The sequence below is a fragment of the Hahella sp. NS-SX17 genome, assembly GCF_057367735.1.
This window is the reverse complement of sequence record NZ_CM170632.1, coordinates 2828864-2886534: the sequence shown is the minus strand read 5'-3', so window position 1 is coordinate 2886534 and position 57671 is coordinate 2828864. Positions and strand designations below refer to the sequence as shown.

Annotated in this window: 52 protein-coding genes and 2 pseudogenes (2 of these 54 running past the window's edge); 23 read left to right on the top strand and 31 right to left on the bottom strand. The window is 52.6% G+C overall.

Annotated elements, in window-relative coordinates:
- The 3 genes from tssK to tagH all read right to left on the bottom strand — a co-directional run.
- Positions 1 to 782 carry the 5' portion of a type VI secretion system baseplate subunit TssK gene (tssK, locus tag AC2IBB_RS13120; RefSeq protein WP_486333285.1) on the bottom strand. Its footprint begins 556 nt before the window's first position, so only the first 782 of its 1338 coding nucleotides appear in the window; its start codon is at positions 780 to 782; its stop codon lies off the left edge, out of view.
- Positions 783 to 799: 17 nt separating this feature from the next.
- Positions 800 to 1246 carry a type VI secretion system lipoprotein TssJ gene (gene tssJ, locus AC2IBB_RS13115; protein WP_486333284.1) on the bottom strand — a complete coding sequence of 149 codons (447 nt, stop codon included), beginning with the start codon at positions 1244 to 1246 and terminating at the stop codon, positions 800 to 802.
- 257 nt (positions 1247 to 1503) lie between these two features.
- Positions 1504 to 3399: a type VI secretion system-associated FHA domain protein TagH gene (tagH, locus tag AC2IBB_RS13110; protein WP_486333283.1), complete on the bottom strand. Its 1896-nt coding sequence runs from the start codon at positions 3397 to 3399 to the stop codon at positions 1504 to 1506.
- A gap of 460 nt (positions 3400 to 3859) precedes the next feature.
- On the opposite strand from tagH, the gene AC2IBB_RS13105 reads away from it, so the two are divergent.
- The 3 genes from AC2IBB_RS13105 (at position 3860) to AC2IBB_RS13095 (ending at position 7304) form a co-directional block, all read left to right on the top strand.
- The gene (locus AC2IBB_RS13105; RefSeq protein WP_486333282.1) at positions 3860 to 4618 is read left to right on the top strand and encodes a response regulator; all 759 of its coding nucleotides are present in this window, start codon (positions 3860 to 3862) and stop codon (positions 4616 to 4618) included.
- Between the two features lie 364 nt (positions 4619 to 4982).
- A complete protein-coding gene (locus AC2IBB_RS13100; RefSeq protein WP_486333281.1) occupies positions 4983 to 6608 on the top strand; it encodes a tetratricopeptide repeat protein in 1626 nt (541 codons plus the stop codon).
- A gap of 6 nt (positions 6609 to 6614) precedes the next feature.
- On the top strand, positions 6615 to 7304 hold the full coding sequence (locus AC2IBB_RS13095) for a sensor histidine kinase (RefSeq protein ID WP_486333280.1): 690 nt from the start codon (positions 6615 to 6617) through the stop codon (positions 7302 to 7304).
- A gap of 49 nt (positions 7305 to 7353) precedes the next feature.
- Here AC2IBB_RS13095 and AC2IBB_RS13090 read toward each other — a convergent pair.
- Both AC2IBB_RS13090 and AC2IBB_RS13085 read right to left on the bottom strand, forming a co-directional pair.
- Positions 7354 to 7440: pseudogene (locus AC2IBB_RS13090) on the bottom strand (SEC-C metal-binding domain-containing protein); the annotation flags it as partial.
- A gap of 111 nt (positions 7441 to 7551) precedes the next feature.
- Positions 7552 to 8121: pseudogene (locus AC2IBB_RS13085) on the bottom strand (YecA/YgfB family protein); the annotation flags it as partial.
- A gap of 355 nt (positions 8122 to 8476) precedes the next feature.
- On the opposite strand from AC2IBB_RS13085, the gene malT reads away from it, so the two are divergent.
- The 3 genes from malT (at position 8477) to AC2IBB_RS13070 (ending at position 13171) form a co-directional block, all read left to right on the top strand.
- Positions 8477 to 11200 (top strand): HTH-type transcriptional regulator MalT, encoded by a 2724-nt coding sequence (gene malT / locus AC2IBB_RS13080; RefSeq protein WP_486333279.1) that lies wholly within the window; start codon positions 8477 to 8479, stop codon positions 11198 to 11200.
- A gap of 196 nt (positions 11201 to 11396) precedes the next feature.
- On the top strand, positions 11397 to 12740 hold the full coding sequence (locus AC2IBB_RS13075; RefSeq protein WP_486333278.1) for a glucan 1,4-alpha-maltotetraohydrolase domain-containing protein: 1344 nt from the start codon (positions 11397 to 11399) through the stop codon (positions 12738 to 12740).
- A 173-nt stretch (positions 12741 to 12913) separates the two neighbouring features.
- Positions 12914 to 13171 (top strand): GrxA family glutaredoxin, encoded by a 258-nt coding sequence (locus AC2IBB_RS13070; protein ID WP_486333277.1) that lies wholly within the window; start codon positions 12914 to 12916, stop codon positions 13169 to 13171.
- An 89-nt stretch (positions 13172 to 13260) separates the two neighbouring features.
- On the opposite strand, the gene AC2IBB_RS13065 is transcribed toward AC2IBB_RS13070, so the two are convergent.
- The 4 genes from AC2IBB_RS13065 to AC2IBB_RS13050 form a co-directional block, all read right to left on the bottom strand.
- On the bottom strand, positions 13261 to 14742 hold the full coding sequence (locus tag AC2IBB_RS13065) for an OmpA family protein (RefSeq protein ID WP_486333276.1): 1482 nt from the start codon (positions 14740 to 14742) through the stop codon (positions 13261 to 13263).
- A gap of 143 nt (positions 14743 to 14885) precedes the next feature.
- A complete protein-coding gene (locus AC2IBB_RS13060) occupies positions 14886 to 16163 on the bottom strand; it encodes an NAD(P)/FAD-dependent oxidoreductase (protein ID WP_486333275.1) in 1278 nt (425 codons plus the stop codon).
- Positions 16164 to 16322: 159 nt separating this feature from the next.
- On the bottom strand, positions 16323 to 16763 hold the full coding sequence (locus tag AC2IBB_RS13055; RefSeq protein ID WP_011398087.1) for a hypothetical protein: 441 nt from the start codon (positions 16761 to 16763) through the stop codon (positions 16323 to 16325).
- A 347-nt stretch (positions 16764 to 17110) separates the two neighbouring features.
- A complete protein-coding gene (locus AC2IBB_RS13050) occupies positions 17111 to 17533 on the bottom strand; it encodes a transcriptional regulator (protein WP_127971876.1) in 423 nt (140 codons plus the stop codon).
- Positions 17534 to 17641: 108 nt separating this feature from the next.
- Between AC2IBB_RS13050 and AC2IBB_RS13045 the strand changes: the two genes are divergently transcribed.
- A complete protein-coding gene (locus AC2IBB_RS13045; RefSeq protein WP_486333274.1) occupies positions 17642 to 17920 on the top strand; it encodes a Cro/CI family transcriptional regulator in 279 nt (92 codons plus the stop codon).
- Between the two features lie 21 nt (positions 17921 to 17941).
- The gene (locus AC2IBB_RS13040) at positions 17942 to 18169 is read left to right on the top strand and encodes a hypothetical protein (RefSeq protein WP_486333273.1); all 228 of its coding nucleotides are present in this window, start codon (positions 17942 to 17944) and stop codon (positions 18167 to 18169) included.
- 85 nt (positions 18170 to 18254) lie between these two features.
- Here the strand turns inward: AC2IBB_RS13040 and AC2IBB_RS13035 are convergent, their stop codons facing one another.
- The 3 genes from AC2IBB_RS13035 to AC2IBB_RS13025 form a co-directional block, all read right to left on the bottom strand.
- Positions 18255 to 20912, bottom strand: a complete 2658-nt coding sequence (locus tag AC2IBB_RS13035; protein ID WP_486333272.1) for a reprolysin-like metallopeptidase — start codon at positions 20910 to 20912, stop codon at positions 18255 to 18257.
- Between the two features lie 73 nt (positions 20913 to 20985).
- A complete protein-coding gene (locus tag AC2IBB_RS13030) occupies positions 20986 to 21558 on the bottom strand; it encodes a hypothetical protein (protein ID WP_486333271.1) in 573 nt (190 codons plus the stop codon).
- A gap of 330 nt (positions 21559 to 21888) precedes the next feature.
- Positions 21889 to 23199, bottom strand: a complete 1311-nt coding sequence (locus AC2IBB_RS13025) for an MATE family efflux transporter (RefSeq protein WP_486333270.1) — start codon at positions 23197 to 23199, stop codon at positions 21889 to 21891.
- A gap of 332 nt (positions 23200 to 23531) precedes the next feature.
- On the opposite strand from AC2IBB_RS13025, the gene AC2IBB_RS13020 reads away from it, so the two are divergent.
- Both AC2IBB_RS13020 and dinB read left to right on the top strand, forming a co-directional pair.
- Positions 23532 to 24488 carry a LysR substrate-binding domain-containing protein gene (locus tag AC2IBB_RS13020; protein WP_486333269.1) on the top strand — a complete coding sequence of 319 codons (957 nt, stop codon included), beginning with the start codon at positions 23532 to 23534 and terminating at the stop codon, positions 24486 to 24488.
- Between the two features lie 106 nt (positions 24489 to 24594).
- Positions 24595 to 25665 carry a DNA polymerase IV gene (gene dinB / locus AC2IBB_RS13015; RefSeq protein ID WP_486333268.1) on the top strand — a complete coding sequence of 357 codons (1071 nt, stop codon included), beginning with the start codon at positions 24595 to 24597 and terminating at the stop codon, positions 25663 to 25665.
- 5 nt (positions 25666 to 25670) lie between these two features.
- Here the strand turns inward: dinB and AC2IBB_RS13010 are convergent, their stop codons facing one another.
- The 6 genes from AC2IBB_RS13010 to AC2IBB_RS12985 all read right to left on the bottom strand — a co-directional run bounded on the left by AC2IBB_RS13010 (position 25671) and on the right by AC2IBB_RS12985 (position 31267).
- The gene (locus tag AC2IBB_RS13010) at positions 25671 to 26210 is read right to left on the bottom strand and encodes a hypothetical protein (protein WP_486333267.1); all 540 of its coding nucleotides are present in this window, start codon (positions 26208 to 26210) and stop codon (positions 25671 to 25673) included.
- A gap of 136 nt (positions 26211 to 26346) precedes the next feature.
- Positions 26347 to 27048, bottom strand: a complete 702-nt coding sequence (locus tag AC2IBB_RS13005; protein WP_486333266.1) for a hypothetical protein — start codon at positions 27046 to 27048, stop codon at positions 26347 to 26349.
- Positions 27049 to 27149: 101 nt separating this feature from the next.
- Positions 27150 to 28799 carry a methyl-accepting chemotaxis protein gene (locus AC2IBB_RS13000; RefSeq protein WP_486333265.1) on the bottom strand — a complete coding sequence of 550 codons (1650 nt, stop codon included), beginning with the start codon at positions 28797 to 28799 and terminating at the stop codon, positions 27150 to 27152.
- A 116-nt stretch (positions 28800 to 28915) separates the two neighbouring features.
- Positions 28916 to 29269, bottom strand: a complete 354-nt coding sequence (locus tag AC2IBB_RS12995) for a hypothetical protein (RefSeq protein WP_486333264.1) — start codon at positions 29267 to 29269, stop codon at positions 28916 to 28918.
- Positions 29270 to 29318: 49 nt separating this feature from the next.
- On the bottom strand, positions 29319 to 30260 hold the full coding sequence (locus tag AC2IBB_RS12990; RefSeq protein WP_486333263.1) for a diacylglycerol kinase catalytic domain-containing protein: 942 nt from the start codon (positions 30258 to 30260) through the stop codon (positions 29319 to 29321).
- Positions 30257 to 31267 carry an SPFH domain-containing protein gene (locus AC2IBB_RS12985; protein WP_486333262.1) on the bottom strand — a complete coding sequence of 337 codons (1011 nt, stop codon included), beginning with the start codon at positions 31265 to 31267 and terminating at the stop codon, positions 30257 to 30259. The genes AC2IBB_RS12990 and AC2IBB_RS12985 overlap by 4 nt, the downstream gene beginning before the upstream one ends.
- Before the next feature lie 191 nt (positions 31268 to 31458).
- On the opposite strand from AC2IBB_RS12985, the gene AC2IBB_RS12980 reads away from it, so the two are divergent.
- Both AC2IBB_RS12980 and AC2IBB_RS12975 read left to right on the top strand, forming a co-directional pair.
- Positions 31459 to 32274 (top strand): substrate-binding periplasmic protein, encoded by an 816-nt coding sequence (locus tag AC2IBB_RS12980; RefSeq protein ID WP_486333261.1) that lies wholly within the window; start codon positions 31459 to 31461, stop codon positions 32272 to 32274.
- Between the two features lies 1 nt (position 32275).
- The gene (locus tag AC2IBB_RS12975; protein WP_486333260.1) at positions 32276 to 33133 is read left to right on the top strand and encodes a substrate-binding periplasmic protein; all 858 of its coding nucleotides are present in this window, start codon (positions 32276 to 32278) and stop codon (positions 33131 to 33133) included.
- A 20-nt stretch (positions 33134 to 33153) separates the two neighbouring features.
- Here AC2IBB_RS12975 and AC2IBB_RS12970 read toward each other — a convergent pair whose 3' ends face one another.
- From AC2IBB_RS12970 to AC2IBB_RS12955, 4 genes are all read right to left on the bottom strand, one after another.
- On the bottom strand, positions 33154 to 34407 hold the full coding sequence (locus tag AC2IBB_RS12970; protein WP_486333259.1) for a hypothetical protein: 1254 nt from the start codon (positions 34405 to 34407) through the stop codon (positions 33154 to 33156).
- 139 nt (positions 34408 to 34546) lie between these two features.
- The gene (locus AC2IBB_RS12965) at positions 34547 to 34945 is read right to left on the bottom strand and encodes a GFA family protein (RefSeq protein WP_486333258.1); all 399 of its coding nucleotides are present in this window, start codon (positions 34943 to 34945) and stop codon (positions 34547 to 34549) included.
- 48 nt (positions 34946 to 34993) lie between these two features.
- The gene (locus tag AC2IBB_RS12960) at positions 34994 to 36115 is read right to left on the bottom strand and encodes an alpha/beta hydrolase family protein (protein WP_486333257.1); all 1122 of its coding nucleotides are present in this window, start codon (positions 36113 to 36115) and stop codon (positions 34994 to 34996) included.
- A 60-nt stretch (positions 36116 to 36175) separates the two neighbouring features.
- Positions 36176 to 37468 carry a sensor histidine kinase gene (locus tag AC2IBB_RS12955; RefSeq protein ID WP_486333256.1) on the bottom strand — a complete coding sequence of 431 codons (1293 nt, stop codon included), beginning with the start codon at positions 37466 to 37468 and terminating at the stop codon, positions 36176 to 36178.
- A gap of 239 nt (positions 37469 to 37707) precedes the next feature.
- Between AC2IBB_RS12955 and AC2IBB_RS12950 the strand changes: the two genes are divergently transcribed.
- Entirely contained in the window at positions 37708 to 38307 is a 600-nt protein-coding gene (locus AC2IBB_RS12950) for a cysteine hydrolase family protein (protein ID WP_486333255.1), read from the top strand.
- Positions 38308 to 38360: 53 nt separating this feature from the next.
- On the opposite strand, the gene AC2IBB_RS12945 is transcribed toward AC2IBB_RS12950, so the two are convergent.
- The gene (locus tag AC2IBB_RS12945; protein ID WP_486333254.1) at positions 38361 to 39017 is read right to left on the bottom strand and encodes a DUF4279 domain-containing protein; all 657 of its coding nucleotides are present in this window, start codon (positions 39015 to 39017) and stop codon (positions 38361 to 38363) included.
- A 220-nt stretch (positions 39018 to 39237) separates the two neighbouring features.
- On the opposite strand from AC2IBB_RS12945, the gene AC2IBB_RS12940 reads away from it, so the two are divergent.
- Positions 39238 to 39882 carry a putative adhesin gene (locus AC2IBB_RS12940; protein ID WP_486333253.1) on the top strand — a complete coding sequence of 215 codons (645 nt, stop codon included), beginning with the start codon at positions 39238 to 39240 and terminating at the stop codon, positions 39880 to 39882.
- 38 nt (positions 39883 to 39920) lie between these two features.
- On the opposite strand, the gene AC2IBB_RS12935 is transcribed toward AC2IBB_RS12940, so the two are convergent.
- From AC2IBB_RS12935 to AC2IBB_RS12905, 7 genes are all read right to left on the bottom strand, one after another.
- Positions 39921 to 40592: a response regulator transcription factor gene (locus tag AC2IBB_RS12935; protein WP_486333252.1), complete on the bottom strand. Its 672-nt coding sequence runs from the start codon at positions 40590 to 40592 to the stop codon at positions 39921 to 39923.
- Positions 40573 to 41445: a sterol desaturase family protein gene (locus tag AC2IBB_RS12930; protein ID WP_486333251.1), complete on the bottom strand. Its 873-nt coding sequence runs from the start codon at positions 41443 to 41445 to the stop codon at positions 40573 to 40575. Before AC2IBB_RS12930 ends, AC2IBB_RS12935 begins: the two co-directional genes overlap by 20 nt.
- A 93-nt stretch (positions 41446 to 41538) precedes the next feature.
- Entirely contained in the window at positions 41539 to 42096 is a 558-nt protein-coding gene (locus AC2IBB_RS12925; protein ID WP_486333250.1) for a DUF6939 family protein, read from the bottom strand.
- Between the two features lie 40 nt (positions 42097 to 42136).
- Positions 42137 to 42670 (bottom strand): DUF4166 domain-containing protein, encoded by a 534-nt coding sequence (locus tag AC2IBB_RS12920; protein ID WP_486333249.1) that lies wholly within the window; start codon positions 42668 to 42670, stop codon positions 42137 to 42139.
- Between the two features lie 17 nt (positions 42671 to 42687).
- Positions 42688 to 43275 (bottom strand): endonuclease dU, encoded by a 588-nt coding sequence (locus AC2IBB_RS12915; RefSeq protein ID WP_486333248.1) that lies wholly within the window; start codon positions 43273 to 43275, stop codon positions 42688 to 42690.
- A 21-nt stretch (positions 43276 to 43296) separates the two neighbouring features.
- Complete coding sequence (locus AC2IBB_RS12910) at positions 43297 to 44967, bottom strand: nucleotidyl transferase AbiEii/AbiGii toxin family protein (RefSeq protein WP_486333247.1); 1671 nt, start codon at positions 44965 to 44967, stop codon at positions 43297 to 43299.
- The gene (locus tag AC2IBB_RS12905) at positions 44964 to 45638 is read right to left on the bottom strand and encodes a hypothetical protein (protein ID WP_486333246.1); all 675 of its coding nucleotides are present in this window, start codon (positions 45636 to 45638) and stop codon (positions 44964 to 44966) included. The genes AC2IBB_RS12910 and AC2IBB_RS12905 overlap by 4 nt, the downstream gene beginning before the upstream one ends.
- Positions 45639 to 45992: 354 nt before the next feature.
- On the opposite strand from AC2IBB_RS12905, the gene AC2IBB_RS12900 reads away from it, so the two are divergent.
- The gene (locus AC2IBB_RS12900) at positions 45993 to 46646 is read left to right on the top strand and encodes a class I SAM-dependent methyltransferase (RefSeq protein ID WP_486333245.1); all 654 of its coding nucleotides are present in this window, start codon (positions 45993 to 45995) and stop codon (positions 46644 to 46646) included.
- A gap of 597 nt (positions 46647 to 47243) precedes the next feature.
- Positions 47244 to 49079, top strand: coding sequence for a pre-peptidase C-terminal domain-containing protein (locus AC2IBB_RS12895; RefSeq protein ID WP_486333244.1), 1836 nt, complete (start codon positions 47244 to 47246; stop codon positions 49077 to 49079).
- 96 nt (positions 49080 to 49175) lie between these two features.
- Here AC2IBB_RS12895 and AC2IBB_RS12890 read toward each other — a convergent pair whose 3' ends face one another.
- Entirely contained in the window at positions 49176 to 49838 is a 663-nt protein-coding gene (locus tag AC2IBB_RS12890; protein WP_486333243.1) for an O-methyltransferase, read from the bottom strand.
- A gap of 179 nt (positions 49839 to 50017) precedes the next feature.
- Between AC2IBB_RS12890 and AC2IBB_RS12885 the strand changes: the two genes are divergently transcribed.
- From AC2IBB_RS12885 to AC2IBB_RS12855, 7 genes are all read left to right on the top strand, one after another.
- On the top strand, positions 50018 to 51478 hold the full coding sequence (locus tag AC2IBB_RS12885; RefSeq protein ID WP_486333242.1) for a flavin-containing monooxygenase: 1461 nt from the start codon (positions 50018 to 50020) through the stop codon (positions 51476 to 51478).
- A gap of 112 nt (positions 51479 to 51590) precedes the next feature.
- A complete protein-coding gene (locus AC2IBB_RS12880) occupies positions 51591 to 52538 on the top strand; it encodes an ABC transporter substrate-binding protein (protein ID WP_486333241.1) in 948 nt (315 codons plus the stop codon).
- Positions 52535 to 53539 carry a FecCD family ABC transporter permease gene (locus AC2IBB_RS12875; RefSeq protein ID WP_486333240.1) on the top strand — a complete coding sequence of 335 codons (1005 nt, stop codon included), beginning with the start codon at positions 52535 to 52537 and terminating at the stop codon, positions 53537 to 53539. Before AC2IBB_RS12880 ends, AC2IBB_RS12875 begins: the two co-directional genes overlap by 4 nt.
- 24 nt (positions 53540 to 53563) lie before the next feature.
- Positions 53564 to 54601, top strand: coding sequence for a FecCD family ABC transporter permease (locus AC2IBB_RS12870; RefSeq protein ID WP_486333239.1), 1038 nt, complete (start codon positions 53564 to 53566; stop codon positions 54599 to 54601).
- A gap of 27 nt (positions 54602 to 54628) precedes the next feature.
- Complete coding sequence (locus AC2IBB_RS12865; protein ID WP_486333238.1) at positions 54629 to 55420, top strand: ABC transporter ATP-binding protein; 792 nt, start codon at positions 54629 to 54631, stop codon at positions 55418 to 55420.
- A 77-nt stretch (positions 55421 to 55497) separates the two neighbouring features.
- Positions 55498 to 56286 carry an HpcH/HpaI aldolase family protein gene (locus AC2IBB_RS12860; protein WP_486333237.1) on the top strand — a complete coding sequence of 263 codons (789 nt, stop codon included), beginning with the start codon at positions 55498 to 55500 and terminating at the stop codon, positions 56284 to 56286.
- Positions 56287 to 56451: 165 nt separating this feature from the next.
- Positions 56452 to 57671, top strand: the 5' portion of a protein-coding gene (locus tag AC2IBB_RS12855; RefSeq protein WP_486333236.1) for a TonB-dependent receptor family protein. 865 nt of this gene lie beyond the right edge of the window; only the first 1220 of its 2085 coding nucleotides appear in the window; the start codon lies at positions 56452 to 56454; its stop codon lies beyond the right edge, outside the window.

Genomic DNA, 57671 nt, shown 5'->3' with positions numbered 1-57671 from the left:
TCCACAGGATGTAACGGGCGAATTTGCGCCAAGTGCAACAACCAAGGCTCAACCCGGTTGATCATCTGCAGCATCAGGAAATCCGCGATTTCAGAAGTGCCCTGTCTGCCGCTGTCTCTCAGCCGGCCAGCCAAAGCTTCCGCGCGTAAATTCAAGCTGCCGGCCACTTCCTGCAACAGATTGGCCAAACGCGGATGTGCTCTTACATCCAGCATGGGAGGTATAAACTGGGAGTCAAGAACGATTTCTCCATCATCCCGTTTATCCTGTATCCGTGCGATAGGCAACACAGCGTAACCACTGCGGTCTTCTCTTTCCAGCAGGATACGAAAACGCAGCTGCCCAATCTGAATTTTGGAGCTGTCGCTATGTTCGGAAGTGGAGTCGAAGGTTTCCAATTCACGGGCGTTAAAACGCACCAGTGTCTGATTGTCTTCTTCAAGATGCGTATCGGGGGACCCAGGACGCTTAACGGGAATGCCTAAATACACGGTTTGATTCTGAAGCCCTTTCTCAGGCTCCAGAATATCAAGCTCAGAGTCTATATCAGGAACATTGAAAGGCGTTCCGTCTGGAAATATCCCCCTGCAGCGATTTATGGAAAATTTCCCAAGCTTCAGGACCTGACTGTCTATTTCCAGATCGTAAAATCCCCAGAAAAATGCCTTTAGAGGCCTGCAGCGAGCCTCCAGCAATGACTCATGGTAGCGATCCTGTTGCTGAAAGTGCTGCGGACGAAGGAACATTCCCTCCGTCCATACGACGCGGTTTTCAAATGACATCGAATAATAGCCCCGGATTAATCCTTGAAGCGCATGCCAAGGCGGTCAACGAACAGGTCCAGTTTGTTACTGGTATTCTGGTCAATTTTGAAAACCACTTTGGTCGATGCGTCGTCGTAACGAATATATTCCGCCATGACGCCGATATAATGAGTGCGTTTATCGAAGGTAAAGGTTTCCTGACGCAGTTCGCCCGGGGTCAACTCTTTCAGTTTGTAGGTTTTCACCAGATCCCGGCCCAGCACTTCTTTGGCGCTCTGGAAAAGGGCGATGAACTCTTCCTGATCAAACTGACGATCATTTTCCAGCTCGAAGATATTCAGAATGACGGGAGAAGCCCGCCCATCTTCGTTAGGATTAACGTCGTTGGCGCCGTGAATCCTCAATGTGACGGTGGTGTCCCGCCCGGTCCATTTGCCTACTGTCGTACACCCGGCCACCGTCAAGGCCAAGAGCAACAACATAGCCCAATTTTTGAAAGAAGCCTGGCATCTCATGAACAAAAGTCCTCCATATTGATAGATTCGCGCCATCTAAACTTGTAACCCGCCAGGGCCTTTAATAAGTGCGCCCAAGCAAATCTTATAAATTATAATGCGTTACAGGACATTTGTTGTCGCCCTGTAACAATTTCCCTTGAATACGGCAAAAAGCGCAGCTCAACACCGCACTCTTATCAAGGGGATTTCTAGGTACAGTAATCAATTTTAAAGTGCAAGCGTCATTTCTGACGGTTTGCCTTCAACTCATTGAAACTACGCTCATAACTTTCCGCGAAGGTTTCACCGAACAGCCTTTTGAATGTCTTTTCCGCGTCCTCATTCATCTCCTCAAAGAAGTCCCTATAGGCCTCCCAGTTTTTACCAGCGCCGCCAAACAACGATTTGCCGCGTTGTTTTTCGAAGCGACGCTCCAGTTTTTCAGGATTAAACTGATTCATAAGATAGTCGTATGCCGCGCGAATGCCATTAAAGAGCGCCAGCTGGTGATCAGAAATATCCGCGAACGCTTCCTTTGTCGCCTCCATTGGCGACAGATATGCGCGCCCGGACTTGGTGAACAGGTTATCCAGAGCGTCCTCGGCCGACACTGAAAACTTCAGAGGGTTATTCTCCGCCGCCTGGATCATAGTGAGGTTCATTCGAAATTCGTTCTTGATTGTCTGTCTGGCTCTCAACGCCTTCATCAGGCCATCAACCGTTTCCCGTACCATATCGGCGATCACTGGCGTCAGATTCGCCTGCTGTTCCGCAGTAAGTCGGGACAGCCCGAGCGCCTGAGCAAGTCCCGCCGCCTGTTCCGGGGACACACTTATTGGTGGAGCGGAGACCGGCGCGCGCTCTGGTTCACGAGGCGTCTCAGCAGCAGGCTGTTTCGCTGGGGGTATGGGCTCCCGCTTAACCGACCGCGGCTCAACCTGCCGTCTGGGCGGCACAACCTTCCCTGACGACTGCCCGCCATTGTTCGTAACTGGCGGCGCTGGCTCCCGTTTTGGCTCCGCCGGTCTTTCAACAGGCTTTGCCTCAGCCGGTGGAGCAGCATCATTCAATATATCCGTCAGGGAACCACCGTCACCCGACTTGTCTTTCGGCTGCTCAGCGGGAGGCGGTTGCCGCCCCCACAGCGAAGTCTCTGAAGGAGATGTCGACTCCAACGGGTCAGATTTACTTAGGCTGGCGCCGGTCAGATCCTGAATTGGTTCTATTTCATCCGTTTTCGGAAGCTGCCCCGGTTGGTCCATACCTGTCAAATTCTCCGCAGGAGTATTGACGATATCCAGCAATGAATCCGGGCTGGACTTGGGCGGAGGTTCGCGACGCGGCTGTGGTTTCGACTCTACCGGTGCGGGAGGTTGCTTAGGAGCAGGAGGCGTTTCAGGCTTGCGCGATTGAATAAGGGACTTGTCCCAGTCTTCAGGGATGACGCTGGGAACGTCCATCCGCCCACTTTCAGCGGAACCGCCGCCAAGTCCAAAAGAGTCGCCCAGCAGATCGTCTGAAGGGGGCTCGTCTCCCGACACGCCCAACCCTAGCCCTTCATCATAGAGAGAGGATTTCTGCGATCCGCCAATGGCCACCAAGGGGTCTACAGAGGAGTCGCCGCCGGTCAGCCCCGTATCGCCGCCAATCAGTTCACCTTTCATCGCGCCCAAGGAAGGCTTGGGCTCTGGCTCAGACCCAACGCCAGACAACCACTTGTCTAAATCGTCTAAACCGGGGGAAGAGGCCGCGCCGGCGCCGCCTGGAATATCGTCAATGTCGGAAGTGATAGAAGTTGACTCGCCGTCGTCCTGCGGTCTATCTCCTTCCACCAACAGTACAAACGGACCCAACAAAATCTGGTCGCCCTGATTAATAGGCGTTGGCTGCCCTTTCACCAGCGCCTGGCTCAGGTTATTTAGAAAGGTGCCGTTAGTGCTTTGATCAACGATTTCAAAGCCTGTTCCGTTGAATTGAATCTTCGCATGAACGGATGATACGTAACGGTTGGGGTCCGGCAGCACCCAAGTATTAGAATTCGCGCGACCAATTGTCGCCCCTTCTTCTTCAACAGTTACGACTTTGCCCGCCATCTCGCTCTCAGGCGGACATTGAACGACTCTAAGCTTTACCTGCATGGTGATTTTCAAGTCCGAAGGAAATATCCAGTTAGATTAACTAATTATGCTTACCAGTTAAAGCGATGCATATACTCACAAAGGCTTTCCGGGTTTGCGTCCCTGACAAACAACAGCGACGCTTCGGCGCGCCATCAACGCTCCCTAGGATAATCCTTTAGGAGTAGACGGCAACAGAATAAAACCCAAAACAACAAAAATAGACCATAAAGCCTATACATATCGACCAGTACGCCTATATTTCATAGGCCTAAAATAGGGTTGCTAAAATTAACGCCAAATGAATAATCTGCAATCTAAGTTAAAAGCGTCATTTTTTGGTATAACAGCTTCATTATCCGGCTGTTGCTATATTAAAAGTTATTAAGGTTATTGGACCGCGTCGAATGTCGGAGACGCTCTCTTCCGACGTATAGCAGGCCTGCCCCTGCTGAAAAGACAGGCGATTAAGGAACACTAAATGGCTCAGAAAACCGCTCTCATCGTTGACGACTCAGCGACAGCTCGAATTATGCTGGCCAAGGTCCTTAACAGCATGGATGTTAAAACCCGACAGGCCAGCTCAGGGGAAGAAGCGCTGAAGCTGGTTCCAGCAGAACGTCCCGACCTTATTTTTTTAGATCATCTTATGCCCGGCATGGATGGTTTCCAGACACTCAAAGCGTTAAAGCAGAACCCGGAAACCAACCAGATTCCCGTCATCATGTACACCTCCCAAAACGCCATGAAGTATCAGGAAGAGGCGAAGGCTCTCGGAGCGGCTGGCGTTATCACAAAACAGGTTGATCGTGAGCGCTTATACCTGCTGGTTGAGCATGTTTATATGCAACAAGAGCTGGCCCGTACGGAAACCAGCGTCAATACGGTGGCGGAGGCGATTGGCCAAACGCCTATGTCTGCCGAGCAGCCGATCGCCCCGCGCAAAGTCGTACCGTTGCGCCCCGGGCAACAGAAGATGGAAGATCATGTAGAGCAGCGCATCGCCGCTCTGCGCAGCGAGCTGGAGACCCAGCAGAATGAGCGCTACTGGAAGCCCCTGGAAGAACTTAAAAAACAGAACGGCCGTCTGCGTATTGCGCTGTGGGGGATGATTGTGGTGTTTATCCTGACAGGCTTAAAAATGAACTCTCTGGATTCCGACTTCGAGGCAATGCAGAAAGAGGTTAACTCCGCTAGACAGGTCTTGAACGAGTTGATCGCCATTATGGAAGAGACCTGATAAACGCAAATCAGCTGACACATTAAGAATTCAAGCCTCTTAGAGGGTGTGCGTACGCCCTCTTCCGCTCTCTCTTCATCCCTCCACATATACACAACTGCATTGGCCTTGCACACATTATTAATCAGGCAGACAAATAGCTTCCTTTTATTTGTCTGCAACAACAGGGCCTGCGCATGTCAGGCCCTGTTTCAGGCAAGAAAATAAATATCCGTTACACTTACTTAAAGTAATTCTTTAGAAAGAAAGTATTACGCCAATTGTTTTTCTGAGCTTTCATCACAGATGTCTGCTGCGCAGGGCGCCTGCTTAACAAGGAAAACTCAAGTTCGTCTCAGTGAGCCAATAGCCGGGAAATAGCGCAATGCTGTTTAAGACCTATCAAAAGAAGAAGTTTTTGCTGGTCGATGACTTTGACAACTTCATCTTCTCGCTCAAACAAATGCTGCGTCGGCTTGGCGCAGAAGATATCGATAGCGCTCGCAATGGTGAGGATGCAGTGCAATTGTTTTTACGCAAACACTACGATGTGGTGTTTTGCGACTACAACATGGGGGAGCACAAGAATGGGCAGCAAGTGCTCGAGGAGTTGCGCTTCCGAAAACTGCTGAAAAACACGGACATATTTTTGCTGGTCAGCGCAGAAGCAGCTAAAGATATGGTATTCGGCGCCCTGGAGTGTCAACCCGACGGCTACATCACGAAACCAATCACGCAATCTATTCTGCAAAACCGTCTGGATAAGCTGATCGAACAAAAAGAGACCACTGCGGATATTAATCGAGCCATTGATCTGGAGGATTATTCCAAGGCCATCTCCCTCTGCAACCAACACCTCAAGGCCAACACCAAATACCGATCCTGGACAGTTAAAACCCTGGCCAACCTTTATTACCTCAGCGGTGATCTGTCGCACTCCAAACAAATCTATGAGGACATTCTGCAAAAACGCCGCCTGGACTGGGCGCGCCTGGGACTGGGCAAAGCCCTTCTTGCGGAAGGCAACGCGCAAGAGGCGGCGGTTAAGTTTGAGGAGTTGATAGAGGAGCAGCCCCTACTGGTGGAAGCGTATGACTGGCTAGCCAAGGCGCAACGCCATATCGGTCATAGCAAGAAAGCTCAGGGGACGCTACAGCAGGCAGTGGATATTTCCCCACGCGCCTTGCTGCGTCAAAAAGAACTGGCGGAGATCAGTCGCTCTCTGCACGACCTGGAGACCGCCTCCAAAGCCTACCGACAAACCAGCAAGTTAAGCGATCACTCCTGTCATGAGTCGCCTGAATTGTATTTGGATTTCACCCGTTGCCTGGCTGACTTGTCGGAGGGGGACACCTCATCTCAAGCACAAAAACTGGCTTCGGAAGCCAACGTAGCGTTAGAACGCATCCGCAGAAAGTATAAAGACGATCCAGCAACACAACTGAAAAGCCATCTGGTCGAAGCGCGAGTCTGGTCCGGTCAGGGCAAAGCGCAAGAGGGAGCAAAGGCGCTCAAGCAGGCGCAAGCTTACTTTGATGAAGCCGCCAAAGACAATCCAGACATCGCTCTGGAAATGGCGCAAACACTGTTCGCGTTAGACCAAGCGAAAGAAGCTGAGCAGTTACTTACCGAGCTTGCCGCCAAACACCCGGATAACGAGAAACTGCAGGACCGGATTGAAGAGATGCGTGATGAGCCGGTCAGCCTGAAACAAAGAATCAAAGCACGGGAGCTCAATAGAAAAGGCATACAACTATACGAGGAAGGCGCCTTGTCAGATGGGGTCGCCGTATTCAAGGATGCGATGGCGATTACGCCGGCTCATGTCGGTTTGAATCTAAATCTGCTTCAGACTCTGATCAAATCCGCTTCACAATCCAAACTCAATGCGGAGTATCAAAGTCTGGCGAAGCAGTGTCTGAGTCGGCTGCAACGCTTAACGCCGCAACACAGACAATATAAGCGCTATCAACACTTGTTGCAGCGATACCAGCAAATTCAACGAGGTTAATGCACCGTGACACAGAAAAACAAACTGGACTTCAGCTTTATCATGGCGGCCAGCGTTCACGATATGAAGAACTCTCTGAGTATGTTGCTGCACTCGCTGGACGAAGTGAATCACGAAATTGCAGAGCTGGATCTGCCTATTGCTCAGCGCATGGCCACGCTGCAGTATGAGGCTGCGCGGGTCAACAACGATCTGGTGCAGCTGCTAAGCCTGTACAAACTGGATTCAGACATGCTGACGGCAGACATTGACGAACATTTTCTGCTGGACTTTCTAGAAGAACAGGTCGCGCGCTACCACCCTCTTTTCGCCGCTCGCAACATGCGTTGTGAGGTCGACTGTGATGAGAGATTGACGGGGTATTTTGATAGCGACCTGGTGTCTGGCGTGGTGAACAACATTCTCGCCAACGCCATTCGTTATAGTCGCAGTCAAATCAGAGTGTCAGCCAGAACAGTGGAGGACGGTCTTTACATTACGATAGAGGACGACGGCCAGGGATTTCCCGCTAAGATGGTGGAAATTCCTGAGCAGTTATCGACAGATGTGGACTTCGAGTCAGGCAGCACCAACCTTGGGTTGTACTTCGCTCATCGCATTGCGCAGCTGCACATGCAGAAGGGCAAAACAGGAAAGATATCGCTGCGCAATGGCGGCGCGCTCAATGGCGGCGTCTTTGAGATGTACCTGCCATAGCCTGTTCCAGCACACTCGCCGCCGGAGACTCCGACGGCGATAGATGAACCTACAGACAGCACTTCTTGAATTTCTTACCGCTTCCACAAGGACATGGGTCATTACGCCCCACTTTGGGCTCTTCCCGCACCAGCGGATCATGATGCTGAAAGTAAACGGACAAGCCCCGGCCAGCCTTGGCGTAGCGCATTAAATATCCGTTCAGATCTGAATAGGCCCCGCGCAGCTCCTCACGAAAGTCGTCCTGTTGAGATGCACCTTCACGCTCCAGAATTTCCAGCGCGGCGTCCACATCCTGGAATACCTTCAAAATTGAAATCGTGTCATCCAGGTCCCGTGACATTTTTTCGTAGCCGCCGGGATCGCGTTGCGCCAGCATTTCCAAAGCTCGCACCCAATTAGGAGCCAGCCACTCATCCGCCAGAATAACGCCCTCACACCAGTTTTCAAAACTGCGGCGCTCCTCAACATCCCAGCTAAACAGACACTCCGATGGCAATGTTGGCAAGCCGGTTTCTATCTGTCCGCGGATTTCCTGATACAGCGCCTTCATATCCTCGATTACTGTCGAGTCATCCCGGCACAGTTCTTCCTGATAGCACTCTCCCAAGGCGACGGGAAGCCAGTCTTGTTCGTCAATTTCGACGGGGCAACAGGCTAATCCGAACAAAAAACCGTGACATTGATTGTAATTAAGCAAGTCCTCACAGCGTTCGGCGTCGCACAGGAATGCGCGCAGGTCAATAAATCGCGGATCTGATTCATAGCCCGAAGCAACTTGCCCCCTCGGGTATACGGAAGGAAATTCAACTCCCATACAACTCGATCCTTTTGATAACTTAATATTCATTCAAGTGTAAAACGAAACAGGCAATATTGTTAGTAGTTTAATATGCCCCCCGCGTGTCCGCACGCCAGCTGAAGCGCCCATCAGACTGGCTTAGCCGAAGTACGCCTTTTTCTACGCCCCCTCCTCCACGCGCCTCCTCCCCCAACCAAGTCCCTCTACCCCCTGACGCGGCTGTTTACCCGTATTTTCTACCCCCATACCATTCTGAAGTAATAACGCCGCCAGCACTAACCGCAATCCCATTGCACATAAAAACACAGCGGCGCATAACAAAAATAAACAGCCGTAACGGTCAGCGAGAGGCCGCCGGCGGAGCACCCTTATGACAACGAGCGACACACCTGACGCGAGGCCGCTGATCCCGAGCAAGATCAGTCTGCCGCAGTCCAGTCCACATGTTTTAAGCCGTCCCCGTCTGGAGGCCGCCCTGCACGACGCCTCCAGCAAACCACTGTGCATCGTGCGCGCGCCGGCTGGATTCGGCAAAACAACACTGATGGCTCACTGGCGACGCCGTCAACCAGGACGCGCAGCCTGGTTAAGTCTGGATGAACTGGACAACGATCCAAGGCTGTTCGGACGTTATCTGATGGCGACACTGCTACGACAGACGCCCGAACTCAAAGGCCCTTTGACGCGCGTCGAAGAAGCGCTCCCCCTGTACGACCTGATCTGGCTCGCCGGCAAACTGTGCAATGAGCTAAGCACATTGGACCAGCAACTTACTCTTGTGCTGGATGACTATCATTGCGTGCATAACGAAAGTATCCACGAAGCGCTACGCTTTCTGATCCAGCATCAGCCCCCCGCCCTGCGCCTTTTTATACTGACGCGGGCGGAACCGCCGTTAGGTTTGGCGAATTGGCGCGTACGCGGCATGCTGCAGGAAATCGGGGCGGATGAACTCGGCTTTACACTGGAGGAAGCACAGCAGTTTCTTTATGAAAAAAACGATTGGCGGATCGAAGAACCACAAGCCTTGCAGGAAACTTTGCAGCGCCTGAAAGGCTGGGCGGCTGGCCTGCAGATCATTGCGCTGTCGGCGCCCGAGAAAGATTCATTCAATGAGTATCTGCGTCGTTTTAATGGCGCGCACGCACACGTACTGGACTTTCTAGCGGAGGAGGTTCTCAGCAAACAGTCACCGGAACGTCAGGACTTCCTGTTGAAGACTAGCATTCTGGAGCGCTTCAATGCTGAACTTGCGCAGGCGGTGACAGGGCAAAAAAACAGCTTTGCCATGCTACAGGATCTGGAGAAAAGCGGCCTGTTCATCGCGCCGCTGGATGAATACCGCACTTGGTACAGTTACCATCCTTTTTTTGCAGAGTTTTTACGCCATCAGCTGCTGCTCCAAGTCCCTCCCCACACCATTACCAGCTTGCATCAAAAAGCTTACGAGTGGTGGCTGCACAAGTCTCAAACCGCCGAAGCGCTGACTCACTTACTGCAGGTTGGCGATCCCGCTCAGATCGCCGAGGCGCTATCCGCGCATGGATGGGCTCTCTTCGAACAAGGCCGATTGAACCTGATTGAAAGGTGTCTGGAGGCGCTTCCCGCCCCCATTATCGCCCACGATAACAAACTCGCCTTGTTAAAGGCCTGGGTATGCCTGACGCAAGCCGACCCCGGATCATTGCGGGAAGCGCTCAGTCAAGCCGAGCAACGCTTACCGGATCATCAGGAAGAAGCGCAATGGCGACGGGTCAGCGCAGAGATCAGCGCGCTAAAGGCCCAGCTCTACGCCACTGTCGAGGATATTGAGTCCGCGCACAGCCACGCGCAGCAGGCTCTTGCAATCAGCTCCAACGCATCAAACGCCGCCGCCATCGCTCTTTCGGTCCTGGGCGAAACACACGTCTGTCGCGGGGAGCTGGAACAAGCGCGGGAGGCGTTCATGCAAGCGGAGTCCTCCGCTCGCGCGGCTGACTCCATGCACGGCCTGCTCTGGACGCTTGGCCAGCAAGCGGATGTCTTGCGCCATCAAGGAGACCTGATTGGGTGCCACCAACAGCAAACTGTCGTTCTGCAGTTGGCTCGGGAGCACCATCTCGCCCAAACGCCTGTCATGGAGTTCATTCATCGCCAGCGAGCCGAACTACTGATCGAATGGCTGCAATGCCATGAGGCCAAGCAACACTGCGACGCGGGCTTACGCATCATCGAGCATCTGGAGCCCTATTGCGCCATTCCGCTCAACGCCCTTAAAGCCAGCATCGCTTTACAACAGGACGAAGCTGGCGTAGCGGAAACCTTTTTGCGACGAAATACGCTGCTAATACGTGAACACCACTGCCACTCGGACTGGCGCGCGCTCTCCGCCTCCATACATCTTCGTTATTGGCGTCAACAGCGCAACCTCTCCGCCATCACTGAGTGGCTGAATACAGAGCCGCCGCCAAGCCCCGCTCCAAGCCATTTTCAGCAACGTCGGGCGCGCAACCTAGCATTCGCCCTGCTTTGCCTGGACAGGTCCAGAGATGCTCAACAAATATTGCAGCCGTTAACAGCTCAATCAAGCCATTACGGCTTGCGTTTATGCGAGATGGAAAACCAGATTCTTTCCGCCTGGGCCTGCCTGCGACTCGGAAGCGAAAGCGACGCTCGCCACGCCCTGTCGCGAGCGATACAACTGGCGGAGCCCATGCGCGCAATCGCCAGCTTGCTACAAGCTCCCGAATGCATACTGGAACTCTATGGGGCCATGCTGGAAGACGCACGCCTCTCCAGCGCCGAACGCCGCCATTTACAACGCGTGCAGGAACTTTCGAAACGCCAGCATCGGCCACAGAAAAAAACGCGCAATATGCCAGAGCAGGCAAGGGCCCTTGCGCTAACACCCAAAGAGTGGGAAGTGCTGCGCCTGATAGGCGAAGGCAGCAGCAATGAGCGTATCGCCGAGCGCCTGTATGTAGCGCCCAGCACCGTGCGCAGCCATATCAAGCATGTATACCAGAAACTGGGCATCTCAAGCCGGGTTGAGGCGCGACGCGTGTCCCGCGACTTATCGCAAGGCAGAGTCGCCGACTTTGGCGATCAGGGGTAGACCGACAGGCCTAAACGCTGAAAATCCCCCCGTAAATCCCCCATTTGCATGGAAGCTTCCCAGGCTGGCCTTGGTTATGATCGAAGGGTAACGCATATCCGAAGCGGCCAGCTGGCCGCCGCCATATCCACGAGCATGGCGCACGGATTAAACAATATGGACTTCAGAAAAAATACAATACCGGAGCTCATTCATTATGTTGAAAGTTCATCGACCAACCCGAATCACTCTTGCTATCCGGCACGCAGCCGCCTGCGCCGCTGCCGCCTTATTAACCGTCGCAACCGCCACCGCACACGCCGACAGTTCCGGCAAAAGCGACGCCGGCGTTCGCTTTCACGGCGGCGACGAAGTCATTCTTCAAGGCTTTCACTGGAACGTCGTACGCACAGCAGAGCATAACTGGTACAACATCCTGCAAAGCAAGGCCCAACAAATCCGCGATGACGGCTTCACCGCCATCTGGATGCCGGTTCCCTGGCGTGATAATTCATCCTGGCAAGCGTCCAGCGATACACGTTTTGGCGGCGAAGGCTACTTTTGGGCGGATATGAATAAAAACAGCCGCTACGGCGATGACGGCCAGTTGAAACAAGCCGCCTCCGCTCTGAAGAATAAGGGAGTCAAAGTTATCTACGACATCGTGCCCAATCACCATGATCGCGGCCACAGCAACGACTCTCTCAACTTCCCCTCAGGACAAGGTTATTATCGTTCCGACTGCAGCTCTTGCGACGACGGCGACCCATTTATGGACGGTGGATCGGATTTCAGCACCGCTCATCCAGATGTCTACGACCTGTTCAAGAATGAGCTGACGAACCTAAAGACCAACTACAGCGCGGGCGGATTCCGTTTCGACTTCGTACGGGGTTACGCTCCGGAGCGAATCAACGCCTGGATGAGCGCGGCGCTCGACAATGGATATTGCGTTGGCGAATTATGGAAAGGCCCCAGCGAATACCCTTCCTGGGATTGGCGTCACAGCGCCAGCTGGCAGGAAATCCTGAAGGATTTCACAGATAACTCCGATTGCTCCGTCTTCGACTTTGCTCTCAAGGAGCGCATGCAAAACGGCTCCATTGCAGACTGGAGATACGGGCTCAACGGCAATCCCAGCGCCCAATGGCGCGAAGTCGCAGTCACATTCGTTGACAACCATGACACCGGCTATTCTCCCGGCCCTCTTGGAGGCCAGCATCACTGGGCGCTGCCGGATTGGAAGCGCAAGATGGCTTACGCCTATATCCTCTCCAGCCCAGGTACGCCGGTTGTGTATTGGCCTCATATGTACGACTGGGGAATGCGCGACTTTATTCGCAATCTAATCCAATTACGCAAGTCTGCAGGGGTTAAAGCTTACTCCGGGGTGCAATTTCATGACGGCTTCAGTGGCTTGGTAGGAACAACCAGCGGCAGCAATGGAAAACTTTTGTTCGCTATTGATTCCAACTTCAGCGCTCCCAACCAAGTGGCGGGCGGCTCATGGAGTCTGGCGGTCAACGAGGACGGTGGCCGTATTCGCATCTGGCGTCAATGACGTCGCCTCCCGGGCGGTTCACGCCCGGGCTTCCCCCTTCTCCTAAACAAAATTTCAACGCAAGCCAATAACAAAAATCAATCAAAACGTTATTAACTATCAATTTTCCTCCTCTCGTCGCCCCGTATAATCTAAGTCGCATTGTTTCACTCGCTCCTACGGAGGCATCAGTCATGTATACGGTGATTTTTGGTCGATCAGGTTGCCCCTATTGCGTTAGGGCCAAGGAAATTGCAGAGCAGCTAAAAGACCAGCGACAAGATTTCGACTTTCGCTACATCGATATTCACGAGGAAGGGATCAGCAAGGCTGATCTGGAGAAAACAGTCGGTAAGCCTGTCCTGACCGTACCGCAGATATTTATCGACAAAGAACACATCGGCGGATGCAATGAGTTTGAAAGTTACGTGCGTCAGAACCTGAAGCACTGACCATTCAGCAATCAGACCGATAAGCAGGCGCATAAATGCGCCTCCGCGGCGGCTGGCCGCGGGGGACAATGTATATGCGATAAAACTCGCTACTGGAGTCTCCGGATCAGCTCAACTCGACGATTGCGTTTTTTTCCAGCGTCCGAAAGGTTGTCCGCTTCCGGCGCCACCGGGCCAACGCCATAAGCAATCAAGCGTCCTTGCGCGACCCCGTACTCTTCCACCAAACGAGCGACAACCGCCTTGGCCCGCGCTGATGAAAGTTCGATATTGTGCTGGAAAGCACCCGTATCATCCGTATGCCCAGTAACATATAACAATAACTCCGGACGCTTTTTCAGCAAACCGGCGATAGCATCCAGGGTTGGTTTAGACTCATCCTTGACCACGGATTTACCCGTATCAAAGAACACACCATATAGAAGCGCTTTTCCGGTTTCATCGATATCACGACTCAAGCTGTCTACATCCACAGTTATCAGGTCGTCCTCCAACGCTTCCGACTCCAGAATAATCTGTTGCACTACGGCCTCATCTTCGTAGCCGCCAATAAATAGCGCGACATACGCCTTACCTTTAGCGGCGTCCTTTGACGCCACAATGAAATAGGGCTTACGGTAGTAGTTGTAGACGGACTCTGTCGGTGAAATCAGCCCCCCTAGATGAGCCGATTTGTACTCATCGCCGCATTGCTGTAACTCACAGGAATATATAGTGGTGAAACCGCCTTTTGACAGCGCCGCTTTATAGTTTTCGTACAGCTTCAAAGTGGAGACGTTTTCCAGTTCGTAATAATGCCTGGACAAATCGCCAACCAAATCCAAAGTTTCATACTGATAGGGCTTGTCTTCTCCAGTGAGTGCGGAAACGGGGATACTGATACGCTCGTAATCCACGACCTTGCTCTGCCGCAGGCTCGCACCGGGGTAGCGAGGTAATAAAGTATGATCTTCTTGCATCGCGTCGGCGTCATTCGCCTTCGTCACAGTCGCTGGCGGCTGCGCCCCAAGGTAAGCAACGTTCAGTGTAATCAAGTCACTCTGCAACGGTTCTTCTTCCATCACAACCTGCTGCACCGCAACTTCGTCCTGATAGCCGCCAATGAATACAGCCACCGTGACCTTGCCTTTTTGCGCCCCTTTCTCATAAATCATGTAGTAAGGGTCGCGGTAATAGTTATAGACGCTGTCATTGGGCGATACCAAAGCGCCCAGTTCCGCAACTTGATAGTCCGAACCGCACTGCGCTAGCTCGCACAGATAAACAGGCTTGAAACCGCTTTTTTCCAGCGCAGCCTGATAATTTTTATAAACTTTTAGCGTGGAGACGTTTTCGAGATTATAGAAATGCTGGGTCAGATCGCCCGTCAGGGTTAACTTTTCATATTCGTAAGGCTTATCTTCGCCGCTGAGCCTGCTGGCGGGAATGGTGAGCGGCGCATAATCAACCTGCATGTAGGCGCTTACTGAGGCTCCAGGATAACGACTTAACAGCGGATGATCCGGATCATCCGCATAAACACTGGCGGCGCTCAAACAACCAATCAACGTAGCGGTAAACCTTCTAAGCATGGAACTCCCCTATGTGTGGACGTAATTGCAGGAAATATAAGCGCTTTCTGCAGCTGTTTTCCGTCACTATTATTGGGAGAGACGCGCCTCCCCCTTAGGAAGACGCGTTAGAAAGGTCTGATTAGCGGACGTTGAGAAAGTGGTTAAGAAGAGACCTTCAGCCTTTCAATTCCGAAAGCCTTTAATATGTAACGCTCAAAGAGCGGTTCCGTCGACCCATTGCGTAACTTGAGCAGAAAGTACTTCTCGAACGCCACTTTGGCGACATGCACCCACCTGCCCTCACGCATCCAGTTCACGTTGCGCGGCGGCATCTGTGGAATCGCCACGAAGGCGATTCCGGTGTCCCCCATATCCGCCAAACACACCGCATTCCAGGTCGCCTCCGCCTTGGGATCAGCGCCAGCAAGCGTAGAGTGAATATTCTTCGCCACCGCCGTCGCCATACTTTCAATCATATAACCGGTTTTGGGAACACCGGTTGGAACAGGCGTCTTTTCTCTGGGCGCAATCGCTACCGCCACGCCAATACCCCATACATTAGGATAACTGGGGTTACGCTGATGTTTATCGATTACGACAAAGCCACGGGGATTCACAAGTCCTTCCACACCTCTCAGTGCGTCTATTCCCGTAAAAGCGGGCAGCATCATGGAATACTTGAACGGTAGTTCGCGACGTTGTTTATCTTCTCCCGTCTCATCCACTTCCATAACCGTCATGAGATTATTGTCGACAGACTCAACCTTGGCGTTACAAACCCAGTCTATGTGTTTTTGTCGCAATTGAGACTCCAGCATTCCCTTGCTATCGCCCACCCCACCTAACCCAAGATGGCCGATATAGGGCTCAGAAGTAACGAACGTCATGGGAACTTTATCGCGAATGCGCCGCTTGCGCAGATCCCGATCCATAATGAAGGCGAATTCATAAGCCGGACCAAAACAGGACGCGCCTTGCACCGCGCCCACAACAATAGGCCCCGGATCGTCGAGAAACTCCCGCCATTTCTGACTGGCTTTTATAGCGTGGTCAATATGACAAATGGATTGAGTGTAGCCTCCAGGACCCAACCCTGGTATCTCATCAAACGCCAGACGAGGACCCGTCGCGATGATCAGATGGTCGTAGGAGATGCTATCTCCGTTTTTAAGTTCTATGCGGCTGGCGTCCGGGTCGACCTTTTGCGCTGCGCCGACCACCAATTCTACGCCTTTGCCGGATAAGGGGGACTGCAGCGGAATTTTGATCGCCTCCGGCTCCCGCCATCCGATGGCCACCCAAGGATTGGACGGCACGAAATGAAAATAATCTTTATCACTCACCACCACAATGCGGTGGTCTTTACTTAATGTTTCCCTTAACTCAAACGCCATGGGCATTCCACCCAGGCCCGCGCCTAAAATAACAATCGTCGCCATGCGCTTCCCTCTTTGTCGTCAATTCCACTCTGACGCGGCTCAATCCCGCCGCCGCCTTGTCTCCAGTATTTCCTGAGACTCAGCAGAATAATTCAAAGCCGCACCACTTCGCTACAGCTGTAAACCGCGCATATGCGACTTAGACGACAAAAAGGCCCGTCAGGATGCGACGGGGCTTTCCTGAATCCTTACAGCAGCGCCGTTATGTCCTCTTTTTACGCTTGGCCCAGAGGGCTTGCGGAAAGCATGACGGATACGGTCCAACTCCGACACCAGCAAGGTGCGCTCAAACTCGGTTGTGCGATCGTAAAGATCCAACCAAGCCTGCTTCTCAGGGGGCAGTTGGTAGACAGGTCCATCTTCTTCCATACGTACGCGATACATGGGGCCATCGCCGGTACGCAGCCATTCGAAGTTGCCATCCCATTTATCAGCAATGGTAATCAGGTAGTCTGCTCCCACCTGGTAAATATCTCCGTTGAACCATTGGCGCACCGTTTCGTAGCGTACGTTACAGGCGACGGAGATTTCCCGTTTAATTTTCCGAGGATGTACTCCCCGGTCCAGTAGTAGTCTTTCAATTCTTTTTGTAACACTCATATGCAAGCCAGCTTTGTTAAGATTTGTAAATTGTATCTCGCATTAATACAAGCTTGCATGCCTAATTCCAAAATTTTTTGTTACATTGACAATGATTAATAAAAGTACAACTGGATTTCGCTCTCATTCCACGACTTCACCTTCACCGCAAAAGGCTTTAGACAGTAGGCTTGGCGCGCTTCCACTCATGACGCAGGCGCAATCGCTCAACAAACGAAAAAGAAGACAGAATATTAAGAACAGGTAAGAAGAAAGGACAACTTATAGCGGGAGACTGACTCCCCGATGTGAAAGTCAGTCAGAGACTTGGACAGAAGTACAATTTTCAGTTAAAAGCCAACAAGTTATCAGCTTTTAACTTTTTCTTCCTTTTTTGAGAAAGAGGCCGGCTCCAACCCTTCATAGGGATTTTGAATAGACTTACGGAACCTTTTCAGCTCGTTAAGCATATAAGCCCGCTCAACATCAGACGTGTTATCGAACAATTCCAACCACGCCCTTTTTTCCTCAGGCAGATAGGAAGCAGCCTCTTCGCTGATCTTAGGCTTCTCCATCGATCCCTTGCCAGTGTAGAGCCAATCAAAGTTGGCGTCCCATTTGTCAGCGATAATCAACAAGTAGTTAGCGCCCACTTCAGCAATCGTACCGTTAAACCACTGACGTACAGTTTCATAACGGACGCCGCAAGCGTTAGAAATTTTCCGTTTTACCTGGCGGCGATGAACGCCTCTTTCGAGTAGTAGTTGTTCGATTCTTTCGGTTACAGACATATGCAAGCCAGCTTTGTAGTTTGCCGCATTGTAACTCGCCTTGCCACAAATATGCTTGCTTTATTTAAGCAATTATGCTTGTATAACGCGCGATGTAAGGAGGCAGCTATGACGAAAGCGGAAGTACTTGCTTACTTCGGTTCGGTGGCGAACGTCGCCAAAACGTTAGGAATCACCACCCAGGCTGTTTATGAGTGGGGAGACTCGGTGCCTGAGCCGCGGCAATGGCAATTGCAGGTTCTGACCGACGGCGTTCTGAAAGTTACATCGAAGCGGAGCAGACAAGGTAAATCATCCACTCAAAATCTGAAGAAAAATGTAAAGGTTGGACAGAAAGCCAAAAGCGACAAAACCGGCGATGCAGACAAAGTTACCAAGGGAATATAGAGGGATAGCAAAGGGAGGCCCATGCTGTTACTAAGCCTGACTGGAGCCATATTGATCATGACTGCATTGTGTTTGCTGTTCTTCATCAGAAATGCGAAAGCCTCCGAGTTACGGCTACGCCTGATGAAAGAAAACTACGAAGCATTCAAAAAGCTTCCCAGCTATGAAGACATGCTTTATCGGTTTTGGATTCCCCTCACTCAATTTGAGGAAAAAGCGACAGGCGAACAAAGGAAGGAGGAAAGTTGACCCCAGATTTATCGACCTGAGTAATCTACAAATGCATTCAAAAGAAGGTGAGCATCGCGCTCACCTTCTTTGCTTATGGCTGGCGTTATTTACGAGGAGATTTAAATCGCAGCCATCCCAGCGCCGCCAACATCCACCACACAGCGCCGCCGCCACCTGAATCGCTATCGCCTGAATCGCTATCGCCTGAATCGCTATCGCCTGAATCGCTATCGCCTGAATCGCTATCGCCTGAGTCGCTATCACCTGAATCGCTATCACCTGAATCGCTATCACCTGAATCGCTATCACCTGAATCGCTATCACCTGAATTGCTATCGCCTGAGTCGCTATCGCCTGAGTCGCTATCACCTGAATCGTCGCCACCAGTCGGCTCTTCATCGTCGTTCGTGATGACGCCGGCAGCCGTCGCCTGACTGACATCCCCAGATGACGGGTTGCTTATTGTCAGCGTGAAAGACTCATCCGTCTCAAATGTCGTATCGCCAGAGACATTAATCGTAAACGTCTTACTAAACTCACCCGCAGCCAAACTCACTGATCCGGAAGGCAATACGCCACCGAAGTCTGTCGCGTCGGCGGAATCAACGCCCGACCCTGCTACGTTGTAATCCACTGTCATGTCGACAATCGCGTACTGACGGGTAACTTGAAAGGTAAAAGCCGTCTGACCGCTATTCCCTTCGGCTTGGTTCGCGCTCACCGCGCTGACGGAAATGTTCCCGGAAGTATTCACAGAAACCAGAGAAAAGTTCGCAGGGGAAACGTTAAAGAACACATTGTCGCTGCACTTCACTCGAATCCGCCCATTTGCGGTGTCCGTGTTGGGAGCAACCACTCTTTCAAATCCATCGTTGGACGCGCCGGCTTTAATCATCGTGGGGAACGTTGAACCGCCGTCTTTCGATAGTTCGATATCCACCTGGCTACAACTGACCGGAGCCAGATTCGTGTTCGCCACATCCCAGGTCACATCCATCTGCTGTCCGCCAGTATAGGTTCCAGCAGCTGGAGCAGTTACCTTAAATGGCCCCGAATCGCTATCAACCGTCAACGTAACATCATCCTGATTGACGCCGAAGTCGCCAGACCTGACCGTTACTCTGAAGTTTAGGTCCCTGTCTCTTGTGGGGAGGGTTTCGCCAAAAGAACCCGTCAAATCCCCTGAAAGTATGGTATCCAGCTTCGGAAAGTAACGAGTCGGCGATGTCGTCCCTTGAAAAGATCTAAACAATGGTCGAGAACCATCATCCGTCGCCATTTGTTCTGCATTAGATGTCGAGCCTCCCAGGTCTTTTTGCTCCCAGGTGTAAGTTAACCCCGCAAGATCGCCTGAATCGACATCCGACGCCACAGCAGTCAGCATAAACGGAGTACTGGCGGGAATAGTGTGAGCAACCCCTGCGTCAACCGTTGGCGGTGTGTTGCTTACACTCACCAGCGTTCCGCAACTGGCGCCGCTCCCTCCAATGATGTGGTTATGGATCTGTTCCAAGCTTCCACCATGGAAGAAGTCATCTGCGTTATTCTGTACGTTTTGCGGCGAGCAGAGTCCCGAGTAAGACATAATCGTCGAACCAGACCCAACTTCCCATGCGCTGCTGGCTGAACGACGTCCGCCGCCACAATCGCCACTCACCGCGTTAAATGTATGGCCTGCGCCAAACTGGTGCCCCAGCTCATGCGCCAGCAAGTCCGACACAAAGTACTCAAAGCGGCCATCAGGATTTCCAAGGCCAGTCCGCCCTTGCGCCTTATAATTGCTGCTACAAACCACACCGACATAGGCTAGTCCGCCACCCACTTGATTGAGCAGATGGCCGACGTCGTAATTCGCAGTTCCTATAACGCTGTCAAGGTTGGACTGATTTTCCGGCAGCATGTTTGAGGAGCTAGAGTAAGGGTCTGTTGACGAATCTGTGTAAATAATGCTGTCATTATCCGCAACCAGCTGAAAACGAACTGCGACTTCCTTTTCGTAAATCTGATTCAGGCGGTTAACGACAGAAACAATAAATGCCTGAGTTTCCGCCACAGAAGGGTTACTTGAATCACTGCTGACCGAAGCAGAAAACTCGCCGGTAGCAGCCATCGCCAGTCGATATACTTTATAGCTGTCGCCAAAGCTTACTCGTTCCGCCAGACCAGGAATCTCAAGAGATTTCAGGTAACCATACTCATTACTGCTTTCTACGGAATGATCGTGCTCCGCCGTATCACACTGTAAAGGCTCTTTACTTGGTAAATCCTCTTTAAAAAAGCCGCGATATTGGCTGACGCTCTCTGTCTCGCTGAAGCTGGATTCCGGCTCAATAACCATGGTGGCTTCCGGTGTGTTGACATAACCGTGAAAGCCGCGCGGCGTCGTATCAATACGCCCGCTGACGCCTTTATCCTCAACGCCGAACACCTTGTAAGTGCGTAGCTCTGGGTACTTGGCTTCCAGCTCTGGAGCCATCACAGGAGAGTAATACGCTTCCAGCAATATAAAACCGCCATCAGGCTTAGGATAGTAAAACGGCAATCCTTCTAACGCGCCTTCGAGGGGGGCGTCTTGCAGATAGATCTTAAGGCGCGCCATATCCGCCGCTATTCCGCGATAGTGGAACGCTGACTCAACCTGCGCCTGCGCCTTACCCGCCACGTCCAGCCACAATCCGTCGGGAGACTGAGCGTGGGAAACGCTGGCGATAGCCAACGCCAACTGCGACGCCACAAAAAATGCTGTTTTATTCATGCTCATCAACTTAATTACCTGATAAAAATCTCTTTTGCCTCAAGCCCTTGCATAGGACTCCCAGCCAACTCGCCAGCGGTTAAAACCAGCTTTTGATGGATCGCCACATCCGCGAGAAAAACCCTGGCTCCATTGTTTCATCACGCGCCTCGACGCGATTCTCAGCGGCTTCCGGGTCGAGAGCATTCGAAGGCTCAACGGGCTTGGGGATGTATGGCAGATCCTGTTTGAAGAAAACCCGGTAGCGATCATCCGTCTTCCTATTGGAAAACCGGCTCTCAGGCTCAATCAATACACTACGGCCATCCATGGTGAGAAAAGCCTTGAAGCCGGCGTCCGTATAATCGATGCGGCCTGACAAGGCGGGGATATCCACGCCATGAACTTTGTAAGTTCGGATATTGGGAAACTTTTCAGCAAGCTCAGGGGCCATCACCGGCGAGTCAAACGCCTCGACAGCAATGAAGCGCCGGTCCGGCATGGGCAATGTTAATTGCAAGCCATCAGCGGCGCCTTCTTGGGGGGCGGCTCTGAGGTAGGCGCGTAGCTCCTCGCCTTTCAACGCGACAGCAAAATACGGAAATTCTTGCGTTTTCTGCGTCTCCGTAATGGGCGACCAGAATGACGTCTCAGCACTTGCGGTCTGGGACATCAAAACGATTCCTCCAATCCAAGCAAACTGTTGCGCGGACTTTATGGCCTTGCGTAACTGCACTGTACCCCCGAGAGAAACTGCGACCAGCTGCGATCAAAAAACGATCACAACTAAGTTAATCCTCAATATATAAACGGATTCGGGGCGGACTACTATGTAGTTTTTGTAAGAATGAGAAGAAAGACCGCCTCTAATCACAAAAGATCGCCGCACCTCAAACAAGACATACTGAGCCTAAAGTCGACTCATGCTTAAAGAGATGCGACAACCTATTGAATTTATAGGCAGTTTAATGGAAAAGAACGATTGACGCGCCGGCCATTTGGCTTAGTTGTGAGTTAATTGGGACTCAGTTGGCGCCGTTACAAAAGTACTGTTTTCTTTCCGTAATTCTCCTTTCAGCGCTCGATTGACCCGCCAGTTGAACAGCGCGGTAAGGCATATTGCAGTAAACCCGAGACCTACGCCTAACCCCATCCAGACACCAACAATCCCCCACTGCCCTTTCAGCAGCCACGCAACAGGGAAGCCAACCAGCCAATATCCAACCACTGTAATCAGGGTCGGCGCAGCCCCCATACGCAAGGCTCTCAGGGCGGTCATCATGATGACCTGGGCGCCGTCCACCAGCTGGAAAATAGCGGCCACCGCCAGCAGGCTGACGCCAAGGGTCAATACGTCCTGATCCAGCGCGCCTTCTCCACCAAGAGTAAACAAACCGACAATCTGCTCAGGCAAGAGTAGAAACACCAAGGCTGACACAAGACAAAACAGCCCGCCTAATGACAAGCCTGTCCATGCGTAGCTTTTCAACTCTCCCAGGCGACCTTCGCCATAACACTGCCCTACCCGGATTGAAGCGCCTTGGGCGAAACCAATATAAATATTGAAAGACATAGAGGCCGCTTGCAGGGCAATCTGGTGCGCCGCCAGCGCCACCGCCCCCATAGCCCCAGCCAATAATGTGGCGGCGGTAAACAGTCCCGCCTCCATTGTCCAAGCCAACATAATCGGCAGCCCCAGGGAATAGAAAGGCTTGAAATCCACCAAGCGGGTCTTGATTTTCGTCAATCCACCCAGCACCTCGCGGACTTCCGCATAGCGATTCAAGTCCAAGACAAGCATGACGCACATGAATACGCATACCAGAGCCGTACCGATCGCTACGCCAGCGATGCCCAATTCAGGGAAAAAGCGCCAGCCGGTCATCAACGCATAGCTCAGCGGCACGTTAAGGGCCACCGCCGCCAGACTGATTCGCATGATGGAGGTAGTGCGCGACATGCCCGCGGCCAGGCCCCGCAATACCATGAAGGCAAAGGCAGGCAGACTGATCCAGGCGGCCTGTCCCAGATATTGCGAAGCATAGGCCACGGCCTGGGGTTCCTGTCCCATACTCAACAAAAGCGCTGGAGTCACTTTCATCACCAGCGCCACCATGGCGGCGATAATCACTACGAGAATCAGTCCCGCTTTAACTATGCGAATGATGTCCCGCCGCGCGCCCCGGCCGCTATGAAAAGCGACCTCGTTAGCGACTGCTGCGAGCAAACCACTGATCACCACCAATATGAAGTTGAAAATAGCCGCGCCTAACCCTGCGCCCGCCAACTCTTCCACCCCTAAAATCCCAAACATAATGGAGTCGCAGAAAATCATAGCCGACTGCGCAACCTGAGCCGCTGATAATGGAAGGGATAATTTTAGAACTTCTCTTAACCTGCTCATTTTTCCTTGCTCTCTCTTCGGCAGCGTCTCACGACGAGCCCTCGCCACACACCTGTTAGTTAGTTTCACTTAATAAATTAAAGCTGTCGTCTGGAATCTGCTTCCTGCAGGTCCATGTTCATTCCAAACGGAGCCAGTTAAAGGCCGGCGATAATGCCGCCTCAACAAAGCTGTTGCCTAAATTAGGTTGGAGCGGCAATATTCACAAGCGAAACATTTGCCTTCATATATGAGTTTTTTTCATGCCAATCCGTCCCAGAAAACTACCTCCGCTAAATGCGCTGAAGGCCTTCGAGGCTAGCGCCAGGCTACTTAGCTTCTCCGTCGCCGCGCACGAACTGAATGTTACCCAGGGAGCGGTCAGCAAACAGGTAAAATTACTGGAGGAATATTTTGAGCAGCCCCTTTTCCTGCGTCGGGCGCGCCATATCAAATTAACGGAAGCAGGAGAAAAACTCTTCCACAGCCTGGGTGATATTTTTGATCAGTTGGTCAAAGCCTGCGATGCGGCGTCCTCCCATCAAAAAAATATCTTACGTCTGCAAGTAACGCCATCCCTAGCCGTCCGCTGGTTATTTCCACGCCTGCCTCAGCTGCAGCGTGAGTTGAAAGATGTACAACTGAAAATAACGACCATGTGGCTATCCGCAGAGAAAGAGGCTGATCTGGATCTGGACCACTATGATATTGTGCTGCATTGCGGTCGACGCAGGGACAATGGCTCCGCCAACCTGCTGCGGGAGGAACAGCTGGTGCCTGTTTGCCATCCATCACTGTTGAAACAGCATGGCGATGATTGGAGTCGCCTGATCCGCCACCTGCCGCTTCTGCACCCATCCTTCACCCATGAAGACTGGCGCAATTGGCTGGCGAAAAACCCCGTGCCCGGCGTAGACCCGTCTTCAGGGCTGATATTCGACACGTTGGACATGCCAGTAACGGTCGCCATACAGGGCCATGGCGTAGCGCTGGCGGACCCGCTGTTCATCATGGATGAGTTAAAGAGCGGCGTTCTGACCACTCCACAAAACCACAGTCATGACAGCGGCTGGGGATATTATTTTGTGCACCAGAAATTGCGCGCCTCCGATCCCAGTATTCTGACATTCAAACGCTGGCTGATCGCAGGGTTGCAAGAAGACATGAAGCGACTGGAAACCATCCGGTTACTGCCGTTTTTGACGCCGTTAAAAAAATAGCGTCTCAGGCGCTATTTCGCTGGGCGCATGGGCTGGCCCCCTCAATCGGGAGACGTTATCCTTGGGGCGTGTTAAACGCCTTTGAGGCCGCCTGCAGACAGGCTTTATGCGCAAAATCATTCACATTGACGCCGACTCCTTTTACGCCTCTGTAGAGATTCGCGATAATCCGTCACTACGACATCTTCCTGTAGCGGTGGGAGGAAGTCCTGACAAACGCGGCGTCATCGCAACTTGCAATTACAACGCCCGCGCATTTGGCGTGCGCTCCGCCATGTCTTCAGCGAAAGCCGTTTTATTATGCCCCGACCTGGTGTTCATTCGACCTCGCTTCGAGGTCTACCGTAGCGTATCCAAAGACATTCACAAGATTTTTCGCGACTACACCGACCTCATCGAGCCGCTGTCACTGGATGAAGCCTATCTGGATGTCTCCGAATGCAAAGCCTGCAAAGGCAGCGCCACACTCATCGCCGAAGAAATACGCGCCCGCGTAAAGCAAGACTTGCAGCTAACAGTGTCGGCGGGAATCGCGCCAAACAAGTTTCTGGCCAAAATCGCCAGTGACTGGAATAAGCCTGACGGTATTTTTGTCATTCGCCCACAAGACGTAACAGATTTCATCCCCCAGCTTCCTGTTCGCAAAATTAATGGCGTCGGCAAAGTGACCGCAGCAAAAATGGAGGGCTTGGGCATCACTACCTGCGGCGATTTGCAACGTCTGTCCAAAGACGATCTGGAGCGCCATTTCGGCAGTTACGGCGAACGCCTCTACAATCTGTCACGGGGCGTGGACAACCGTCCCGTAGAAACAGAGTGGGTGCGTAAATCCCTGTCCGTCGAGCATACCTACGATCACGACCTGCAAAACCTCGACGCCATTCTCGATCACTGCGAGCCGCTATTCGAAGAACTACTGGAGCGTTTCAATCGCATCAGTGACGCCTATCTGGTCAGCAAGCGCTTCGTCAAGGTCAAGTTCGCCGACTTCACTCAGACCACCCTTGAAGAACTCCTCCCAGGATACAGCGGCCAGTGGCGAAGCCTGCCCGACTATTTGCGTCTAATGAGCGCCGCCTGGGCGCGCCAGAAAAAGCCCGTGCGCCTGTTGGGCATGGGAGTCAGACTGAAAGATCCTAAAAATAACAATATTGGGGAACAGCTATCACTGTTTTGAAGATTCTAAGGAGTATAAAAAAGCGTCTTTCCGCGACGTTCAAGCGCAGCGAGAATATTCTCTTTTGACAGCCGGACAGTGTTAGACACCAAGGATTTAGGTAGTCCAACGCTCGGTGCGGAAATTGACAATGTGATATAGGAAAAAGGCTGCTCGCGAATGTCCACCGCCAGTTCCTCTTGGCTACCTGACGAACGCCCTCTTACCCTGTAATTTTTCACCAACACTGTAGCATACTTGTACTCACCATCCGGCTGGGTATTTACAATGGCCTTTGCGTCACCTAAGTAATAGCTAACCAGACTCGTACCACTGAGAATTTTCTCATTTTGAGCGCTGTAAAGGGTAAAGTCCGACCTTAAAACAGGGGCGCTTGCAAGAGCCGGTTTCTGGTTAGACTCAAAAATCACCACCAAGCTATGAGGGAGATCCACGCCATCACTGGTAGAAATATTTACGTGCTGGATTTCCTGCTGGCCAATTCTTACTGGGCCTATGCATCCCAACAACATGACGCACATTATAATAGGCTCTAATTTCTTCAATTCCGACTACCCATTGATCTCGGGCTATTAAGATGGCGATGATATTGGCATGTTAATAGTCAGGCGCAAGGATGCGGCGGCTAGCCGCAGGAAACCTCCGCACAATACATAGCAAAGGATTAGAGGTACTAATATCTTAATCTCGTCTATTACTTCCACAGCCTTTACCCAGCCAGCCGCCAGCGCAAATCAGAACAAAATAAGTCCAGGGGGTAAACAGGATGATGCTGCCGAGCAGACTTCTGCTAAAGGAGGCGTCATTTTGGGCGGATTCACTATGCAATATTTCCAGCAACAACATAGCGCAAGCAACACCCAGAATTGTAAGAGAGACAAGTTTATTCAATAGTTCTGGCAAAGGAGGGCTTTGTTTGAGATAAGGGTGGAGCGCCCAGTAAACACAGCCTGCGCCGATCAAAGCGCCCGCCGCTGTCTCAGGCCACGTCAAAACAGGGGATGCCTCAATAGCGGATTCGCCCATAAATAAGGCTGTCGCCCAACCGAGGAATACCTTGCCGCTGATTTCCAGTGCGTTCTTGCCACTGATAGCGTGAAAATTCGCGATCCATACAGCAATCGCTAGACTCAGCGTCAAACTCGGTCCCAGGCGAAAGAGGTGATAGTACGCGAAGTCTCCGCCCACCGCGTCATCAACTAAAAAGCAGAAGGCTCCATTCGCCAGCCCTACGCTTAACGCTAAGACCAAAGGAGATAACAAAGATATCTGAGACGTCGTGGCTGCATATTTAAAACTGTGCAGATGTGAACCCATGCGTAACCCTCCATGTGAACCTGACCCTTTTTTTATTCTGCCTATTGGTTCGACGAAACCTAACAACGCTAAACGCGTCCGTTACTATATTGCTAACGCCTGCAACACAAAGTGAGTGTATATCACGAATAAAATAAATAGGCTATCCCTGACTTTTCATGTTATTTCTACGCCACTTTGAAGTTTGACACCATCTCCTTCAACTGCGCCGCCCGGTCGCTGAGATTTTTGGAAGAATCAAACAGCTTGCTCACCACTTGCTCCGTGTCGCGCACCGCATCCCGCACATTCGCCAAGTTAGCGGTCATTTCCCCGGCCACACTGCCTTGCTGCTCCGCAGCGGTGGCGATCTGCAGGCTGCGGTTGGTGATTTCCCCCATCTCGGTCACGATGCCGTCAAACATTTCTCCCGACTCACCCACTTTGGAAGAGCCTGTTTCCGCCACGTCGACACTGGCGCTCATCAGCGCGACTGCATCCTGCACCTGCTTCTTCAACGCCTCTATGGTGCCATTGATTTCACCGGTGGCGTCCCGGGAGCGCATCGCCAGCTGCCGCACTTCATCCGCCACGACGGCGAAACCGCGCCCGCTTTCTCCCGCCCTGGCCGCTTCAATAGCGGCGTTAAGCGCCAGTAAATTAGTCTGCTCGGCGATACTTTCGATGCTATCGGTAACAGAGGAAATCGTATCCACCTGATTAGCAATATCCGTCACGGCTTTGGAGCAATTATCAAGGTTGCTCGACAGGTTATTAATAACGTTAACCGCATCCCCCACAAGCTCGTTGCCGGTCGAAGCGCGCTCGTTCGTAGCCTGGGTCGCGGCGGAGGTGGTGCTGGCATGCTCAGCGACTTCCCTCACCGTCGCCGCCATTTGCTCCATGGCGGAAGATAACTGTTCAAGCTGGGATGACTCATCGTCAATGGCTCGTTTGGCGGTCGCCATACGGGAAGAGAGTTCCTTCGACTCGTCTGACAGAGACCGGCTGATCTCCATCTGCTTTCCGATTAAGTCCGCAAGAGACCGCCGCGTGGATTCAATGGCGCGACTGATATCAGATACTTCATCCCGCCCTATACAATCCAGATGAAAAGTCAGATTCCCTCGCGCCAGGTTTTCCATTGCCGCCACGACCCTGGAAAAGCTGCGCTGCATGGCGTTAACGACAAAATGAGACGCAGAGAACATTACCACGAGTACGCCAATGCTGACCCAGACCAACCGGGTCAGCGTTTCCTGATAAAGCTCATCCGCGTTGTCCAGATAAATTCCTGACGCGATGATCCAGCCTTGCTCCGGCCACGGCTTAATATAAGTGGTCTTATCAACCAGTTCGTCTTTTCCCGGCTTACGCCATTGATAGGTCACAAATCCGGACTTGTCGGCGCGAAACCATTGCGTCGCCACTTCGCCGAAACGTCCCCCTTCGTTGAGGTCAATATTGGGCACGGGCTCTCCAACCCATTCCGGTTTAGGGGGAAACGCGACAAATTTCTGATCCACTGAAAATGCGTAGACATAGCCGTCCAGGGCATCTCCCCAGCGCAAGCCGCCAAGCATTTCACGGATGTACTGATCCAATTCTTCAGGATGTTGAGTTTTATACTGCTTCAGGTTATGAAGAGCCGCGTCCACCATGTTCATTGCGCTCTCGCGCAGCGCATCGCGCTGGGACTCCCGGGTCAAACTGGCGTTGTACCAACTGGAGGCGATAAACATGATCATGATGACGACACTGAGCCCCAGGAACTTTTGTCTCAAGGTCAGTTGGGCGAAGAAACGATCAACAGCGGTGGCAGGATGGGCTTCCCTCATGAAATACTCCCTTTTCGCGGATGCTTGCGGCGCAAATCAGTTCAACAGGGCATTGACTTTAAAAGTGTAGTCAATATTCAGGCATACGCAGTCAGTCCCGCTCAGGAAATTTTCATTCAGCCAAAATCCCCTTCGCGCCAGCCGTGAAATCCCATGCAAAGCCCCTCTCCATCCGGCGCCAGCTCATTTTCTTCCAGCAACACGCCATTCTCGTCGCAAATACGCTGAATCAGCGCATATTCAGCCCGGTGTCGCTCATCAATTTCGTTAAGAAAAACCCCATCCAGCCACTGCATCACAGCGTAAAGGGATGCATCCACCGCTTTTTCCGCCGACTCGCGATCACAGTCGTTTTCGAGTGACTTCAACGCCTCTTCTCTGACGTGTCTGAATAAATGCTCTCCGAACGCATGAGACGATGAGATTTTGCGGCTGTGCGCCTCTTCCGGCCAGTTTTTGTAGGGCTCCATGTGTCTTTCCATTTATGTATAGATATTAGTGAACGCTCAAATCGTCGCATCAATGCACAATTGAGCCATATCGTTGCGACAAACTGATGTTAACCACCGCGCCGCTGTTGAACTCGATAGAGTCGCTGATCATGCCGTCACTGAAAATAACCCCGTTCTCGGGAACACGGGATTTGATGGTAAGCGACTCTCCGCCGTCGATTTCCCCGAACACCAATTCGGTTTGCGTGGTATTGCTGGGAAAAGGTTCACGCACGGAAAACAGAAGCTTCTGCGCATCCCAGGAGAGCGGCTGATAGATATCCACGCCATCGCCCGGAACGCCGCGGGCTCGCGCTACGCCCATGGAGCCGGCGATCACACTGCGCATCCAACCGGTGGAGCCCAGCCCCGTGGAGACAATCACGCCGCTTGAGCTGTGCACTTCCGACATCCGTCGAAAGTCAATTTCGTAACGCAATGAAGTATGGTTCTTGGGGCCGATGAAAAAATCGTTCACCGCCACCATGGTCTGGCCATCGTTAAGACTGGCTTCCGCCATGGAGACTCTTTTAATCGGCCGCTTGGATTTAAGCAGTTCTTTCAACACAGTTTCCAGGTCCCGCACCTGAAACGGCAGCAACACGCCGTCGATGCGGGCCGGGTCGGGATTTACAGCGACCACCGGCTGGCCATGCAGATACTTCAATGTATTAGCCACCAGCCCGTCCTGCCCCAGCACCACAATCACATCCTGAGCGCCAAAAATAAAATTACTCAGAAAGTCCCGGTCCAGCGTTTGCACCCGTCCGATCCTCGATAGCGCTGTCTCGGCGAAGCCCAATGCGGCGCGATAACTCTGATTCTCAAGAATGTAGGCGTCAAAGTCCTCGCCCCGGCTTTCAATGTAAAATCGCGCCTGTTCTTCCGTATTATGCCGCCATGCCAGCTCCTCCAGCCTGGTCCGGCGCTTTACCAGTATCAGCTTGGTTTCCATCGCGCGCTCGTTCATCGCTTTTTACCCAACAGCTCGCGCATCAGGTCCGGGCTGATATTCAACTGGCCGATTTTGTCAGCGCCATTCGCTAATTGCCGGAAGGCCTGGGCGATCAACTGTTCTGGGTTCATCGAGCTGTTGGTGATCGCTTCCAGAATGCGGTTGTCCACTTCCGCCATCGCTTTCATGCTGGCGGATATCGCATAGGCTTTGACATCCGCTTCTTTACGGCTGTTCTCAGCACTGACCGTCACCAATTCCTGGCGCTTGTTCTCCTGCTCTATTTCGTTCTCCAGCACTTCCCGCTGCAGTTCCTGAGTTTTGCGTTGCACCGCCATGCGGGCGTCCATTTCCGCTTCTTTGACCTGCTGCTTCTTTTGTTCAACGGATATTTCCGTCTCCAGCTCGTTTTCCTTGATCTTACGTTCCTGCTCAATGGCTGCGTTGCGGCGCGTGTAAGCCGCTTCATCCGCATCCTTCATCATTTGCTCGCGAACCGTGGCTTCCAGCGCGCGGGCGGTTTCCGGGTTGGGTTTGATCGCCAGAATGGAGACATCCAGGATCTCTACCCCCAATTTCTCCAGCACCGGGGCGGAATCAAGCGCACTGGCGAGCGTCCCCGCCAGTGTTTCCGAAGCCAGCAGGCTGTCTTTCAAGGACAGGTTCTGGATGCTGTTGCGAGTAATGGACTGCAGCAGATTGAGAACGCGCGCCGGCAGCTTCTTCGGCGCGTCCGAAACATAGGATTTGCCGTTATCAGCCAGGGTGAAGTTCATGGTCGCCGCCAGAATTTTGGGACTCTTTACACGGTAAACCACCTGCCCCTGTACAGTGACTTCCTGAAAGTCGCTGGTGCTCTCTTTGAATATGAAAGGCAAATCCGCCGAGCCAATAGGAATCGAAACCAATGACGTCGTCGGCGCAAAGTAAAAGAAACCCAGTCCCGCCCCTTCGCGCTTAAGCTTTCCTTTATTGAACTGCATGATGTAGGTGGTGGGTTCGGTTTTTATATATCTGAACATCTGAGACCTCTTCCTTAATTTTTAATAGTGGCTCAAAGCCACCAAATCAATTAAAGGCTCTGAGCCACTATTTGTCAATCAATAATTCGCCCTGAGGCCGCAACGCCTGTCATCTCGCCACTTTGTAGACTGTTTCCGCATGCACTATCTTTAATACAGTTAATCTCACCGATAGAGAACTTCAACTACGCATGCGGCGCCGATTTATCAAGTTTGTACTTGCGCTGTTATGGCTGCTTATCGTTCACGACGTTTATGCGGCGGAGACGGAACTATCCTTTGTGAGGATCTGCGACGACGCTGGAGAATGGCCGCCTTATACGTTTTATCGAGTGGATAACGGCAAAAAGGAGGTTGCCGGCTATGCAGTGGATGTGGCGCGGGAGATACTGGAAAGCAACCATATCAAGTACTCCATCGAACTTCCTTCCTGGAAGCGTTGTCTGTTGGAAGTCAGAAAAGCGCGGCAGTTCGATATGCTGCTCAATGCGTCTTACACCGAAGAGCGCAGCAGGCAATATCTGTACTCCCGCCCCTACTATTGGACGCACCTATACTTTTTCTACCTGCAACAGCGCTTTCCTGAGGGCTTGAGCGATGTAGAGAAGGACATCCTGGATACCTACATCATTGGCGGACTCTCGGGCTACAATTACACCTATCTTGAACATCCTGGCGAATCGATGGATACGGATTCCGTGACTTATGACCACCTGTTTCTAAAATTGCGCAGTGGCAAAGTGGACCTGATCACCGCCGACTATGAGATCATGCAAGGTTTCGCGCATAAAGGCCTCGACCTGATCGCCACGCCGGGCATGCGGTTCACCCCCATCCCCAATTCCCCGCCTCAAGGCTATCACATGCTGTTTCCCCGCACTCCGGAAGGCGAATTTCTCAAGCGCCTGATGGACGCCGGCATCACCAGGTTAGAGGAAGAGGGCCGACTGCAAGAGATTCTGGACCATTACATCGCCCCGACAGAGCAAGTCAGGAGCAATCCCTGACATGCCAATACGCCTCCCCGTTGGACGCCGACGCGCCTCTTGGAAAATCGCCAGCTATGATAAAGTTTGCAGAGGCCTCATCGCGCTCACGCTGTTCTTGACCTCCTCGCTTGCCTTAGCAGCAGGGGTTACTGTGCGTCTGGCGAATGGTGAGTGGCCGCCTTATCAGTCGAAAACGCTCAAACATTATGGCGTGGCCAGCCATATCGTGGTGGAGGCATTCGCACTCGTCGGCGTCAACGTGCAGTACGTCTTCTTTGACTCCTGGAAAAGAGCTTATGCGGAAGCGCTTTCCGGTAATCTGGATGGCAGCTTGTTATGGAGCCCATCTGTAGACCGGGAAGCGCAGTTTTATTTCAGTCAGACAGTCGTCACTGGGGAGTCCGTATTTTTTCACCGCGTGGACTCCGATTTCACTTGGAACAGTTTCTCGGACCTGAAGCGTTATCGCGTCGGCGGCACGCTCGGATACTCCTATCAATTTGAAGGGACAGAGGGAGTGAAGGTTGATCGGGTGTCCAGTGACGAGATTAATTTCACCAAATTGCTGCGCGGGCGAATTGACGTTTTTCCATCAGACAAGGATGCAGGCTATGCGCTGTTATACGAAGAGTTCGCCCCGGCGGAGGTGGCGCAATTAACCATTTCACCTCACGTCTATAACAGCACCACCTATCATTTGATATTAACCAGGGCTCTGCCAACCAATAAAGAACACATTAAACAGTTCAATGAAGGTCTGCGACAATTGAAAGAAAGCGGTCTGCTCGACCGCTATCTGGAGGACTCTCGACGCGGCGCCTATCGACAGCCACAAGACGTCAAAAAAGAAGAGAGCAAGAAGGCCGTCTCTCCTTAATTATTAATATGGCAAGGAATCTATTTGTCTGCCTGATTAATAAAATCGTGGTGAATGACTTCCGAATCCACCGGCTGGCCATTTTCATCAAACTTGAAGATCTCTTCGTACATCAAGGTCTGCTCACAAGGTCCGCCAAAGCTCATTTTTTTAATGGGTCGTCCTTCTGCGTCAAACACCAGACACTCGGACACCACCTGCACCCCTTTCAACGTATAAATGGAGCTGTGCAGCTTGGACTGCCCCGCTTCCAGCGGAACCGCAGCGGTTGATTCCTGTGACAACGGCTCATACAGCACGACATAGTGCGTCGCTCTCAGTCCATCCAGAGAAATAGCTTCCTTACTGGCGTGAACGCGGCGCAGATAGGCGTGCAATGTTTTCTGATGCAGCGCTTGCGGCACACTGATGATTTCCGTATGCGCGATGCCCCGCCCTGCGACCAGTTCACTCATGGCCAGAGTCTGATCGCTGTGGAACCAATGACGCCGGTAGTCGGAGTGCTCCATGATCTGGTCATGCTCGATGGGAACGCCTTCAAGGTCAACGAAGGCGACCAGCTCCGGCGTGACGAAGCGCGCGACTTCCTCCAGTTGAGTCTGACAGTCCACCGGAAAAATGACCTGCCCTTCTTCGTCCCATTCATCGCCTTCAACGTCCTCAACATCCATAGAGCGCATGGCCTGCACGCCCTGCTCAGAAAGCTCCACAAAGGAAAACGGACCGCTGAAGCCGTCTTTTTCATCGAAGCCGAGCAGCGGATACTCTATTCCCAATACTTCCTTGTCTTGATTGAAATATACGTTTTTCACCGGGATAGGATGAGGTCCACGATCTGAGACCTCCATGCGAAATGCATTATGAGGATTTGGAATCAACCTAACTTCGCCCTTTTCCGGGTCAATGTCGACCAGGTATTCCGCGTGAATCTTGCCTTCCTCCAGTTCACCGAAGGGAATATTGTGACTAAACGTCTCTTGTGGAAATTCTACCGTGATCATTGTCCCGGGACCGATTTCCGGACCATTCTCCAACATGGACGCATGCTCCCAGATCGCTTGGGCCCTGGCGAGATAATCAGCGTCAGACGCGGGACCAAGCAAGCGGAGGGCCGCGTTTCCTTCGCAGAAAATCAGGTATTCAGTGGATTCTTCCTCATTGAGCAGAGCGCAGGTGTACTCCGCTCCGACCGGGATATCCTCCGCCTCGACAGGCTCGCCTTGATAGAAATAAATGATGGAATGGACGTCTATGGAACTGCTGGATTGGCTCATTAGATACCTGACTGAGTTGCAATACGTGACTCGACGCTTCGCTGAATGCAAAAGCAATACGCCGACCAAGTTCTATACCCTACCCCATATCCACGTTCGGGTCAGCCTCGGGTTGACCCTTTGCCGCACGCCAGGCGTTTCAGGACCTTTCAGCGAAGTGCGGAAGCTCCTTTTGCAGGGGATGCCAGGGCGCTTTTGAATCACAGTATATTTGCTTCGAAGCCTGCAAGCCGGGATCATCATCCAAGACCCCGGCCGCAACGCCAATATCGTCCCGCCCATCACGAATAAACTGAAGATTAGATCCGCAATCTGCGCAGAAGGTTCGCGTAACATTGGAGGATGAGCGGTAGTTACGCACATTCTCGACGCCCTCCAACATCGCGAAACTGTCCCTGCCAGTCACCAGATAGGCGCCGAAGGCGGAGCCATGAGCCTTCTGACACATCCGACAATGGCAGTAGGTCAGCGCTTTGATTTCGCCATTTATCTGGAATTTCACCGCCCCGCACAGACAGGAGCCCTTCACTACGGCCATGTTCATTTCCTCCAGCCTCTTTTCCCAAGCACCTTTTCTCCAGCGCATTTATCGAATCGCCTGAGCGCCTGATGCGCCAAGCTGGCTATTTGTCGCCTTCCTCTCCGAGTCATTAGACCTCGCGACCACCCAGTCGCTCAATGTATCAAGAAAGCCTTCTGCGAAAGCGTCAGGACCCAGAATAAGAAACATGGCCTGAGCAGTAAGGGTCCACTCCGAAGGCGTTTGAAAGTCGAAGTGTTTCGCTTTCAACAAACTATGTGTCGCGTCAGGAAACAAGCGCAGCCGATATTGCCGCCAGTCTGAGGACTGAAAAACATCTTGTATGGTCTGCATACTCTCCTGGACATCTACATTACGATCTTTTTCCCCGAACAGCCCCAGAAAAGGAACCTTGACGCGTTCCAGTCCTGCGCTCATATCGACCTGCATGTTGCGCATGACAAAGTGATAGCGTTCAGGGCTCATAGGCTCTGTTAACACCCCGGCCGGCGCGGCGCTGTTCCGCAGCCACGCCAGGTACTGTTCATAAGAGAGATGGCTTTGCGCGAGATAGTCATCCGTCATGCGGCTGTACTGTTGCGCTGCTGAGATTTCCTGGCTGCTGTATCCCTGCCTGAGCATGCGTTGACGCTGTAGATAAAGCGATTGTCTACGCCAGTTGACGGCGACGCCAACCGCCGCCATGAAATCAATGTCAGACTGGCCTTTCGCAAGTTCAGCCAACACCCATCCCCCCTGCGAAAACGCAATAACGCCCAGCGCGCGCATCTTATCGCCTGACTGGCGTCGCAGCGCCGCCATGGCCGCTTTCGCCTCGTCCGCACGCTCTCCCATGCTCTGGCCCCGCCAGTCGCCGCTGGATTCGCCAACGCCCTGTTTATCCCAGCTAAGGCAGGCCACGCCGCGCTCCAGTAATCGATTCATGATAGCGGCATAGCCGCCGCTGGCGAAGCGGTCCACCGGACCATCCCCATGCAGAAACACCAGGACAGGAAAGGGCCCTTCTCCTGCCGGCGTCAACAATGTCGCTCCCATATGCTGACCATCATAGGGAAAAGTGAAATCGGTTCTTTGCCCATACTTCAAGCTGTGCTGATCCAATACTCCCAATACCGATACTGCGACCATGACACATACGAACAGCAGACCCGCCACAATTTTCATCATTTATCCCTTGATCCATTACGAAGTCCGCTACATTAGACCCGTCGCGACCTTAAGAGCATATTAAGAACGGGATGAGGGAGACCAGGTCACGCTGACCTGCGCCCCATTGCCGGTCAGATCGACAGCAAAGCGCCATTGCAACTTGTCGCAGATACGTCGCACCAACTCCAGCCCGAGGCCGAATCCTTCCACATCAGAGTCAGCGTCCTCCGGGCTGACCGGGTTCGTCAGACATAAACCATCGCGGTCCGTCGTCATAACAATCACGCCGTCGGATGAGTGTTGAAAAGCATTTCGAACCAGATTGGCGGTCACAATATGCAGCAGGCTTTTCTCTATCTTGACCACATCAGCCGCCAGTTCCAATCGCACCGACACCTCTCTTCCCGTCAACAAATAGCGGTGATCGTCTATGATCGCCTGAAAAAACGAACCCAATGCAGTCCGCTCTTTCTTTAAGGCCTGCGACGACTCGCGCGCCAGCCATAACAGCGCATTGGACAATAAAGCCATATTGGCGCCCGCCAGTTGCGCCCGGCGCAAAGAAGCCTTGCCCGCCTCGCCGGTTTGCAACTCCAGCGTGTCCAGACTGGCCTGAATAATCGCCAATGGGGTTCTCAGCTCATGGCTGGCATGCTTCAGAAACTGTTTTTCGCGCGCATTAAACGCCTCTATGCGGGAGACGCCTTCCTGCATACGCTGCGCCAGTTGATTGATTTCTTCGATTTCAAAATGAGGCGCTTCCACCCGCGCACTGGTTCCCAGGGTTTGCGCCCAGGCGCTAAGCTGGGCGATAGGCTGCGTAGCCCGCCGAATCAACCAGAAAAACAGCGCGAACAACAGGCCAAACACGGCCAAGGTAGTGAGCAAAGAATGCTTCATTGCAGCGCTGAAGAACTCCTCTCCCAACGCTTCGATATCCGCACGATTATGACGGCTCAATAGAAACCGGCGCTCTCCGTTATCGGTCTGAAACGGCAATAAATATAAGAACGCCTCCTCCCCTGCATCTTTAACCACCGCCTCCAGTACCTCACCATCACGGGTCGGTTCCGCCCCAAATTGCGACCGCACCTGCTCCGGCAACTCCGCCCAGCTTTGATACAGACTCAGATATCCATCGCCGCGCTGTTGCGCGCCATCAGATCGTTGAGACTGCCGTAACAGGGCCTGCGCTTCCAGTTTCATCAGCGTATCGCCAGCCCAGTCCATATTGTTCCAGGAGGAAATAAAAGTGAGAGCAAGACAGCCTAATAGCAAACCGATTCCCATCCAGCGCAATTGCGCCCTAAGGCTTCGGGCCAACGTTTTAGCGCCGGAACGGCGATTTTCCTTGTATGTATTGAGCGTCATTTCACTCTCTGACAGCAGGTTGACCCAAAACAGTATCCGTTAATCATTCTCATTATTAATAAGCCAAAGGGCCCAAGTATTTATACCTATTTTTTGAGGTGTTATCCAATTATTTGACGCCTTTGCAAATAAGTCGATGACAGACTCAATTGGATACGTTTCATCCTGATAATTATTAAGACTAAACATTCCATTCGAATGAAAAAGAATTAGAAGCCAGCAAGGAGAAGGATACTATTATGACCATTGTCAATACCGTTTCTTTACATGACGCCATGAACAATGAAGTAAAACTAGGTAGAAAGAAGCTCGCGCTATTCGTCATAGATGAACAAGGGAGACAGGCGCCAAGAAACCATGAAGCGCTAATGTCAACTATAACCAAAGCACAAGCGTTGCGTATGCCAATTTACTTAATAGAAATTGATCACGCCGCACTTGGCGATGGAGCGCAACCTGTTGTAATTGGCGGCGCCCCGCCTGTGGGTGTTAGAACATGGAGAGACTATTGCGTACGCGGCGCCACCGTTATTAAAAAACCACACATCAGTATGTTCAATCCAGATACAAACCTGGATATCGCTGCAGAAATCAAAAGACAGAATATTACTGGCGCCGTCATTATAGGCACACAAACCAATCAGTGTGTAAAAGTAAATGCCGTAGGCGGTTATGTGGACAGACTTAACACTAAGAAATTCGACGGCCTCAATAAGCTTTGCAAAGTCTATACCTGTGGCGCAGTGTTAAGAGGCACGGAAGAAGCCACTTGGAAAAATGAACCAAATGTTTTCTATTACAACCATTTAAAAGAAGCCCCCCGTCGTCCTCAACGATAGTCATCGGTCCTCTCAACGCGTCAGTCATGTGGGAACAAGGCTGGCGTTTCCCGCTATGGGTCCATTATCAGGTCTGGCCCGGACGCTTGAAGATCCACATCCAGACTTGCCCCAATGTACCCCAGCAAAGACATCTGCGCTGAAGTCAGCGATATCCCACCCATCCAGTCTTTGTAACCCTCATACCAGACCATGACGCTGATATCGGCGGACTCGCTGAGCGTACGCAGAGGTTCTCTTCTTGCACTGATCACTTGCATCAGCCTGTCCAGTTTCTCTTCCAGTGAATCAGGAACTCTCGCCTCTAATTCAAACACCCATCCGTGATGTTTATATACCGCCGCCGCAGATTGATGACGCTTCTGCCCTTGCAGAAAACTATGCGTTGGAGTTAATCCTAGAAAAGAGGACATTTCATCAGGTGTTCTTAATGAAGTATGGATAACCAGTTTGACCCTGACATTGGGCTCAATATATGCCCATACGACTCGCCACTGCTCACTATTTCGTCGCAATACGACAACAAAATAATAAGGTTCATCCACTAAAGTGTAATAGACGCTACAACAATCAGGTTGCGAGTCCATAATTATTCTTAATGGCGGCGATATAACTTTATGATTGGCCAAAACCTGCTCAGTAACGCCTAAAGAAGGATTTTCAATCTCCATTCTCGCTAAACCTGTAATGCGCTCATTCAAATCCTGCATTTAACCTCCAATATGAGCATGATCTCCTCCGGCTTTTTTGTTTAAAGCATCATTTAAAGAAAATCCCCTTTATGGAACTTTTTTAGGATCTGATTATCAAATTCATTAAGCATACTAATTATGCAAAAAACACTGCAGATTTTATTGTTACATGCCAACAACAGACGGTTTTTAACATTCATCTTTATAATGCTTTCTCAACGATACTTCAGGACTATATATGGCGAAGAAAATCCCATTAGGCGACAAACTGTATTTATTCACTGACGCCACCGGCATGATAGCGGAAAACCTGCTTATTACCTCCCATGGCGGCTATATTTCCCGCCCCGATTTCGGCAAACAGACAGGGTGGGCGCGCAATATTCCCGGTCTGGGCGGCTGGATCGGCGTTCCTGAGTGGACCGAGCTTTATTTCTATGGCCCCCACACTCAATCATTGCTGGACCCGGGCCTGAGCTCCGTCATCAGTGGCAAAACCCAGTTTTTACAACGCCTGACGCGCAATACAAAGGTTAGAAATTACAGCCTGAGCAAATACCAGGGGGAAGAAACCGGGGAAACCTACGACAGCATCAGCCGGGATATAGACAGCAATCGGACCTTTATCACCTTACGCCAGGACGCCCTGAACAGCGGCGACGCGAGAACAATGGCGGAAGTCCAGCGTCTGTGCCCCAACCCATTCCCCAAATTCGATGTACTGACCGTACGTAATCGAAAACTCATGGGCGGCGTCAATCTCAAGCATGCTCTGGACATGCTCGCCAGCAATGGTTATCGCTACAACAAGATTCACTGCGTCTTCTGTCGCTCAAGAATGATCGGACCAAGCGGCAGCTGGGACGCCCGCAACAACCCTTGATCAGCTCCCGCTTATATCAACGCGCCGGGCAGGGACGCTCAGGCGCCATCGTCCCGAATACAGACGCCAACGCCGACAACAGTATGAATCAGAGCCTGAGCAAAGGGCTTATCCACGGCTTTGCGTAGCTGATGAAGCTGTACATTGAAATTACCTTGGTCAACGTCTTCGCCAGGCCAGGCCGCCGTCTCAAGATCTCCTCGGGAAACCACATCGGGACTGCGCCGCATCAGTGTCACCAAGAGCCTCCAGCCGGTTGGCGTCAGCTTTAGCTCTCGCCCCTCTCGCATCGCGCGATGCTCCCCCAGGCGTATCTCTAACGGCCCTACCCGAAGCGTCTCTCCTTGTTTAAAAGCGCGTCTCGCCAGCGCCTGCAAACGCGCCCACAACAATGGCATCGCACAGGGCTTGGCGACATAGTCGTCGACGCCACTGCGGAACCCCTGCAATTGTTCTTCATCCGTATCGCAAGCAGTAAGCATAATCACTGGAGTATGAACCCCCTGGCGTCGCAGCTCGGAACACAGATCAAGGCCGTTCATTTTTGGCAGCATCAAATCCAGGATGATGGCGTCAAATCTGTCTAGCGTGGCGCGCTGCAAGCCAACGCTCCCGTTGAATGCGAAATCGCATTCCACCTGTTGCAACTCAAGGTAGTCGGCGATGGCGGCGGCCAGTTGGCGGTCGTCTTCAATGATCAGAATGCGCATGAGAATCAGGTTTCCAGCCTGGGGGTTTGAGCAAAAATCGCAGCCGGTCACGCCATAACGGCGCACTGCGGCAATCCGAATATAACGCCATCGCTTCATGAAACACCACTACGAAGGGGTTACGAGACGCCAAGGGCGCAGTTAAACCATATCTCACCGTCGTCGACTCGGGCTGATACGTCCCGAAAAGCCGATCCCAAATCATCAATACACCGCCGAAATTTTTGTCCAGGTAGGGATGATGGGAGCCATGATGAACCCGATGCGCGGACGGCGTATTGAAAACAGAGTCCAACCAGCCAAGCGTCCCTATACTTTCCGTGTGTACCCAGGATTGATAGGCCACGACCACAAAAAAAGCCACTACCGTCTGCACCAGATCAAACCCAAGCAGAACCATGGGCGCCAGGAAAATCCATTCCACCGGCCCTTCAAGCCAGGAAAGACGCAAAGACGTAGAGAAATCAAAGCGCTCCGACGAGTGATGCACGCTATGGATCGTCCAGAAAATCCTTACCTTGTGTTCGAGTCGGTGCATCCAATAATAGGTCAAGTCCGCCGCCAGAAGCGCCAGCGCCCAGGTCCAGCCATTCACGGGAATACGCCAGAACGCCAGCGGCTCCACCAGCCATAACGCAATCAGAAAGACGGCCCCATACAGGGTGCGCTCCAACAAAATATTGCCGATAGCGACAGCGATATTGGCGAGCTTCTCACGCAGCGGCTCCCAACGCTTTCGCATCAGATCCCAGCACAGGCCCACCGCCACCACACAGAGCGCGGCGAGCAAGCTCAGGTCAATCACTTCCAGCCAGACAGCCGCCGCTTCAAAACGGGCCTGCAAATTGTCCATTCTTACCTCCTGCAACCAGTTTCGCCGCCACAGCAAAGCAGCGGCGACTTTCTCATTGCAGAAAAGCTTAAAGAAGATGAGATTAAGGATGTATTAAGGCAGCAGAAAGTCGCGTATCAACGCAGCGTGAGACAACGGCTTGCGCGGGTCGTTTACATCCGTGTTGGTTTCGTAGTCCAGTAGAATCAGGCCTTTACGCTGAACAAGAAATTCCGACAATTGACTCAGCTCCGCCTGCAGTCTGTGCGTCAACGTCCAATGATAGGCAGGTAGATAGATCTGTTTTCTCGCCTCGATATAGGACATCAACTCCCCTGCGGGCCCTTTCCTGTGCCCGAGCACGCGCCCATAACGCCTTACCGTGCGCTTGATGCCTTTCATGCCAGTAATGTCAAAACGCGAAGGATCAATATCCTGTCCTTCGAACACCTTCAGGCCCTGCCAGATTCCTTCCACGGATTGGGCTGTTTCGGATGAAAATGGTATGGGAATCCCGCCATGAGGATAGAAAGGGGAAAACTTCACCCAAGGCTCTGGCGCCTTCGAGGTCACATCTATGATTGCATAGCCCGGATATTCCTTCTCAAGGGTTTGTCGTTTTTTCCTTCTGCTTGCGATCACTATTGGGCCGGTAATCGTCTCTGTTTGCATAATGCCTCTTTGGGTTGCGTCATATGTTTCTGATTCGCGCCTACCAGTTCGCTTGCAGGTCTCCCGAGTAACTCATTAGCTTTCCCAGTACGGGAAGACTCAGGGTCACGGCAAACCGATACTGGCCGCCCACAACGGTTTTATAGGCGTCCGTTCGTGGAACCAGCCAAAAAGGCAAAGGGACCCCGCGCACTTTGCAGCGTTGCGGGACCCAGCGCCAGCCGCCATCGCGGATGTCCACGCCCAAACGCAACTCCACGCCGCCGGAGGATTCGCTCCAGTATCCATCAGGAAACGCGCCGTGAGGACGGAATATTGAGCGCATCTGCGTTCCGGGCTCAAAGGTGCGACTCCACACCAACGCATCGCCGGTATGACGGATTTCAACACAAAAACCGACCATTCCTGTCGTCTGCGGCGCACCGGTCTTCGCCGCGACACGACGTCCGAGCCAACCCGCCATTCCCGGCCCGTATTCAACCTGCACTCGTCCTGTCAGCGTTCCACCCTCGCGATGCAGTCGTTGCAGCATCGGGTGCAGACGCGAGAAAGCGTCGCCAAACCATTGTGTCACGGCACTTTCCATCTGCGTCAGGCCCTCCGACCGCTTTCGCCGGTCATCACCGCCGAGCCGATAATATGCGCCAATCTCAACGCCTCCGGCACGCAGCCTTTCGTCGTCAGCCTTTCCAAGGCTTTACCGGCGGTTTCAGGATCGCAACCAGCGACCTGATAGTGGCAGAAATCATTATTAAAAATGGCTCCCGCCGCGCAGATTAAATCACGCCTCCGCTCATAGTCGTCAAAGTTGCGCAACGCCTTGTCTATCGCCTGCAGATCCGGGTGCTTGCGCATCACTGCAATACAGGGGCGCTGCACGCTTTCACATAATCTGGGCAGATCAATAACATTGAATCCGCCAATAGCCACGCCATCCGTCAGCACCACGCCGACCTGATCATAAAATTTGCTTTTCGTCAGCATGGCGATCAGGCAGTCTGTTGCATCCTCGCCATCTTTGGTCGCCGTTCCCCAAAGCATGCCCTCAAACTCGCCATCCGCGCAGATAACTCCAGCAACATTTACCGGCGATCCTCGCAGACGCGAAAATGGCGCGTCGTCAAAGCCAGCGACGCGAATACGCCGGCGGCTTTTTACCAGTTGATCCAATGATTTCATTACGCCGCTTCCAAGCCGCAGTTAATCCGTCTCGTCATTTTCAGTTTTACTTGCCGTCTTTTGAACGCTGTCTTCAAAAAACACAGGCAGATAAGGATGCCAGTTCCATAGCGCAGGATGTCCGCTGTTTTCTGGAAGATAGGCCCCATCGGTTTTACCATGACGCACGAATTTACCCAAAAACAGCACCTGCTCTCCCCGCTCCAGACGCCACACAGCGCCTTCCGGCGCGTCCACGCTTCCGTGCGCGCCATTCCCCAATAATCGCAAGGCCTCATCAATGGAACAGGGTTCGCCGATATGGAGGACCTTGGCGGGAGTAAACCCAGCCTGCGTCACACGTCGCCTGAAAGCCGTGTAGGGCACACGTCGATTGTCCGCGGTAAAAATATCAAAGGGCGCAAAGGGTTCATGCGCCAGCCGGTAACGGGTTCCATGCACAAGGGCCAACCATTCGCCGACCAATCTCTCGCCAGGCTCCAACACATCAAGAAAGCGCGCCTGACGTTCTTCCACCCACTCCGCCCATAGTCTCCGCGCTGGATTGGGCGACTCATCCGCCAGATCTCCATCCCGGCCCAGCGCCAGGATACGATCATCCGCCCGCAAGGCCGCCACACAGGAGCCATCCAGCTTTTCCTGCACGATCACCACATCTTCCGGGGAACGTCGCCGGGCGGTCAGCATTTCCGCTTTATTGGCGTCGATATGCTTATCCGCCAGTCCCGTGCGCGAGCCCGGCAGGTGGGGAATAGACGTGTAGGCTTTATAAGGCAGCAGCTTACGCTTTTGCTGCAATGTGCGCAGTTTGACGCGCGAGGCTTCCGATCCGTCCTCCTTCAGCAATTTTACCCTGTAAGTAATCACGTCCGACTGGGTCAGCAAAGCGCCATTGTCTTCAAGCCTCAATATCGGCTCCAGGTAATTGCGCACCCACTCCAGCACCGTCTCCATCGGCTCGATTTGCTGATAAGGATGGTCTGCGATCAGATTACGCCAGTTTCTACGGGATTTCTTACTGCGCCCAAAATCGCCGAACATCAAGCGGCGACTTATCTCCAAAGGGTCCATTCTGCTGGCGAAGGCCTCCAGAACCGCTCGGCGCAACAGGTCTGCATCCAGCTTGTTATATCGACAAAACAAATACAGGTCCCACAAGGTTTTCGACATCCAACCGCCATGCATATGTTCAAAGAGGCCATGCAGTTTCCAGGCGGCTGCGATCTCCACTGCGACTGTCGGGACAGGAATCATAGCGTCTTCCTGTAGAACCGAAGGAACCTCAACCATCCGGGGCGGAACCACCAGAGGGTCGCCGACAGCAATATCCAGCTGCACCGCACCAGCCACACCGTTGACAGCGTAATTGCAGGTATAACGAACGCCAGGGGAAATACTGTCCCGCCAGATAGGATCAATCTGTAAAGAGTCCAGATCAAAGCGACAGGGCGACGCATCTTCCTGGGCCATCAGTGACCTTATCAGAGCAGTGAACGCGTCCGGCGCATACTCTCCCAGATACAATAAATCCAGATCATTGCAGGTCCGCGGTTGCGGGCCGCTCCAAAGACGCGACACATAACTGCCCCGCACCACAATGCGCTCAGCATCCGGCCTCTTCAGTAAACGCCGCAACAACGTCTCAATAGCAATAAACGTGAGTCTTTCTTCGGACATCAAAATCGCGCTCATGAAAGAACCTCGGCGTTTGCGCCGCCCCAGCCTGCGTCAAGTCCAATATTACTGTCATAGATATTGAACTCGCGGATTACTTTCACGATCTCCACGTCATTGGCGACCAAAAACTCGCGCAGCGCATTCAGGACCTCATCCGCCTTACGCCGTCCTCCGCGGATGCGCTGGGTGACAAACTGCTCCCTATGGTCATCGTCGCGCCAAAACGCGTTGGCGGAGAGCCGCCCCCGATAATCACGCACTGCTTCGCGCAACGCGTCTAAGTCGTAATTCGCCGGCAGGCGCAGTTTAAGGTGGTGTTCGAAATAACAGTAATCCGGTAACGACGCCGCCGCTGCGTCACTTGGGGGGACATTCGCGTTCTCTATCGCCGCCTCGATTTTCAGGCGCTCGACAGCGAACCCCTCGCTGATCATGCCGTCGCAAAGCGCCTGAACATGCGTCCAGACAGAGTCTGGATCACCACCCATACGCTTGCATAACATTGGCTGCGTGCAATGTTGGCCAGAGGACAATTGAATAACAATCGCTTTCGCCCCTTGCGCAGCGCATAAATCAATAAAACGCTGCAGCGTCTCCTGATCAGGAGCGACAATAGTGATGTGGATTTCAAACTTTCCGGGAAACGCCTTGAGCGCATCCAGGGGAGAGGCATACAAATGATTCATTAGATACTGACAAACTATAAATAAAACAGCAGCGGGCCAGAATACCACATCACATTCGGAAACTGTCGGACAGCTCCTCATTAACTCGATTTACATTCAAGCAGGAACCCGGTATACAGAACGGTCTCAGAGAGGCCACTTCCTTTGTGAATTCAACTGGCTGCTCGATATGGCTCAGATACTTAATTGTTGCTGGTAGAGCTTGGATGAAACCAGTAAATGCATACCATCACTGATTAATAACAAAGCTTCAAGAAGAGCTTTACATACTTAAAGGAACCATTAGGGCGCGAGACGCGCTTTCAGTATTGACGCCCGAAACGTCAAGCGCCCTTGCTAGAGGTAGTTTTGCGGATGAATAAAATTTTCAAGAAGATCAAAAAGAAAGTTAAACCTTTGTTGCCATCCCGGCCATTCAGCTCCAATGACTACTGGCGGCAGCGGTATAAAGAAGGCGGCAACTCAGGTCCAGGATCTTACGGGCATTTGGCGCAATTCAAAGCCGACTTTATCAACTCATTCCTGCAAAAAAATGAAGTTCGCGACGCCATTGAATGGGGCTGTGGCGATGGCAACCAGTTATCTCTGATTAATTATCAGTCCTATACAGGCGTCGATGTTAGCCCTGACGCGGTCGCCCTTTGCTCTCAAAAGTTTTCCAGTGATTCAACAAAAAGGTTTATTTTGGCTCAAGACGCTGCCGAGAGTCGTGCGGAGCTGGCGCTATCGCTGGATGTCATTTTTCATTTGGTGGAAGATCAAGTGTTCGACAACTACATGCAAGCGCTATTTAAATCATCGACAAAATACGTGTTGATTTTCTCGTCCAATACAGACTCTCTCCCCCTCCAAAAAGAGTCCGCTCACGTTAAACACCGTAAGTTTTCAGACTGGGTTGAACGCAACGCGCCGGAATGGACGCTTTCGGAACATAAAGAAAATCCTTACGTCTTTGATGGCGATTACCGTAAAACGTCATTCTGCGACTTCTACATTTACCAACGCTGAGCGGCTGAAAATCACCAAGCTGGCGCCATCAGAAGTCAGACGCTCCGCTGACTTCTGAAAACCAAGTCTCTCGTATAAACCGACTGCAGGCATATTCGCCGCAACAGTGGAATCCCTCACCCCCCTTCCACAGCCAGCTTCCTTGCGACGCCCTACAGCAAATGACGGCATTCAAGTCGGTCACTCTGTCGGTCTGCCTCAGACACAAAAATTTCATCTGCTCCGTTTTGCCGCTCATCTTTCTTCATCCGTCATTTTTGTCCGACTTTACGCCGCTTAACGTCACAATGCGCCCCGTATATTTTGTTCAGGTATTTCAACCGGATTGCCGGATTTTCTAATTAGTCCTAGTCTTCATTTCTGTGTAAAAAAAAACGTTTCAACCTAACGAAAATACGAACGGCGGCGGGTTTGAAACCCTTCCCAACCCACGCCAGACACTTGCAACTGATCATTTTTTAGTCTTCATTTATAACTGTCTGAGAGTTGTTCTCATTTGAGAAACAGACTGCCCGACTGCGCGTCCGGTCGCGCAGCGTTCAAACCGGCCAGCCTTTCCGAGCCGCGTTCAAATAATTAATTTTAAAGGGAATTTATATGAATAAAAGTATCGGACCTATCCTCGTTTGCGCGTTAACAGCGCTCCCCCTACTGGCGCATTCCGACGATAGCAGAGATATCATTTCGGACGAGCAGTTTATCTATTCTTATCAAGAGATGCTGACCTTCGATGTCGCTGCCTACCTGAAACGCAACGCGCCCCACCTGTTGGATCAAACCGAGGTCATCACCCACTGGGCCGGTTATAGCACCGTGAGCCCTAAGGTGTTGTTAACCCTGATAGAAATGCAGACTGGCCTGGTAAGCGGCGCGCGTACCGCATCCCTGCAACAACCTCTCGGGGAAATGTCTGAACAGAATGGCTTCAGTGCACAGATTGAAGATGTCGCTATGCGTCTGGCCAAAGCTTATTACAGCACGGTGAATCAGGAGCAGAGAAGCCTGTCTATCAGCGGCGACGACATTGCTGTACGCGCACTGTCCCATACGCTGAAGAACAACGCCGTCGGTGACATCGATGAGTTTGCAACCGTTTACCAACGCCTGTTTCCGCAAGAGCAGGAAAGCGCAGAACCTCCCGGCGTCAGCCGTTTCTCCGCTTACTCCAAAAAACTGGTTCCTCCGGAAAACATGCTGCAACTTCCTTTCCTGATTGATGAGAGCTGGTGGTTCGGCGGCGCGCATACCAACACCGGCAGCGGCGATTACCCCATGTCCTCATTGGATATGAACGATGGCGGCGTCTGGGGGTCGGATACCTCCAACAAGTGGGCGGTCGCATCTGCGGCGGGAACGGCAGTACGTCACTCTTCCTGTTTCGTGGAAGTGCTGCACGAGGGCGATTGGTCAACGACTTACTATCACTTGGACAACGTGCAATTCCAGAACCGCACTGCCGTGTCGCAAAATCAGAAACTGGCGAACTACGCTAATAACCGCAATCAGGCGCTCTGCAATGGCGGTAGTTCAACGGGCCCCCACCAACATTTCAGTCTGAAATATGACGGCGGCTTCTATCATCTGGATGGCGTCTCTCTGTCCGGTTACAAGGTAAAAACCGGCCGTTACAGCTATGACGGAAACTGCAATTATTTCTGGATGAGCAGGAACGGCTCTAAATACTGCACCAGCAACAGACTCCCTAATCCAGGCACTTCCGGGCCTACTGACCCCGACACGCCAGACAAGGTGCTGAAAAACGGAGACGTTCTCACCGGCCTGAGTGCGAGCAAGGAGGACAAAGACTATTACGTCCTGGACGTTGAGCCAGGCTCCCGTGATCTGTCGTTCCGCATTTCCGGCGGCAGCGGCGACATGGACATGTTCGTCAAATACGGCAGTCGACCAACATTTAATTCCTATGACTGCCGACCTTATAAAACCACTCAGGAAGAAGTGTGCAGCTTCGACTCGCCTCAGGCAGGCAATTACTACGTCATGCTACACGCATTCTCCAGCTATTCCGGCATCACTTTCGAGGCTGGTTATAAAGCTAACGCCGACAGCAGCCAGGAGCTGATGAATGGAGACGCAGTGACGAAGCTTTCCGGCAGCAAAGATGAGATGGACTATTTCTACGTCGACATACCGGCAAGCGCCCGCAATCTGCGTATTGAAATGTCAGGCGGCCAAGGCGATGCGGACATGCATGTCCGCTTCAGAACGCCTCCGACGTTGAACGAGTATGACTGCCGCCCCTTCAAAACCACACAGGAAGAAACCTGTTCCTACAGCACGCCGCAGACCGGGGTTTATCATGTGATGTTGCACGCCTTCGATCCTTACACGGATGTGCAACTGGTGGCCCGTTACGATGATCGGGTTCAAGGCAAAGAAGTGGCTGTTGTGCTGACGCAGGCCAGGCAGGAGTAATCCCGTGCTCGCACCCTAAGCTGCTTTAATGAACGCGGGGCTCGATCCGCCAAAACGGTTCCGGATCGAGCCCCGCTTGGTCATCTCAATTCGAGATTATTTTTTCCGCGCCAGACTGACGCCGTCCGCGATGGGCACCATGGAGTAATCAATACGCTTGTCGCGCATCAGCTTCTCATTTAAAGCGCGAATCGCACAGGTATCGTCATCCCGCTCGGTTGGATTGGCGACTTTGCCATCCCACAGCACATTGTCGACGGCGATCAACCCACCCGGGCGCAACAAGCGCAGGCAGGCTTCGTAATAGTTGTCGTAATTGGTTTTATCCGCATCGATAAAAGCGAAGTCGAAAGTGCGCGCATGGCCCTCATCCAACAGCTTATTGAGAGTTTCCATCGCAGGCGCCAGTCGCAGGTCTATACGGTCAGTCAGCCCCGCCAGACACCAATAGCGTCTGGCGATACTGGTCCATTCTTCACTGACGTCGCAGCAGATGAGTTTGCCGTCTTTGGGTAAGCCTTCAGCGATGCAGATAGAGCTGTATCCGGTAAAGGTGCCCACTTCGATGGCTTTGCGGGCGCCCGTCAGCTTCGTCAGCAAGGTCAGGAACTGCCCCTGCTCTGGCGCAATCTGCATACGCGCCATTTCATGTCTGTTGGTTTCGTCCCGCAAGGCATGCAGCACTTTGCTTTCCCTGACGCCGGTCACTTGCAGGTACTGATAGAGGCTGTCGTTCATATTTAGAGTTTGTTTTGACATATAGTGTGATCTCTTTCAAATCGCCGCCGCGCCGATCACCCCAAAGGGGCTGCCAATTAGCGGGAGACTTACCTATCCTTGAGTTTACCAGGGTCTGTTGAGGTTTCGTCATTCACAGCGAAACCTCAACGGAGCCCAGCGCAAACAAAATAACAAAGATATTTCGCAGGGGGTAGCTCATGAGCGAAGCGGCGCGTCACCAAGTCATCATCATCGGATCTGGCTTTGCGGGACTTTGCATGGGAATACGGCTAAGGCAGGCCGGCATTGAAGACTTTGTAATTCTGGAACAAGCCGACGACATTGGCGGGACCTGGCGCGATAACACCTACCCCGGCGCCGGCTGCGACGTTCCCTCCCATTTGTATTCCTTTTCCTTCGCGCCCAATCCGGACTGGAGCCGTATGTTCGCCTCGCAACCGGAAATCTGGGCTTACATGCAACAGTGCGCAGACAAATTTGGCCTGCGGCCCTTTATTCGTCTTAATCAACAAGTCACCCGCGCGGAGTTTGATGAGACCGAGGATCAATGGCGCGTACAAGTAAACGGCGAAAGCTGGTTGCAAGCACGCTTCCTGGTGTCCGGCGTCGGCGCGCTCAGCCGCCCGGCGCAACCAGATATACCAGGACTATCGTCCTTTACAGGCAAGCTTTTTCATTCCGCCCGCTGGGACCACAGCTACGACCTGACGGCTAAAAAGGTCGGCGTCATCGGCACAGGCGCCAGCACCATTCAGCTGCTGCCGAATATCGCGCCGCAGGCCGCCCATACCACCGTATTCCAACGCACGCCGCCCTGGATACTGCCCAAGCCGGATCGCATGATCAGTCCAATGGAAAGGTCGTTATACCGCCGCTATCCCTTCTTACTCTGGCTGAGTCGTCAGGTGATTTATTGGGTGTTGGAATGGCGCGTCATGGGGTTTGTGCTGCATCCCGGCATCATGAAACTGGTGGAGAAAAAAGCGCTGTCGCACTTGGCGCGTCAAACGCCAGCCCCCGCGTTGCGGGCCAAATTAACGCCGCAATACACCCTGGGCTGTAAGCGGGTGCTGATCTCCAATGACTATTATCAGGCGCTGGGGCGTCAGGACGTCACGCTGGAGACCACGCCCATCGACGCCATCACCGCGACTGGCGTCAGAACCCAAGACGGGGTTAATCATGATTTCGACGCCATTATCCTCGCCACTGGTTTCCAGGCGGCGGAAGCCGTCATTCCTTTTGATCTCATCGGGCTCGGTGGCGCCAGCCTCAATCAAGCCTGGGAAGACGGCGCGGAAGCGATGTTGGGCGTCACCATCAGCGGATTCCCCAACTTCTTTATGGTGGTCGGCCCCAATTCCGGCCTCGGTCATAGCTCCATGATCTTTATGATCGAGTCGCAGGTTAATTACATTCTCGACGCCATGAACAAAGCCCGCGAACTGGGAGTCAAACAGATTCACCTGCGCTCCCGCGCGCAAAGACTGTTCAACGAATCGTTGCAGCAACGCCTGCAGCGCTCCGTATGGAAATCCGGCTGCCAGAGCTGGTATCAAACCAAAAGCGGTAAAATCACCACGCTCTGGCCCGGCTTTACAGTGGAATATCGTCGCCGCACCCGTAAGGTGAACGAGGCGGACTATGAGTGGCTGTAAGGGCGTTTATTCAGCGCGCCCCGATTCCCTGCCTCCACCCCATTATTGCATACGCTAATCATTATCATTAACATTTACTCCCCCTATCGCCCGGATAACAGGTAGTCGCGGTATGCTCGCCAGAATCTCGAAGTTCAGCGCCCTTTGGATGCTTTGGGCGCTCGCCATGTCCACGTCCGCAGCGTCTTTAATTCAAGACGATCGAAAGGTAAGCGTCAGCATCCCCTCCCCACCGCAAAGAGTTGCAGCCATATCCACCTTCGCGGCAGACACATTGGTTGCATTGGGGGTTTCGCCTGTATCAGCGTCCACTTTTGGTTCTGAGCCGATTCCCTCCTATCTCGGATTATCTATGGCGAAGACAGTCAGCCTGGGCCCGAGAGCGAAGAGTGATCTTGAGCTTCTTACCCAACTGCAGCCAGATATGATTCTCGCTATTCGTCGCTATACGGAGTCATATTCGCGCCAGTATGAGGATATTGCTCCTTATCTCGCCTTTGACGCCACGACCTATGAAGACAGTCTGCGCATGGTTCAACAGACGAGTCGCGCACTGGGCCGGGAAGAGCTGGGACAGCAATTAAATGAAGAGTTTATCGCTCTTACCCGCCAATACCATAAACGCTCTCCAGGCCAGGTAAGCGCAGCGTTTCTGGTCTCCAGCGGTGAAGCGCCATTCGCCTACTACGACCATTTTCTTCCAGTAGCCCTTTTTCAGCAGCTGAAAGGAAGTAATGTGATTGGGGCCGCTCCCGCCAGCAACAGCGCGCTTGGATACAGAATAAGTCTGGAGCGGCTATTGGCGCTGAACCCCGACGTACTCTTTGTTTTTCCTTCCACCCAAGACCGCGCTTATCTGAACAACCCAATCTGGAACTACCTGTCAGCGGTCATTAATGGCCGGGTGTACGAGGTGGGGCAACACTGGAAGGAAGGCGCAGGCCCGATTGCGCGCCGTTATATCCTGGAAGAAATGGCTTATCTTCTGTATCCAGATACTTTTCCAAAGCCGACATTACCTGAGGCCATTCAAGCGAATACGTTGCTCTCAAAAAGATGAGGCCACTCCAGTTTGTCAGCATTCCGCTAATTCCGCTGTATCTCCTCGGGATATGCCTGCTTACCTTAATGCTTGTCAGCGCCAGTCTTCGTCTGGGAGCAGTTGAGTTAGAGGCTGCAGATGTCCTGGCTGCTCTCCTTCCTGGAGCGGGCGCGCCCCCTTTGGCGCAGACGTTGGTATTTGAACTGCGCTTACCTAGAACTCTGCTTGCGACGCTGGTCGGAGCCAATCTGGCCGTGGCCGGCGTTTTAATGCAGAAAGTATCGAGGAACCCTCTCGCATCACCTAACCTGACAGGGGTTATGGCAGGCGGCTCTCTTACAGTAGTGCTTTCCATGGCGTATGGATGGGCGCCTGCAAACCTTAACCCTTATGTAGCCATGGCGGGTGGATCGCTGGGAGCGGCCGCTACATTTTTTCTGGCTTGGAACGGCAGACTCGACCCTGTTCGCCTGGCGTTGGCCGGCGTCGCCACAACCGCATTATGTGGCGCCTTGGTCACGGCGGTATTACTATCCGTCGGCAGTTCAGCAGACGAGCTGTTTTTCTGGCTGGCGGGCGGACTTGTGGGACGAGGCTGGGACCACCTGCACCTCATTGCAATGACCTCGGTAATTGGACTTTTCACCGCCTGCTTTTGCGTCAAACCATTAAACACCCTGGCTCTTGGTGAGGAAGTCGCCGCATCTTTAGGGACAAGAGTCGCCCTATGGAGACTGCTCCTTGCTGGACTTGCCGTCGTATTAACCGCACAAGTGATCGCAGTGGCGGGGCCCGTCGGATTCGTCGGACTGGTCATTCCACATCTGGCGCGTCTGTTGGTTGGAGAAAACTCACGGAGCCTACTACTGGCGTCAGCCATACTTGGAAGCTGGCTTGTCGCAGGATCGGATCTTTTGGCCAGGACAATATTTGCTCCGGCGGAAGTCCCTTTAGGGTTATTCACAGCTTTAATCGGTGGCGGGGGATTCATTCTTTTAATCCTGCGTCAGCGGATATAAGCTCAACGGACCCTTATCTCTGAAATGCGGGCCGCTTCCCTTATCTTCACTGAATATTTGCTCGTCCTCACCGGGGCCACCCTTCTATTGGTCGTCGCCATTGGCGTCAGTCTGTTGACCGGAACAGCAGAGGTATCTCCGCATCATATCTGGCGCTGCCTGCAAAACTGTTCAGGCGTTGAGCGCAGCATTCAAGCTATCGTATTCGATATTCGCCTTCCTCGGATACTTCTAGGCATTCTGGTGGGGGCTCATTTTGCAGTGGCCGGCGCCTTGCTCCAAGCCGTATTGCGAAACCCTCTCGCAGACTCGCACATTCTTGGTATTTCCGGCGGCGCCAGCCTAGCGGCTATTGGGGTTTATCTGGCGACAGGAAATGGCGCGATGACCTTTATCGGCATCTCCTTGTCCGGACCTGAACTCTTACCCTGGGCGGCCACCGGCGGCGGCCTGCTATCAGCATGGCTTGTATTCAGACTCAGTATATTCAGTGAAACGTCGCCTTTACGCCTCATTCTCTGTGGGGTCGCCGTGTCCGCCATTCTCGCGGCGCTGGTCACCGGACTACTGGCGGGCTGGGGGGCGGCAAGCGTTGAAACCGTGCTCTCTTGGTTAGCCGGCACGTTATACGGTAGAGACTGGACACACCTCACCCTTCTGTGGCCATGGAGTCTGGCGATGCTTTTTATTCTTCCTTCAGCAGGCAAACTCATGAACCTTATACAGCTGGATGATCAGTCCGCTACAGGGCTGGGATTGGATGTAAAGATGGCGCGCAAGTTCGGATTAGGATTAGCCGCCGTACTCGCGGCCAGCGCCGTAGGCGTCGCTGGACCTATTGGTTTCATCGGTCTGATGGCGCCCCCTGTGGCGAGACGATGGGCTGGAGTTGATATGCGTCGATTGATTCCTTTATCTGCGCTATTAGGAGCCCTACTGGTAGTTGCGGCCGACTGCCTGGTTCGCATGAATTCGCCAGGCTTTGAATTACCCGTCGGCGTCGTCACAGCACTGATCGGCGTCCCGTTTTTTATGTATGTGTTACGACGGCAACCAGAGTGAGCCGGTTCTCTCAGAGGGAAAATCACGATGACCTTGTATGCTGAAAACATTCATATCAAGTATGGGCGGAAGTCCGTAATCGACAACTTAAATTATCAGGTCTCACATGGTGCGATAACCTGTCTGATCGGACCGAATGGATCTGGTAAAAGCACGATTCTCAAAGCCATGGCGAATTTCATTCCACCTTCCATGGGAGAAATCCAGCTGGATAATAAGCCACTTTCACAATGGCCTCGTCGCTCCTTGTCAAAAAGGATTTCCCTGCTGCCTCAACATCCCGGCGCGCCAGCCGGGCTAAGCGTACGGGAGCTTGTCAGATACGGCCGCTACCCTCACCAAGGATTGCTCGGTGTTACCAGCGCCAAGGACAACGATATCATCGACTGGGCGCTGGATATTACCCGACTTGACGACTTGGCCAGCCGAAAGCTGCATGAATTATCCGGCGGGCAGAGACAACGCGCCTGGATCGCAATGGCTCTAGCACAGAAAACGCCATACCTGCTGCTTGATGAACCAACGACTTTCCTTGATTACGGCCATCAGCTTGAAATTCTTGAGCTACTGGAAGATCTGAATAAAAACCAAAACGTGACCATCATTATGTCTCTGCATGACCTAAACCTCGCGGCTCGCTTCGCAGATCAGATTGTCGCAATGCAACATGGCCGCATCGTCTCTTCAGGCTCTCCAGACCAGGTATTTAACGCAGACCTATTAAAAGGCGTGTTCAAAGTTAAAGGCACAGTTGAACGGGATGACTTTAGCGGCAAACCAATCTGTCGCATGCACTCATCCATACGTCTAATATCCTAAGTTTTTTGCACGTTACTTATTGTAAACGATAATCATTCGCATTAAATTGCAGTGCTCACTAAGAAATGGAGAGATCAGTGCTGCAACCGAATGTTCTAAAAGCGAAAATCAAAAAAGGCGATACTGTCTACGGTGTCCTGAATTCCGTACCAACCCCCTGGCTGGCGGAGATGATCGGCTACGCCGGTTATGACTTCGTGATTCTCGATATGGAACACCTCATGGTGGACCCCAGTACCGTCGCCGATCTTATAAGGGCCGCAGAATGCGGCGGCGCAACGCCTCTTGTAAGGGTTCCCTCCTCAGACTCGGATATGATCGGCCGCGCATTGGACGCCGGCGCCATGGGTATCGTCTGTCCCCGCATTGCCGACGCAGATCAGGCCAGGCGCCTGGCTCAGGCCTGTCGCTACGCTCCCGAAGGGTTTCGAGGGGTCACCGGAGGACGAACAACAGGCTTTGGCCAGATACCACTGCCCGAGTATACAGCTTCAGCTAACCGCGAAATCCTGGTCGTCGCCATGGTTGAGGACAAAGTGGGTGTAGACAACATTCACGCTATATCGGCCACCGCCGGCATCGACTGGATTCTTGAGGGCGCTATCGACATTGCGCAATCTCTGGGGGTTTCAGGACAGCCTTCTCATCCGCAGGTTCAAACAGCCATCGACGAAATTTCAGACGTCTGCGCTCAGCACGGAACTACCTTCTGCGCCCTTCCCCGGACCAAGGACGACTTCCATAAATGGCGGGATAAAGGTGTTAAAGCCATGTTGCTCGGTGAGGATCGGGGTCTTCTGTTTCGCAAATTAAAAGAGCACCGGCAAGGCTTCACTGAACAGCGGGAGCCAGCTGATCAGCGCTAGCCCACTCTATTTCCACCCCAATAATGATAGTGATTATCATTTTTAAAAATATAGCTGTTAGACAATTGGAGAACTACATTGAGTTATCTCAATCAAGACGCCCAGGCAGGGCGGCACGCTCCCGTTGTCGAAAGGAACTCGACACTTCAAGCCATCGGCATAACGATGATCTTTTCAATATCAGTAGGCATTCAAGCTTCTTATGCGAATGATGACCTCTCCGCCGCTCGCTCCAGTCACTCCGAATCGAGATCAACAAAGGATTCTCACACCCGCCTTGATGAGGTTACGGTAACCGGCGAGTGGTTGGGTTCGTCGACCAGGGAGGCGGAAAAAGCTTATGCAGGCGGGCGCACCGTAGTGACGGAAGAGGAGCTTCATGAACGCGGCGCGGCGAACCTGGAGGATGCGCTACGTTCAGTCCCCGGCGTACAGATACTCGACGAGACAGGAACAGGCATATTACCCAACATCGGCATGCGAGGGTTGAATCCGCTACGTAGCGAGCGCCTGCAAATACTCGTGGATGGCTACCCTGTTGCGATTGGTCCATACAGCAATGTCGGAGTTTCCTTGTTTCCAGTAACGCAGGCCTCGCTGACTACCGCCGATGTGGTGCGCGGCGGCGCGGCGGTGCATTACGGCCCCAATAATGTGGGAGGCGTTCTGAATCTGGTCACCCGCCCAATTCCCTATGAAGCAGAACAAAGCATCCGCCAAAGCCTTACTCTGTTTGACGGAACCGGCAATGCGCTGTCCGACACCTGGTATCGAGCGGGAGGCGCGGTGTCCGATACCCTGGCCATGCAGCTTCAGGCCAATGTGATAAATGGGGATGGGGCCCGCGACAACTCGGACACCCAAGTGGAAAACTATATTCTCGATGCCGAGTTTCTGCCCAACGACACTCACGCATTCAAAGCTCAGTTACAGTATTACAGCGTTGACGCCGAGCTTCCTGGCGCTTTATCTCCGACAGCCTTTAAACAAGACAAAACAACATCGCAGCGGCCCCACGACAGGTTTGACGCCGATATGTACCGAGGCGCTCTGACCTGGACCTATACTCCAAACAACAGAGTGGAGTTCCAGTGGCGTAATTTCGCCCATAGAGCGGACCGCACGTTCTACTTTGGTCAGGATCTGGCGTCTGGCGGAGCCTGGTCTGATCCATCTTCCACTTCCACTCATGTAGCGGACTCTCCCAGAAAGTTCAGCGTATTCGGCACTGAGCCGCGCCTTACCCTCCAGCAGGGCGACCATACCCTGATATTTGGCGCCCGTCTTGTAAAAGAGAAAGTGGATTTTGACGTTAATCGGGAGATATTGGCGACCGGTGAATATACAAACGTGCGTGACTGGTCTTTGGACTCTAATGCTATTGC

Bases quoted from the DNA above. Each gene is read 5' to 3' on its own strand.
- AC2IBB_RS12900 (WP_486333245.1), top strand. From the start codon at position 45,993: ATGAATAAAATTTTCAAGAAGATCAAAAAGAAAGTTAAACCTTTGTTG.
- tagH (WP_486333283.1), bottom strand. From the start codon at position 3,399: ATGCAGGTAAAGCTTAGAGTCGTTCAATGTCCGCCTGAGAGCGAGATG.
- AC2IBB_RS12895 (WP_486333244.1), top strand. From the start codon at position 47,244: ATGAATAAAAGTATCGGACCTATCCTCGTTTGCGCGTTAACAGCGCTC.
- AC2IBB_RS12925 (WP_486333250.1), bottom strand. From the start codon at position 42,096: ATGCAAACAGAGACGATTACCGGCCCAATAGTGATCGCAAGCAGAAGG.
- AC2IBB_RS12970 (WP_486333259.1), bottom strand. From the start codon at position 34,407: ATGAGCCAATCCAGCAGTTCCATAGACGTCCATTCCATCATTTATTTC.
- AC2IBB_RS12995 (WP_486333264.1), bottom strand. From the start codon at position 29,269: ATGGAGCCCTACAAAAACTGGCCGGAAGAGGCGCACAGCCGCAAAATC.
- AC2IBB_RS12880 (WP_486333241.1), top strand. From the start codon at position 51,591: ATGCTCGCCAGAATCTCGAAGTTCAGCGCCCTTTGGATGCTTTGGGCG.
- tssJ (WP_486333284.1), bottom strand. From the start codon at position 1,246: ATGTTGTTGCTCTTGGCCTTGACGGTGGCCGGGTGTACGACAGTAGGC.
- AC2IBB_RS13045 (WP_486333274.1), top strand. From the start codon at position 17,642: ATGACGAAAGCGGAAGTACTTGCTTACTTCGGTTCGGTGGCGAACGTC.
- AC2IBB_RS12950 (WP_486333255.1), top strand. From the start codon at position 37,708: ATGACCATTGTCAATACCGTTTCTTTACATGACGCCATGAACAATGAA.
- AC2IBB_RS13100 (WP_486333281.1), top strand. From the start codon at position 4,983: ATGCTGTTTAAGACCTATCAAAAGAAGAAGTTTTTGCTGGTCGATGAC.
- AC2IBB_RS13035 (WP_486333272.1), bottom strand. From the start codon at position 20,912: ATGAGCATGAATAAAACAGCATTTTTTGTGGCGTCGCAGTTGGCGTTG.
- AC2IBB_RS12985 (WP_486333262.1), bottom strand. From the start codon at position 31,267: ATGTTCAGATATATAAAAACCGAACCCACCACCTACATCATGCAGTTC.
- AC2IBB_RS12940 (WP_486333253.1), top strand. From the start codon at position 39,238: ATGGCGAAGAAAATCCCATTAGGCGACAAACTGTATTTATTCACTGAC.
- dinB (WP_486333268.1), top strand. From the start codon at position 24,595: ATGCGCAAAATCATTCACATTGACGCCGACTCCTTTTACGCCTCTGTA.
- AC2IBB_RS13020 (WP_486333269.1), top strand. From the start codon at position 23,532: ATGCCAATCCGTCCCAGAAAACTACCTCCGCTAAATGCGCTGAAGGCC.
- AC2IBB_RS12975 (WP_486333260.1), top strand. From the start codon at position 32,276: ATGCCAATACGCCTCCCCGTTGGACGCCGACGCGCCTCTTGGAAAATC.
- AC2IBB_RS12905 (WP_486333246.1), bottom strand. From the start codon at position 45,638: ATGAATCATTTGTATGCCTCTCCCCTGGATGCGCTCAAGGCGTTTCCC.
- AC2IBB_RS13040 (WP_486333273.1), top strand. From the start codon at position 17,942: ATGCTGTTACTAAGCCTGACTGGAGCCATATTGATCATGACTGCATTG.
- AC2IBB_RS12930 (WP_486333251.1), bottom strand. From the start codon at position 41,445: ATGGACAATTTGCAGGCCCGTTTTGAAGCGGCGGCTGTCTGGCTGGAA.
- AC2IBB_RS12890 (WP_486333243.1), bottom strand. From the start codon at position 49,838: ATGTCAAAACAAACTCTAAATATGAACGACAGCCTCTATCAGTACCTG.
- AC2IBB_RS12870 (WP_486333239.1), top strand. From the start codon at position 53,564: ATGCGGGCCGCTTCCCTTATCTTCACTGAATATTTGCTCGTCCTCACC.
- AC2IBB_RS12885 (WP_486333242.1), top strand. From the start codon at position 50,018: ATGAGCGAAGCGGCGCGTCACCAAGTCATCATCATCGGATCTGGCTTT.
- AC2IBB_RS13000 (WP_486333265.1), bottom strand. From the start codon at position 28,799: ATGAGGGAAGCCCATCCTGCCACCGCTGTTGATCGTTTCTTCGCCCAA.
- AC2IBB_RS13060 (WP_486333275.1), bottom strand. From the start codon at position 16,163: ATGGCGACGATTGTTATTTTAGGCGCGGGCCTGGGTGGAATGCCCATG.
- AC2IBB_RS12910 (WP_486333247.1), bottom strand. From the start codon at position 44,967: ATGAGCGCGATTTTGATGTCCGAAGAAAGACTCACGTTTATTGCTATT.
- malT (WP_486333279.1), top strand. From the start codon at position 8,477: ATGACAACGAGCGACACACCTGACGCGAGGCCGCTGATCCCGAGCAAG.
- AC2IBB_RS12960 (WP_486333257.1), bottom strand. From the start codon at position 36,115: ATGATGAAAATTGTGGCGGGTCTGCTGTTCGTATGTGTCATGGTCGCA.
- AC2IBB_RS13055 (WP_011398087.1), bottom strand. From the start codon at position 16,763: ATGAGTGTTACAAAAAGAATTGAAAGACTACTACTGGACCGGGGAGTA.
- AC2IBB_RS12990 (WP_486333263.1), bottom strand. From the start codon at position 30,260: ATGAACGAGCGCGCGATGGAAACCAAGCTGATACTGGTAAAGCGCCGG.
- AC2IBB_RS12865 (WP_486333238.1), top strand. From the start codon at position 54,629: ATGACCTTGTATGCTGAAAACATTCATATCAAGTATGGGCGGAAGTCC.
- AC2IBB_RS13025 (WP_486333270.1), bottom strand. From the start codon at position 23,199: ATGTTTGGGATTTTAGGGGTGGAAGAGTTGGCGGGCGCAGGGTTAGGC.
- AC2IBB_RS12935 (WP_486333252.1), bottom strand. From the start codon at position 40,592: ATGCGCATTCTGATCATTGAAGACGACCGCCAACTGGCCGCCGCCATC.
- AC2IBB_RS13030 (WP_486333271.1), bottom strand. From the start codon at position 21,558: ATGTCCCAGACCGCAAGTGCTGAGACGTCATTCTGGTCGCCCATTACG.
- AC2IBB_RS13070 (WP_486333277.1), top strand. From the start codon at position 12,914: ATGTATACGGTGATTTTTGGTCGATCAGGTTGCCCCTATTGCGTTAGG.
- AC2IBB_RS13105 (WP_486333282.1), top strand. From the start codon at position 3,860: ATGGCTCAGAAAACCGCTCTCATCGTTGACGACTCAGCGACAGCTCGA.
- AC2IBB_RS12955 (WP_486333256.1), bottom strand. From the start codon at position 37,468: ATGACGCTCAATACATACAAGGAAAATCGCCGTTCCGGCGCTAAAACG.
- AC2IBB_RS12915 (WP_486333248.1), bottom strand. From the start codon at position 43,275: ATGAAATCATTGGATCAACTGGTAAAAAGCCGCCGGCGTATTCGCGTC.
- AC2IBB_RS12980 (WP_486333261.1), top strand. From the start codon at position 31,459: ATGCGGCGCCGATTTATCAAGTTTGTACTTGCGCTGTTATGGCTGCTT.
- AC2IBB_RS12945 (WP_486333254.1), bottom strand. From the start codon at position 39,017: ATGCAGGATTTGAATGAGCGCATTACAGGTTTAGCGAGAATGGAGATT.
- AC2IBB_RS13075 (WP_486333278.1), top strand. From the start codon at position 11,397: ATGTTGAAAGTTCATCGACCAACCCGAATCACTCTTGCTATCCGGCAC.
- AC2IBB_RS13050 (WP_127971876.1), bottom strand. From the start codon at position 17,533: ATGTCTGTAACCGAAAGAATCGAACAACTACTACTCGAAAGAGGCGTT.
- AC2IBB_RS12965 (WP_486333258.1), bottom strand. From the start codon at position 34,945: ATGGCCGTAGTGAAGGGCTCCTGTCTGTGCGGGGCGGTGAAATTCCAG.
- AC2IBB_RS12875 (WP_486333240.1), top strand. From the start codon at position 52,535: ATGAGGCCACTCCAGTTTGTCAGCATTCCGCTAATTCCGCTGTATCTC.
- AC2IBB_RS13065 (WP_486333276.1), bottom strand. From the start codon at position 14,742: ATGCTTAGAAGGTTTACCGCTACGTTGATTGGTTGTTTGAGCGCCGCC.